The organism is Levilactobacillus wangkuiensis, assembly GCF_016861605.1.
Taxonomy (GTDB): Bacteria; Bacillota; Bacilli; order Lactobacillales; family Lactobacillaceae; genus Levilactobacillus; species Levilactobacillus wangkuiensis.
In genome coordinates this window covers 1-57,671 of the sequence record NZ_BOLM01000003.1, presented here as the reverse complement: position 1 = coordinate 57,671, position 57,671 = coordinate 1, and the positions used below count along the sequence as shown (strand labels likewise).

Here is a 57,671-nt window from a genome sequence, read left to right as displayed (position 1 = left end):
CCTGTGATTTGGTGTAGTCGCCTAAACTACTGATATATAACGATAAAAATGGCATGATTTCACTAAAAGCCATGCCGGCAACGAACGTACAGAACCAGAGAACCCGCAAATTACGCCGCCATGGGCCGGATTCTCTTTCAGACTCGTCCAAAATAGTTCAACTCCCTATTGATTGAATTGATTGGTGAGATTACCCAAAGTAACGCAAACCAATCGTGAATTATCCGTAATGGTAACTCTACTAAGATACGCCCATAATGCCGGAACGTCAACGTTAGCGACTTGATTGTATGCGCTCGCAATTGGTTTGAAATAAGGGGTTGCGGCAATTGAAAACTTTCGATTGGGGTCATTGATGTGGTGAATGAAAACAGGTCCCCGTTCACGTGAAGGAAAAAAACGTGAGCTGGGACCTGTTTGGGTTTAAAAAATAGGATCAAGTTAGTAAATAGGTAGCGCGGCTACACGGGGTTAAACCGGTGTCTCCCGGTAAGGCGAATCAGAGGCTAGTTTAAGCGCCGTAGTTGCCGTCCGCGATGGTTTCGAGAAGGCGGCGGGACGGGATAAAGAACGCCGCCCCCGTAATCGGTGTACTAAAGTCTAGCAGCCGGTCACTCTGGCTAAACATGTTGTTCAGCATCCGTTGGGTCACGGTAAAGTGGCGGGCATAGCCGATGAAGTAGGTGCCGACGATGCCTTGACCGGGTAGCGCGTAGGGCACGTTCATCCGCACAATTTTGTGTTCGATACCGCCCTCGTTGTCTTGAGAGGCAATGTTGTGGGCATTGGGGAGCTTTTCGTCGTCCTCGAGTTCACGGTCGCTAAATTTGTGCCGACCAATGGATTTTTCCTGGCCCTCGGTCTTCAAGGCGTTCCAGGCATCCATGTTATGCTCGTATTTCTGAGCGAAGGCGTAGGACCCATTAATAAATTCGGGGTCTTCGTCGCCAATCAACGCGTACTGCGTGGCATCCGGGCCGGCTGGATTCTCGGTGCCATCGATAAAGCCGATGATGGCACGGCCTTCAAAGTAGCGGAAGCCCGGGGTCTCATCCACGACAGTCGTCCAGTCGCGCAGAAATTCGCGGGCTTGGTCCATGACTTCGTAGACGACCGCCGTATCCTTGGCGCGGACGTGCATGAACAAGTCGCCCGGGGTTGCGGGTGCCGTGTACTTGGGCCCTTTGACTTCCTGAAAGTCGACGAGTTCCTTGGGCACGTTGGCATTTGGGAAGAGGTCTTTCCAAGCGCTGGCACCAAAGCCAAAGGCCACGCGGAGATTGGCATCGGGATAACGAATGTCCATGCTCCGTTCGATAGCGGCCAGGCGGTCAGAAAATTCGGCGATGGCTTCGCGGTCAGCCTCGAGGTGATCACGGTCGATGACGTAGGTGGTAAACATAATATTGTCGCCGGCGTCACGGTAAACATCTTGGGCATCAGCTGGGTTGATTGGCATAATAAGCATCCTCCTTTAAGGTCGTGAAAACGATATCAAATTTAGTATAGCACGGGACTTGTTGGGACTCACTTATTAAGTTATCAAATGATAACCCTTGGGCAAAGAAAAAGCGCCCGGACGTTAGGCTAGCTAACATTCGGACGCTGGAATTACTTTTGTTCAAAGGTGTGAATACCTTGGGCCAAACGGTTTAAGCCGTCTTGTAGGCGTTCGGCGGGGCAAGCCACGTTGATTCGCACAAAGTCGTGACCATCGCCACCGTAAACGGCACCGGCGGTAATGAACAGTCCGGTCGTTTGGCGAATGACATCGCATAAGGCTTGGGTGTCATGGGTCACGTCGCGGCAGTCGATCCAAACCAGGTAAGTGGCATGGCCCTTGATGACGTGCAGGTCCGGCAAGTTCTTTTCAATGAAGGCCGTGAGGGTTTGCTTGTTCGCGGTAATCGTTGCGTTTAACTCATGGACCCATTCGGCGCCTTGCGTGTAGGCCGCAATGGTCCCGGGAATAGCGAAGGCATTGGGTTCGGCCAGTTCTTCACTGTTGATGCCACGGTCGACGCTGTCTCGCAAGAATTTGTTCGGGATGATCAGCGTTGCGGCATGCAGGGCAGCCACGTTAAAGGTCTTGCTGGGGGAAACAGCGGTGATGCTGTTGTTGGCAGCGGCATCGCTAACGGAGGCAAACGGGTAATAGCCGTGACCGGCATCCGTAATGTCACCGTGAATTTCGTCGGAGAAGACCGTGACGTGGTTGGCCAGGGCGAGGTCGGCTAAACGCCGTAATTCGTCTGGTTGCCAAACCTTACCCACGGGATTGTGGGGGTTGCAGAGAATCATCAGCGTGGTCAGTGGATCGGCCAGCTTAGCTTCAAGGTCAGCCCAATCCACTTCATAGTTGCCATCGTGAAAATGCAGGTCGTTGGCTAAAACGTGCCGGCCATTGTTGACGATGGAATTGTAGAAGATGTTGTAGACGGGTGCCTGAACCAACACGTTGTCGCCTAGATGACTCACGCGCCGAACGGCAGAGGAGATGGCGGGAACGACACCAGTCACGAAGCGCATCCAATCGGTGTTGGGGGCCCAGTTGTGTTCGGTAGCGTACCAGTGTTGAACGGCTTCAAAATAAGCGTCGGGGACTTCTTCGTAACCGAAGATGCCGGCATCCGCCTTGTTTTTAATGGCATCGACAATCGCCGGTGCCGTCCGGAAGTCCATGTCAGCCACCCACATGGGGAGCTCGTTGTCCTTAACGTCCCACTTGACGGAGTTGGTGTGCCGTCGGTCAATCATTTCTGAAAAATCATAACTCATTGATTCAAGGCCTCCTTGGTCGTGGTAATGGTCGTTTTCTGCGGGTCAATGGCGGGATCATCAAAGATGACTTGGCCAATGGCCGGTGCTGTAATTTTACCATTAACGGGGTTCTTCACGCTATCGATGGCCGTGTTGATAGTGGCATCGATGTCCGTGCAGTACTCAAAGGAGAGGTCGGTGTTGATCAAGGAACAGTTCTTCAGCGTCAGGTGGTCAACGTAACAGAGGCCTTGATCACTTTCGAGCCAACAGTTGACGAAGGTAATGTTCTTGGTGTTCCAGGCCAGGTATTCGCCGATGATAGTGGAATCGTACACGGTCACGTTGTCACAGTTCCAGAAGGCATCGTGTGTGATGAACGTGGAGTTGTGGACTTCAACATTTTTACTGCCGTCGAAGGCATAGTTCCCGGTGATCTTGAGGTTATGGGCAACGACATTCTCGCTGTTCATCCCAAAGTAATCACCGGTCGCCGTGACGTTGTCGAGCTGAACATCTTGGCACCACCAAAGGGTTTCCCCGGCATCGGCGAAGGTCACGTCATCTAGCTTGATGTTGCTGGCGTGGCGGAACGTCTTGGTGGCCCGAACGAGACTGTGACGCATGGTCAGGTCGTCTGTATACCAAATACCCGCATGGGCGTCTGGTTGCCAGGTGGTGTGATCGAGTTGCGCGTGGTGCGTGTACCACAGCGGGTATTTCCACTTAAAAATGGTGTGGTCGATGGCCACGTTTTGGCTGTGTTTTAATGGCGATTCGCCATCAACGAAGGTGCTATTGGTAATATGGAGGTCGTGGCCTTGAAAAAGGGCCCGTTCTCCCGTTAAGGTTTGTTGATTAATTTCTGTTGTCAATTGTTGTTTCGACTCCTTTTTGAACCGATGAGGGACTAGAATTCGGGGTCAGTCTGCGACCCTATGAAGATTATTCTAGTACCTTCGAGTGGCCTTAAGGCAAGTGATTTCAACAAAAAAGTTTAAATCCGCCGCCGATACCAGTAGAATCGGTCGATGACTAGGAGTCCGCTCAACCACATAGCGCCAAAAAGCAGCCAAAATTTTCCATTGGAAAGGACGGGCGCCACACTTTGTTGGGTCACGGCGAACCGCAAATACTGGTCGGGATGAGCGCTGAGTGCTTCCGGTAGGAGTCGGTACGTGGCTGGGGCCGTGGTCAGCGTGATATCTTTAGGACTACGATTGGTGACGGTCAGGCGGTAAAGACCCGCGGGCTGTAAGGGCAGCGCTTGGTTGAGCCGAAGGTGGCGGCCACGAGACTGCCAGACCGTCTTACCTAGGGCGTTCTTTAAAGTCAGCCGTCCAGTTAGTCGTTCGCCATTGTTGACCGTAATTTGGTCAAAGGGGAGGGACGCCGTGAAAGGCTGGGTCAGGGAACGATTTGATTTGAGCGTTAGCTGATGATTTTGGAAGTAACGCCCCTCGTTTTGACTGATAACGCTGACCGGGTCGCTGTTAGAGCGGACCATCAGATTGTTATTCTGCCAGGCGGCGAAGCCCAGCAACGTGGTGAAGGCCAGGGCCATGCCCAAGGGCAGCCAGCGGGATCGTTGCGAGTAACGCAAAATATTGAGTGGTTGACGATACCCGGCTGCCGTGCCCGCAATCAATAGGAAGAGAATCGGTAGGGCGTAACGTTCTTCCGTTTCCCAGAAGATGACGTGAAAACAGATGAGACCCATGAAGAAGAGGCCACCTAGCAGATAGGCCGAAGTCAGGTGGTAACGGCGAATCTGTTGAATGCCCCAGCCTAAATTAACCAAGATCAGCGCTAGATAGCTGACTTGACACCAGTTGGCGAGGAACCAGTCACTGGTGGCGCGGTGCTGGCGATACCAGTTAGGTGCGCGGTCGAAGGCGGGATTGATTTGAAAACTGTCGAAGGTCCCGCTGGACAAAAATAGCCGTGCCTTGCGGAAGAGGTGCTGGAGAACGCCTTGCCAGCCCAGGTCGTGGAGCCGTGTCTTGAGCGTTTGGCTAGCCAATTTTTGTTTGGCCGCCTTGGTTGGTTGTTGACGCATGGCGTCGACGTCTGCCCGTTTGTACTGACCGTAGGAATGGGGATTCCAACTCATCGCTACCCAACTTGTCGCTGGCAGGGATTGATTGGCGTCAACGGTATAGCCATTCGCCTTTTGCCATTTAGTGGTGAGGCCACCGCCGACGACTAGCGTGGCTAGGAGGACCAGGGTCAACAAGCAGCGCGTAAAGCTGGGGTGCGGGGATTGGTTGGGGCGTAACCAGATTGCTACGACGACCGCAATCACCAGCACAATAAAGTTGGCCTTTAATAGATAGGCCGCAACCAGTAAGCAGCTCAACAGAATGCTCCGCCAGGTAATTTGTTCCCAACTCTTTGCTCGTTGTAGATGGCGAAAGGCGGCAAAGGCTAGGAGCCCCAGTGGGAGGACGTAGGTATCGCTGTAGGTGTTTAGCGCGTAGGCGTAGAGCGGTACCGTGGTCATGATGAGAACCAAAAATAAATTGGCGCGTGCTGGATTGTGGCGCCGTAACTGCTGCCAGATGGCCAGGAGACCGACATCCAGCCAAGCAAATTGGACCATGTTTAGCCAAACACCGGAATAACTGCCGGTTAGAAGGTGGCCCACTCGCATGATGCCGCTGAGTAGGAGCGTAAAGGTCACGTTATTCGGGTATACGTAGAAGTAAGGTGACCAGTCCCAATGGCCGTTCAAGAGATTTAGGGCCTGCTGATGAACGAAGTATAGGTCGGCACGGGGAGCCGCCACCCAAGTGGTCGCGACCCATAGCTGAATCGCTAAGAAGGCCAGCCAGAGGCCCCCACTCAGCCACTTACCCGTTCGCGGCTTAATCCGATGTAGATAGCGAAAAAGCAGACCGACACCACCCAAGTACAGGGCGCTAGCCATCAGTAAAGCTAGTGGCTTGAGCCAGTCGTGGTCTACCCGAATCGTGACGGGCCAGAGGGCCAATAGAAAAGTTAATAAAAGTAGGCAGCTGATTAGACCACCTAGGGTTACGGTGAGATAATGACGGATTTTCATGAGCGTTCTCCTGATTTAGTTCTGAATTGACTTAAGTGTAACGTAACGGCCGCAGAATTGCTCGGTTCCCGGTAAGCCGCTGTGAAACTCGAGGTATACGTGTCCGTTTGAATGATGAAACGTGGGCGGTGCTTGACCTCCGTGAAGGTCCGCCCTACGTATTCACCAATGATGCTGATGGCCACCAGTTGAAAGCCACCTAGGAACCAAAGTGAAGCCATAATGGAGCTCCAACCCGTGACAACGGTTCCCCGGAAGTGCTGGATGAGAATCCAGAGAATCATGAGAAGGGCACCCCCACAGATTGTTAGTCCAGCGACTAGCAACGCGCGAATTGGCGCGACCGAGAAGGAAAGAATGCCATCTAAGGCGAAGCGTAGCATTTTTCGCAGCGGATACTTGGAGACTCCCGCTTGTCGGGGTTGCCGCTTGTAGTAGAGCTTAGTGGCTGGAAAACCTAACTGAGGAATGATGCCGCGAATGAACGGTCGGGTCTCGTGGCAGCGCATGAGGGCAGTTAGAACGGGATGCGTTAGTAGGCGAAAATCAGAGTGATTGGGAATCAGGTTGACGCCGAGTTTACCCATGACCCAGTAAAAACCGTTAGCTGTCGTTCGCTTGAACCAGGAATCCGTGGACCGATCATTACGAACGCCGTAAACCACGTCGTATCCGGCGCGCGCCTGGGTCACCATGGCGGGGATGAGCGTGGGATCATCCTGGAGGTCGGCATCAATGGTGATCACGTAGTCAGCGTGCCGGGCGGCGGTTTCCATTCCGGCCATGAGAGCGGCCTCTTGCCCATAGTTGCGACTGAGTTTCAGACCAGTAAAATGCGGATTTTGATTACGTAATTGTTCAATCAGACGCCAGGTCCGGTCCTGACTGCCGTCATCGACAAATAAGATGCGGCTGTCTGCGGTCACCAGACGGTCGTGAATCAACTGGGTCAAGATATCTGCGAGAATGGGTGCCGTGGTTGGTAAAACGGGTTCTTCGTTATAACACGGGACCACTATAGCCAGTCGTGGCAGTTGCTTCAATGTCATTTTAAATCGTCTCCCCCGAAAAAACTAAGCATGTAATCCCCTACGTGTCCCAATGATAAGCTAAGCACAGTGTTTTGGGGTGTCAGGGACTTAGAATTGGGCGATTTTTAAGGGTGATTAACTTTGCGTGTTGCATTTGATTAGTGGTTGATAAGTAAATCCGCTATAATTGTTATTGTACATAAAATCACAAAATGGAGGTTTTCCAAGATGGGTAAATTAGATGGCAAGGTTGCAATCATTACGGGTGCCGCTCAGGGAATGGGAGCCGCACACGCGAAGCTATTTGTTCGTGAAGGGGCCAAGGTCGTTATCACCGACATTAAAGAAGCTGAAGGTGAAGCGCTGGCTAAGTCACTCGGCGAGAATACACTCTTCATCAAGCACAACGTGGCGAGCGCTGCCGACTGGGATAACGTGGTTGCCCAGACCAAAGCTAAGTTTGGCCGCATTGATATCTTAGTAAATAATGCCGGTATTACTTTTGCCAAGCGCCTGCAAGATATCAGCGAAGATGACTACCTGAAGATTTTTCAGATCAACCAATTGGGAACCTTCCTGGGCCTGAAGGCTGTTGCCAAGGAAATGGTCGCACAACATTCCGGCTCGATTGTGAATATTTCATCACTGAATGGGTTAGTCGGTGGCGCCGTGGGTTACACGGACACGAAGTTTGCCGTTCGGGGGATGACCAAGGCGGCCGCCCTGGAGCTGGCCCCATCTGGTGTGCGAGTCAACTCCGTCCATCCAGGGGTGATTGAAACGCCGATGATCTCTCAACCCGGAACGGAAGAGGCCGTTAAGCAATTTGCCAAGGCCATTCCGTTACGTCGAATCGCCAAGCCAGAAGAAGTCTCTAAGTTAGTGCTGTTTGTGGCTTCAGACGATGCTAGTTATGCAACGGGGTCCGAGTTCGTCGTTGATGGCGGGATGTCTGCCCAATAATTACTGGTGGCTTCATTCGCCTTACCGGCTGACATGGTGGTGACCGGAAATTATTGCGGAGCTCCTTGGTATTTCTGTTGTTTTTGAGTTGCTGACTGCCTTAACCCGTTAGTGTGAAGTCGATGCATTTAATTAAAATTCAAATATTCTGGTCACAAAAGGCCGTCGCGTAACCTTTAATTGGGTCGCGACGGCCTTTTCTTGTGGCGTCAATTTAGTGGCGGAAGTGGCGGTTACCCGTAAAGACTAGGGCGATACCGAGTTTATCTGCCATGGCAATGGAGTCTTGGTCACGGATACTGCCACCGGGTTCGGCGATGACCGTGATGCCGTGTTGTGCGGCGTATTCGACGCAGTCTTCCATGGGGAAGAAGGCATCGGAGACCAAGACGGCTTGGTCGTAGTTCGGCTTCACTTCGGCTTTACCGACCGCAATCTTTACCGCATCGATTCGGTTCATTTGGCCGGGACCGACGCCTAAGGTTTGGTCAGCTGTGTTGATCAGGATGGCGTTACTCTTGACGAACTTGATGGCCTTGAGACCAAAGGTAATGGCAGCCAATTGATTGGCGGTTGGCTGTGCATGGCTGACGACTTGGAATTTGGCTGGGTCATCGTAGACGTTGTCACGTTCTTGACGGAGGAGTCCCCCACGGACACTGACCAGTTCATCTTCTTCTGAATCCTTGGCCGTACTGAAATCAACCGTTAACAAGCGTAGATTTTTCTTCTTAGCCAGCACGTCGTAGGCATCGTCGTCAAAGGCTGGTGCGATGATGATTTCTAGGAAGAGTTTGTGCATCTTGGTTGCCGTCGCCAGGTCGACGGGCCGGTTTAAGACAATGATGCCCCCAAAAATAGACATTGAATCGGCTTCGTAGCACTTATCCCAGGCCGTTGAAAGGTCGACAGCTGAGCCAATACCACAGGGATTCATATGCTTTAAGGCCACAACGGTGGGGTCGTCAAATTCACGAATCAGGCCCAACGCAGCATCGGCGTCCTTGATGTTGTTGAAGGACAGTGGTTTCCCGTGTAATTGAACGGCGGCCGCAATGGAGAAGGGAACCGGTTCGCAGTTTTGGTAGAAAGTGGCGGTCTGTTGTGGATTTTCCCCGTAACGGAGGGCCTGCTTACGTTCGTAAGTCAGAGTTAAGGTATCAGGCTTGGCCTCATCCGTTAAGTAGTTGGCGATCAAGGCGTCGTAGTGCGCGGTGTGATGGAACACCTTGGCTGCCAAGTGCTTACGCAAGCGAAGGTCAACGTGTTCTTCGGCTAGGGCATGACCGACTTGATCGTAGTCGGCGGGGTCACAAACGACTAATACATCTGCGTAGTTCTTTGCGGCAGCCCGAATCAAAGAAGGCCCACCAATATCAATTTGTTCAACGGCTGCAGCCAAGGCCACGCCTGGTTGTGCAATGGTTGCGGCAAAGGGGTAGAGGTTCACACAGACCAAGTCGATGGGCGTGATGTCATGATCAAGCAATGTTTGTTGGTGTTCGGGGTTATCTCGTTTGGCCAAAATGCCGCCGAATACCAAGGGATTCAGGGTCTTAACGCGGCCGTCCAACATTTCTGGAAAATGGGTGACGTCTTCAATAGGTAGAACGGGAATGCCAGCCTGGGCGAGGACGGACTGGGTGCCACCAGTTGAGACAATTTCAAAGTCATGAGCAATCAGCGTTTGCGCAAATTCAACTAATCCAGTTTTATCAGAAACACTTAACAAAGCACGGCGCATAAGGGGCCTCCTAATAGTTTTTTTGAAGTAACCCCATCATACGTGATTTCATCTGAACAATCAACAAGAATAAATTATAAATATTCGTATATTAGTCTATATTAAATTTAGAAAGGACAGTTAACAAATATAATTTCATTAATATCAGAACAATGTTTGCTTTAACTAGCAAAACTATTTTTATCTCGTAGTCCGCCCACCTGGTCGTTGCGCGAGACTACACAAAATAGGGGGATTCCGCATTTATTCGAGTCAAAGAGCGAACCATTATCCGCCCGGATTATCACGACTATCGTTGATTTAGCGGTCTTCCTGTAATAAATATAATCGTAAAATCTGGTAACTGAACTGCAATCACCCTGTTATGGAATGCACATTTTAATCGGTTATGGTGGAAAAGGACTGTGAAACGAGGAGGTGGCGCAACGCCAGAAGGGTCTCACATTGTGTGAACAGAAAATCAATTTTTAGATAGGGAAGTGTCAACAATATGTCGAGCAAACATTCATGGACCAAGCGACTGACGCAAGCCATTGTTGCGGCGAGTGCCTTGGCCGGTATCGCGGTGGCAGGCGGTCAGACCGTTGCCCAGGCGAGCACCTTAGCCATTCCAGATATTTCTGAATGGCAAGGAAAATTAACATCGAGTCAAGTTGCCAATTTGAAGAGTCAGGTCTCCTTTGTCATCAATCGGCGACAGTATGGGTCCTCGTACACAGACCTCTATGCCACTAACAACACCGCGCTTTACGTGAAGTACGGGATCCCCTTTGGTGAGTACGACTACGCCCGGTTCACTAGCGCGGCGAGTGCCAAGCAGGAAGCCAAGGATTTTTATAACCGGTCGAATAAAAACGCAAAATTTTATGTTTTAGACTTTGAAGAAAATGACGTGACGTCCGGGACCACGAACGCCGCCGTTAAAGCCTGGTACGAGGAAATGAGTGCGCTGACCAATAAAAAACTCGTTTTCTATTCTTACCAGTCATTTGCTACAAGTTATGCCAACACCGCTCGCCAAAATTTTGATGCCCAATGGATTGCGAACTACTCCACGACGCCAACGATTTCCTACGCGTTGTGGCAGTACACGGATCACAATTATTTATCCGCACTGGGCGAATACACCGACAACAGTAAAGCCGTGACGACCGTGCACCCGATTTCGTGGTGGACTAATGGGATTGCGACGTCGCTGGCCAACACCGCCACGACCACGAATTATGCTTACAGTAGCTATAAGAAGGGTCAACACATCTACTTACATAATGGTGCGACCAAGTATGCTGACGGCACGGCCATTGCGGCCTCGGACCGGCAAAAATTCTATGCGATTTCTAAGGTGAAGAGCGTGACAACTGACAAATCTAAGCAGGAACTCTACATTGATTCGCTGGGCAAATGGGTCTTGTCGCAGGATGCCACGGGCTACTGGGTCGGGCAACACGGCTCATTTAAGCTGAATCACAAACTGAATATTTATTCTGATTCAAGTTTAAAAACCAAAACTGGCGGGTATTACGTGGCCGGTGATACGGTGGCCGGACAGGTCGTCAAGGCACCAAGTGGCAAGTCGTATCGCATCAAGACGAAGCTGGGATACTTGTCTGCCAACACAGCATATTCGGATCATGCTTACTATGAATCGCTGGGATCGAGCACAAGCGTAAAGACGAAGAAGAAAGTTTACGAGTACACCAAGTCTTCCTTTAAGAAGGCCAACCGGTCGACTGCCGTTAAGAAGGGGACCACGCTGAAAGTCACTGGTATCAAGAAGCGCTCGACGGGGTCACGGTATCTGGTCCTGAGTAATGGGAAATATGTGACGGCCCAAACGGCTTACGTTACCAAAAATTAAGTGAAAGAAGTTGAATAGATATGCAACGAAAGACGAAAATAATCACGACCGTCACGGCCACCCTCGCGCTACTAGCGTTGGGGTCAGGCACGGCCTTACAGATTCACGCCGCTAATGATGTCAGTTCCGTGAGCCAAACGACAGCGCCAACCACGGCAACGGCGGCTGGCACCAAGCTGACGGCCAATAGTGCCAGCGGAACGAAACAAAATTATCAGGTCGATTATTCTGCCAGCGACAGCCAGTCCGCGACCTATAAGAAAACGACGTACGGGAGCACCAACACGGCTGCCAAACAGGTCGACTACGTGGGCGGCAACACGTCGGGGACAACTGTTAAATTGAACAAACAGACAACGGCCGTCGTGCAGGGGACTATGGGCCATACCTACGTTCACTGGAACAAAGGCGATTGGTCGGTGACAGCTGTCACCAGCAATGCCGATGAGAGTGGGACGCCAACGCAATTTGCCAAGCAGGTCAACCAGCAGATCACCAAGTCCAGTCTGCCAACCAGCGCAGACACGGGCGCCGTGACCGTTTACAGTCAGACCGATGATGACGAGGCCAATGAGGTGACCTGGCAGGACGGCAAGCAGGTGTACGCCGTCACTGGCACCACCGCCGACGCCACCGTCAAAGTCGCCCAAAACGCGGACAACTAGGGTTGCTGGTTGTCCGCGCCTTACCGGCTGACACAAACGTCATCAGTAACTGTGTGTTGCCTGTTGGGCGACTGGACTGTGGCTAATGGTTAATTAGTTTTGTCTGTTTATATAGTATTGAAGAGGTGTTTGTCACTAGTATGGATTAGTGACAAACACCTTTTGATATGGGGATGTATTGAGATGTAGGCTGAAGAAAAGCTGATGAGCTGTGCTTTTTAGAAAGCGGAGATAAATAATTTTCCTGGATCGTGAGCGATAGCCGGAGGTAGTTGAATGCCTAGCCTATGATAGGGCTGTTTGGTCGCTGGGCTTGCGGCCTTACAGCCCGGGTCGTACTGAAGACACGCGGTTTTTGCGGGGCTTCAGTACGCCTTCGGAGACCGCTCTTTGGCTCCGGAGGGTTGCCCCATAGGCTTGGCGTTCAGCTATTGGAGGCGGTAGCGTATGACGACCCCAGGAAAATTATTTTTGCTTTCCGGGAAAAAGAGCTAGTCACCCGGGTTCGCGAGCCTTAAACTAGAGCTATGCACATTTACGGGAGGGGTCGCATTGAAAAATTTGCGTCAACCAGAATCGGGATTCTCCTGGTTCTACCAACGATTTTTAAATAATCACATTACAATTCTGCTATTAAATATCTTTCTGTTGCTCTTGGTACTCAATGAACTCATGCAAAACGCCTGGATTCTCGCGCCGGTTTGGAAGTTTATTGGGATTACCATGCCAGCCATCGTGGTGGCGGGGATTCTGTTCTACGTGCTGGATCCGTTCGTCCACTTCATGGAGCGGCGACTCCACCTGCGCACGGGCCTGGCGATTGCCGTGGCCATGCTCCTGACGGTGGGCATCATTGTGTTGATTTTCCTCAATCTGATTCCGTTTCTGACCAAGCAGACCAGCGGCATCATTGGCGCGCTACCCCAGTTTGCCAACGATATGCTCCACAACATTAATCACCTGAACCAGGAGCATCATTGGGTGTCCAACAGTAACTTGGCGGACATTAACGAGCGCGTGTCGACCTACTTTTCTAAACGGGGGCTGAACCTGTTGACCGGGACGCTGAGCTCACTGGGCAACGTGGTGACGACCGTGAGCGACTGGGTCATCACGATTATCACGGCGCCGCTGGTCTTGTTCTTCATGTTGAAGGACGGGTCGCGTTTCCCCCATTACATCAGTCAGGTCGTGCCGACCGCTTACCGGAGCCGGTTCATCACGATGCTCGATCAGATGAACGTCAAAGTCAGTTCCTACGTGCGTGGGCAGTTGTTGGTCGCCTTGTGCGTGATGATTATTTTCACGACGGGGTATTCCATCATTGGGCTGCGTTACGCGCTACTGATTGGTTTTCTGGCCGGACCACTGAACCTGATTCCCTACTTTGGGTCGGCCATCGCGCTGGTTCCCGCGTTGATCATCGGGGTCGTGACCAGTCCGTCCATGCTGTTGGGTGTGGTCATCGTTTACCTGATTGAATGGGTTTTGGAAACGCAGGTCCTGTCGCCACTGATCATGGGTAACAGCCTCGCGATGCACCCGATTACGATTGTCTTCGTCCTGCTGGCTGGGGGTAAAATGTTTGGCCTCCTGGGCGTCATCTTCGGGGTGCCGGGCTTCGCGGTCCTGAAAGTTCTGGCCACCACCACGTTCCAGTGGTATCAAGAATACTCGGCGCTTTATCCGGACGTGTTACCGCCGGACGAGCTCGAGCCTTAACGCTTTATTAACACAGTTATCATGAGAGAAAGTTTAACGAAACGGCGGTGCCTTCAGGGTTACCGCCGCTTTTTGTGCCCCCACGGTTTTGCAAATGAAAACGGGTAACGCCGGAATTTAAGTTTCCGCAAAGTCCGCTTTGGCATACTCGAAAGCATGATAAGAAATGGAGGCGACCCTAATGAACTTTTTCAAACGGGCCTGGTTAAACGTGTGGGCGAAGAAGGGCCGGTCAGTTTTACTGATCCTGGTCTCGTCCGCCATTCTGATGTTTGTGTTAGCGGGCTTGCTGATTCGAAGCGCCGCGGTTAAGGCGACCGACCAAGCGAAGGCTGACGTTGGTGCGACCGTGACGTTGTCGGCGAACCGGCAGGCGGCGTTTAAGAAGATGCAAAGCAGTAGCAGTTCCACCAGCAAGAGCAGTCGGCCCAAGATGACGCTGACGCCGGTGAAGCTGAGCGATGCGACCAAGATTTCTAAGCTGAGTAACGTCAAGAGTACCAACGTGACCAGCAGTACGACCGTCAATGCCAAATCCTACGACGTGGTTTCGACTAGCACGGGGATGGGCAGCAGTAACGGCGGCCCCGGCGGCATGAAGTCCAGTGCCAGTACCGGTGACACGCAGATCGATGGGGTCACGGCCACGAGTCTGACGACGGCATTTAGCAACAGCCAAAGCAAAATCACCAAGGGTCGCGGCATCACCGCAGCCGATAAGAATACCCACAACGTGGTCATCGAAAATGACCTGGCGAGTCAAAATGATCTGACCGTCGGCGATACGATTACCGTCAAGGAGATCGCGGGTGACAAGGCTAAGGTCAAACTGAAGGTCGTTGGGATCTACAAGGCCAGCTCGACCAGCACTAGTGCCAGTCCGATGAGTGCCGACCCAGCCAACACGATGTACACCTCGTACACCCTGGCCAACACCTTTAAGGGCAGTAAGTACGCGAATACCGCGGATTCCGTGACCTTCAACATCAGTAATCCCGCCAAGGTCAGCAGCGTGAAGAAGGCTGGTAAGCAACTGATCAACACCAGCAAGTACGCGCTGAGTACGGACGATGCCAGTTATCAAACGGTGAAGGCGTCGATGGCAAACGTGAAGAGTTTTGCCAATAAAATCGTCTGGCTGGTCGCCATTGCCGGCACAATTATCCTGGCGTTGATCGTCATCTTGATGATTCGCGAACGCCGCTTTGAAATTGGCGTCCTGCTCTCCTTAGGGGAAGCACGATGGAAAATCATGGCACAGTTCTTTACCGAGATGCTGATGGTCATTGTCGTCGCCGTGGCAATTGCGGGGGCCGGCGGTAAATTTGTCGGCGACCAGCTGGGCTCGCAACTGGTCTCACAAAGTACAACCACCCAGACGACCGCGACCAGTTCAACCGGGCAACCCGGTGGTAGCGGTCAACCTGGCGGTAATGGTACCCGTGGTGGTGCCGGGGGTCCTGGTTCAACCACATCGACCACCAGCGCCAAGGCGGCCGATACCGACCTGGACATTAACGTGAGTGCCGTCGACCTGGCGGAACTCGGTGGCTTTGGCTTAGCCATCACGTTCCTGTCGATCATGATTGCCTCCGGTGGCATCCTGCGACTGGAGCCGAAGAAAGTCTTAATTTCCTAAGGAGGAACGCGCATGCTGAAAACAGAAGGCCTGGGATATTGGTACCAGGATAAAAGTGAACCGTTGTTTCAAGATATTAATCTGACGTTTGAGGTTGGCCAGTCCTACGCAATTCTGGGCCATTCCGGGACCGGGAAGACGACGTTTCTGTCGTTGATTGCGGGTCTGGATAAGCCCAAAGCGGGCGACATTTTGCTGGATGACCGGTCGTTAAAAAAGATTGGCTTAACGACCTATCGGCGGCACGATGTGTCCATTGTGTTCCAAGCATATAACCTGTTTACCTATATGTCACCGTTGAACAATTTGTTAACGGCCATGGCGATTACGGATGCGGAACATGCGGGCGATAAACATTTTGCCTTACGGACGTTAAACGACCTGGGCATCAACGAGGACCTGGCGACTCGTAACGTCCAACACCTATCCGGGGGCCAACAACAACGCGTGGCGATTGCCCGAACGATGGCCTGCGACGCCCAGTTAGTGGTCGCCGATGAACCGACCGGGAACCTTGATGAGGACAACACGAAGGAGGTCATCGCGCAGTTTCAAAAGATTGCTCACGACCGGCAGAAGTGCGTGATCATTGTGACGCATGAACCGGACGTGGCGGCGCAGTGCGACCACCAGTACCGCCTCGAAAACAAGCAATTCACCCAACTCGCTTAAACAGACGAATCGCGGTGGGGTACCTCCGGCGGCCTAGATAACTCCGCCTGTGGGGGTGACCTCTGAAGCCTGAGAAGCGGTCTTCAGAGGCAGTTGAAAGCCGTGAAAGAGCCACGTCTTCCAACTGACCCGTAGCGTAAGCCGGTAAAAGACGCCAACTAACGCTACCGACACAGGTCTGCGCCATCTAGCCGCCTCCGGTACCACACTACTGCTGATTAGACGAGTGGGTGACTGGCATTGCCCAATAATATTTTTCAGAAATATTTGTCAGCGTGACTAGCCAGTTTGCTTCAACAAAGTAGAGCATTAATTTCCCATGAAATTGGATGTCGACCTCTAGCCATTTGGCTGGGGGCGGGCATCCTTTTTGGCAGTAGAAGAGTTATTTGCCGATTGTTAGGCAATTCAAGTCGTTAAACCTGTACTTTTATAAATTACGTGTTAGAATAATCACTGATAATGAACCCGTGCTGGTGGCCCTTGTGGCCCTTTTTTCAGTGTTGCTGATGGTTGGGACCAACCGGCACGCATAACTAATTCTAGTAAAGAAGGTCTTCAGTGTGACAGTTTTTAGTGCTTATTCTGATGAAGAAATTTCGACCTACCTCCAAGACCAAGTCAAGGATGGGACGATCTACACGGACGAAAAGACGTTAAAGAAACAGTCATTCAATCCCAACGCTTCTGGCGGTGAGACCGGCTTGGCACGGGCGTTCGTTGAGGCCGCCAGTGTCGAGGATATTCAAGGTGTTTTGCGGACAGCGCGGAAATTTCATATTGCCGTCGTTCCCCAAACCACCTTTAGCAGTACCGTGATTGGTTCCGATGGTATCGATGGCGCCATTATTATTTCGATGCGGAAAATGAATCAAATTTTGGAAATCAATAAAGAAGATTCCGTGGCCGTTGTTCAACCCGGTGTCGTCAATGGCGACCTGGACCAGGCTGCCCGGAAGCAAGGCTTGTTCTACGCGCCAGATCCTGGTTCCAAGCCATTTTCATCCATCGGTGGGAACGTCTCGACCAACGCTGGTGGGATGAGCACCGTCCGTTTCGGTGCGACTAAGGACAACGTCTTGGGCTTGAAGGCCGTGCTGGCTGACGGCCGCGTGGTCAAGCTCGGTGGTCGGACGCTGAAGCAGGCGTTTGGCTACGACCTGACGCAACTCTTCGTGGGCTCCGAAGGCACGTTGGGCATTATCTTTGAAATAACGGTCAAATTGATGCCAATTCCTTTAGGCAAGTCCGTCATGGGCGTGGCCTTCTTCAAGGATATGAGCGCGTTGGCCGCCGGTGTCACAGCGGTTCGGATGTCAGGCGTTTACCCGACCATGTTGGAAGCGTTAGATGGCAACACGGTTACGGCGTTGGACCGTTATGAAGGCACTCACTACGCGGACAACAGCGGGTCCATGCTAATCTTCCGGTTGGACGGAAGCAGTGACGAAAGCGTGGGCGTTTTGAACGACCTGCTAGCGAAGCACGATGCCCAAAACGTTCAGGTCACCACGGATCCAGACGAGCAAAAGGCTTTGGAAAAGTTGCGTCAGGACATGTTGCCAGCCGTCTTCTCCGGGAACAACCATTTGATGGAAGACATGGCACTGCCATTGTCAAAATTAGCCCCAATGATGGACTTCCTGCAGGATCTGGGTAAGGAACTGGGCATTAAGATCTACACCGCTGGCCATGCTGGTGATGGGAACGTACACCCAACTTACACGTGGTCCGAAGATGAGGATGAGGTCCCAGAAGTCATCATCGAAGCCTTACGGAAAACGTTCTGGAAGACACTGGAACTTGGTGGAACGATCACCGGGGAACACGCCGTGGGCATGATGAAGAACCAATGGAACAACCCTGAATTGGGTGAAACCGTGGATCTGTTACAACACCAAATCAAGACGCTGTTCGACCCAATGAACCTGTTGAATCCTAAACGGAAGATTGATTAAATCTAAAAATTAATTAGCAAACGAGCAGCTTCGCCATCAGCTATTCTGGTGGCGGAGCTGCTTCTGGTTTTAGACAGGCGGAACGAACTGCATAAATATGCAGGGAAATCGAACGCTGGAAAAACGTGAAAAAACCAGGAATCATGGAGGAGGTCAGTTAATGGCGGGCTGAACCAGTGTAAGCCGCAGGGTGGGTGAAAATGAGCTCAGCAGTGGGAGTTCCCTTGGTGGCGAAGCCACTTAGGGAACTGATATCTTTGAGACGCGTACCTTAGCGGCTCAAAGTAAGCGCGGAGACCGTTTTTTGGCTCCGGGCGTTCGCCCACAGCGACACGGCTCATTTTCACCCGCCCGGAGGCGCTGCAACGTGTTCAACCCGCAAAAATTAACGACTGAGCATAAAGTTTGCTAAATCAGCCGACAAATTAGATAATTATTGTTACAATTGGAGGCGAATACAATCCCCGGAATACAACAATTACAACCGGTTGCAGTTTAGCAACGAAAGGAAGACAGCAATGGCTGACGCACAGTGGTGGCAACACGCGGTCGGGTATGAAATTTACCCGAAGAGTTTCTTTGATACGAACCATGACGGTGTGGGCGACTTGCCCGGCATCCAAGCGAAAATTTCTTACTTACAATCCCTCGGCATCGACTTCGTTTGGTTGTCGGCCTTTTACCCCTCCAGTCAAGTGGACAGCGGGTATGACGTGATCGATTACCGTGACGTGGACCCGCAATATGGGACCCTTGACGACTTCATGCAGTTGGTCGCGGCGTTCCACGCAGCCGATATCAAAGTGGTCATCGACTTGGCGTTAAACCACACCTCTAACCAGCATCCGTGGTTCCAAGCGGCACTGGCTGATGCCACCAGTCCCTACCACGATTACTATGTGTGGCGGTCGGCCACGGCGGACCAAGTGCCTAATAACTGGGAATCCATCTTTGGTGGGTCGGCGTGGACCTACGTCCCAGAAATGGGGGCAGCCTACCTGCACACCTTTGCGGAAGCTCAACCGGATCTGAACTGGGAAAACCCAGCCGTTCGTCAGGCCATGGCCGAAACGATTCAGTGGTGGGCCGACCGTGGGGTGGATGGCTTCCGTCTCGATGGCGTGACCCATCTCAAGAAGCGTCAGGACTTTGCGAACGTTGCCCATCCGCGGACGGATTACTATCAGGACGTGACCGGAACGGATGCGTTTCTGGCTGATTTGAAGCCCGTGTTGCAACGCAATCAGCTCTTTGTGATTGGCGAAGCGGGGACCATTGACCAACAGACTGCCCAGCGTTGGCTAGACCCGGAACGGGGATTCTTTAACCTCCTTTTGGAATTTGACCACGTTCATTTTTGGGAAAGAGCCGAACCCAAACTCCCAGTTGCCGCATTGCGGGCCACGCTTTCGAAATGGCAACTGGGCTTAGAAAAGGTCGGTTGGAACGCCTTGTTCATTGAAAATCATGATTTGCCTCGTGCCGTTTCTTATTACGGGAACGCTAGCGACTATCGCCGGCGTTCCGCGAAGGCCTTGGGTCTATGGTACCTGTTGATGAAGGGGACACCGTTTGTCTACCAGGGGCAGGAATTGGGGCTACCAAACGCCAATTTCACCCAAATCAGCGAGTACCGCGACCTGGATAGCCGGCTGTATTACCAGCAACAGCGGTCGGTCGGTGTGCCCGAGTCACAGGTGCTGAGTCAATTGGCCATGAAGAGTCGGGACAATGCTCGGACGCCCATGCCGTGGACCCATCAGCAGTTTGGTGGCTTCTCGGATCAGCAGCCCTGGATCAACATGACGCCTGGAACAGAGCAGATCAATGTGGAACGGGAAAGTCACGATCCGCACTCGGTCTTAACGTTTTACCAGCAGCTCATTCGTCTGAAGAAATCCATTCCAGCCTTGGAACGTGGGCGCTATGAGTTAATCGACACACGGGATGACCAATTATTTGTTTACCGCCGGACGTTAAATGGGGACAACTGGCTGGTTGTTGTGAACATGAGTAATCAAGTTGCGACCACGCAAGAATTTGATTTAAATACAAGCGAGCTAATTTTTACCAATACGGAAGTCGATGCAGACTCCGACGACCCACAGATTCAACCGTGGGAAGCGCGACTGTATCATTTGCGGAAACTAGAATGAAATGGCGGGAGCCGAGAAACGAATCTTCGGTTCCTTTTTTATACCGTAAACTTTTTTAATAAATTGTGGTCGAATGCTTGCAATTCGGTAAGTTGTTCTTTATTATTAAATATATAGATATTTCTATGGGGTCAACCATTTTGCGTATTGCTAGTCGTGTTAACTATATCACCGGTTAGCAAAGTGAAGATAAGGATATGATAATACTATGAAGAGTAAGGTCGTTCATGCGGAGAGTTTCTTTGAATCTTTCATGGAGCTGAAGCGAGAACTAGAGAAAGCAGCAACCCGATTCCAACGAACCATGGGGATTTCAGTGGATCAATATGCGATTCTGCACCATATTTTAGAGAATCCAGGGAAGCTGACGTCGGCAACGGTTGCCGATAGCCGAGGTATTTCTCGGGCCGCGGTTTCTCGCGGAATTTCGCAATTGATTCGGCGCGGCTATGTCGTGCAAAGTTATCAAAGTTCAGAACGCCGGGTACGGCCACTTTCTTTAACTGCTAGTGGGGAGCAATTAGAAATTACTTGTCACGAAGCACTTAAGGTGGCAGCCGATACCATGAGTCAAGTCGACTTAGATGACAGTGGCAGCCAATTTACCGTGGGGCAATTGACCAAGATGTTGGGTGCGCTGACAGCTAAGGAAGACGCCGATGAATCAGAAAAATAACCCCAAAATATGTTAATAGAAGGGATTAGTCGAACGCGACTAATCCCTTTTCTTATCCACTCGGCCAAATGTGTGCGAATAAAGTCGGATACCGAAAACGTTCACAATATTTGGATATTTCGGTCTCGCCAATTTTTAACAAAATTTGTTAGGGGACGTGGTACACTTAAGTTAACGACGGCAGAGAAGAGGAATTCCCATGATTGTTGAGCGAAAGATTGGGACGGGGGAGCAGAACCTCGTCTGGGTGATGGCCATGATCGAAGACGATTCTGACAAGGATTCGTTGCAGGTAACGTATGGTCTGACCGATGAAATTTTAACCTACGTGACCGACGTGAACGAACGCTCTCACTATGACCGTGACGAATACTTGAATACCCAATTGTTTGTTTTGCACGTGCCAGTGGTAGTCGACCAGGTGTCCCAACGGTATATTACCCGACCCGTGACGTTTTTGTTAAAGGGTAATCAAGTTTTTTCTATCACAACGAAGCGGACGCAATGGGTAAATCAGACCCTGAGTGAGCGAATGAAATTGGACCAAATTTCAGACACCAATGAGTTCATGTTAATTGGTTTGTTCATTTTGTTCGACCAATTCATTCCACCCATTCGTAAGATTAACGCGGAACAAAACCGGCTGGATAAGCAGCTGAATCAGGCACCGGACAACAAGGATTTGATTGCGCTGTCCAACCTGCAACAGAGCCTGGCCTATTTCGTCAGTGCCACACGCAACAACGCCATGATGGTGGTCAACCTGAACAGTACGCCGTTTGGCAAGCAGCTGTCGGACAAGAACAATGAACATCTGATGGATGCCGTCATTGAAGCTCGACAAACATCTGAAATGACCGCGATTGAGGCGGACGTTGTCGATCGGATTTCGAATACCTTTAATAACGTGCTGAATAATAACCTGAACGACACGATGAAATTCTTAACGATTTGGTCGCTGGTTTTGACCATTCCGACAATCATCACCGGATTCTATGGGATGAACGTGAAATTGCCATTCGCTAACGATGCTATTTCTTGGATTTTCACGGTGCTGATGATGGTTGGCATCATGGGCGTGGTAGCTCTCATGCTCCGTCACCGGCATTTCTGGTAAACTGTCCCATGGACTGGTGCGTTCCCGGCGGCGGATTCAAAACGCCCTGCTGTGGGGTCGGTTCCAGCCGAAGGGCGGGCTTCCACCTCAACTTTGAGCCACAAACCGGTCTCAAAGGTTGCCCCGTGGGCTAGGCTGAGAAGGAACCTCAGCCAAGGCCACCGACACAGCTGGGCATTTTGATCCGCCTCTGGTCACTAAGACTGTCCATGCGGCATAATTTCCACAGCCCTGCGACTGATACGAGTGTGATCTTATGGCAGTGACAGTCGGTTCTGTGGTCACTTGGTTAGCTGGCGTCACAATGTAATCGTATAAATATACAGTGACTTGGGCTTGGAAGTTTATTCCAGGCCTTTTTCAATGGGGTCATTTTTTACAGATAAATCAGCCGCCGGTCAAATTTACCCTTGAAATTGTTAAAATAACACGCTAGAATTGTTAGCTGACTAACAAAAGGAGTGATGAACTGTGACTGAACGACGATTAGGGGCCTGGCTGCGTGATGCCGAGCACCAGATGAACCTAGAAATGAACGACTTTGCGCGGTCCTATGGCGTAACTGGGATGCAATTATCTGTGATTGATTTCTTAAGTCGGCAACAAACGTCCGATGTGTTCCAAGTTGATCTGGAACGGGAATTTCATGTGCAACGGTCCACGGCGTCCTTATTAGTGAAACGCATGGTGGAACGGGACTTGGTGACGCGTGTCGTGGCGGCCAGTGATAGCCGCAAGCGTCAACTACAATTGACCACGAAGGGCCAACGCCTGGTGCCAATTGTCCATGAACACCTGGAACAACAAGATGCCAAGATGGTGGCTGACCTGACACCCGCCGAAGCCGCGGCGTTCCGGCGCGCATTAGCGAATGTGAGCCACTGGCAAACAACGAAGGAGTAGATTATGAGCAAAGAAAAAATTGACCCACGGGTCGTGGGTGCGGTACTGGCGACCGGCCTGATGTCTTTGAGTGGGGTCATCGTTGAAACGGCGATGAACATTACGTTCCCCACGTTGATGAAACAATTTAACGTGACCACTGGAACGGTGCAGTGGATGACCACCCTGTACCTCTTAATCGTGGCCTGCATCGTGCCAATTTCATCGTATTTGAAACGCCGCTTCAAGTTGAAACAGTTATTTATTGTGGCCAACCTGCTCTTTATTACGGGACTCGTCATCGATGCCTGCGCGGGGAGCTTTACCTGGTTGTTATTGGGCCGGGCCATTCAAGGGTTTGGCACAGGGATTGCCTTACCGTTGATGTTTAACATTATCTTGGAACAGGTACCGCTCAGTCGAATCGGTATGATGACTGGCGTGGGAACACTGGTCACCGCGATTGGACCAGCGATTGGCCCCACGTATGGCGGTATCCTAGTCACCAGTCTGAATTGGCGGTATATTTTCTGGATTCTCTTGCCGTTCCTGATTGTGTCATTTTTCGTGGGGATCAGGACCATTAAGCAAGTGTCCACCACGCACTCGGAACGCTTTGATTTTCTGAGTATGTTGGGGGTTGTGGTGACGTTTGGCGGCTTGATCTTCGGCTTCAGTTCGCTGAGTAGCCAGCCGTTCTTGAGCTGGTCCGTTGGCGGTGCCATTCTGTTAGGGATTTTAGGCCTGGTCTACTTTGTCCAACGGACGCGCCACAGTGCGCACCCATTAATCCATCTTCAGGCGGTTGCCAATCCCGCGTTTGCTTGGCACTTGTTGGCATTTTTCCTGATTCAGATTACGGCGCTGGGACTCTCCTTCGTCCTGCCAAATTACCTTCAGTTGGTCGATCAACAGTCCGCCTTTGTGGCTGGGCTAGTGGTCTTGCCGGGTGCCGTGATTGGGGCGGCGTTTTCGCCAATTGGGGGAAACATTTTGGACCGGTTCGGGGCTAAGCGGCCAATCCTACTGGGTCTGGGATTAGTCGTCATCATGTTAGTGGTGATGACTGGAACGGCTCATGGGTTATCCGCTTGGGCCATTCTTGGCCTCTACGTGGGCTACATGGTCGGCATCGGATCGGCCTTTGGGAACATTATGACGGACGGCTTGAAACAGTTGCCGGCTGAACTGAAAGCAGACGGGAACGCCTTGATGAATGCGATGCAACAATTTGCTGGGGCGATGGGAACGGCGATTGTTTCGGCCGTGATTGCGGCCAGTCAAGCCGGGAACGCCGGTAGTACCGCAATCAAAACGGCTACCGGATCACAGCTGGCCTTGTTGATTCTGGTGATTGCTGGAACAGGGGCATTCCTCAGTATGGTGGTTGCCTTTAAAAAGAGTAAAATCTAGTGGCTTTACGAAAAATTAACGGTCGCTAGAGACTCACGTTGGTAGCGCTACTTTCCTAACTATGGGAGGTGGCGTTATGTTTATTTAAGCTAGCAGGTGCTACAATTCACTTCCAATAAAGCCCAAGCTGGCTGCGGAAAGTGAGGCGATTGGCATGAAATTTGATTGGCGATATGCATTTCATTCCTTCTGGTTTCTGATGACCCTAATGGTGTTCCTGAGCTTAACGACGGCGGTTGATAACTTCCACGGCGTTCGGATTGCGTTAGGGGTCATTTTAGGATTCTTGATTGTGGATGCGCTCTTAACGTGGCAGTACCCTTACTTTAATCGGTTAGGGCGCCAGGGCGTGACGGCGTTGATTAATTTAGGATTATTCGCAATTATTGCGGCGTTCACGCTAGCCTTTAAGCAAGAATGGTCGGCAAATATCTGGGGGTTCATCAGTTTCTGGCTCGCGGGTTTCGGTGGCATCATCGATGGTTATTTGGCCCAGCCAACCAAGATTCTAGCGGATCAAACGCGGGGCGACCTACGCAAGAAGGCAGAAATTTTGAAGAATTCTTCGCGACTGTAGAAAAATGAATTGAATTGACTAGAAGGCGGCTGTGAGGCCGTCTTTTTATGTTCCAAATGGCATGGGTGAAATTTCCTGGAACACAGAAAAGCCTCAACTACCAAAATGGTGGTTGAGGCTGAGTTAGCATATTTAGTTTTTAACTGGCACAGAGCTGGCAACGGTGGTTAACACTGTATAAGCCGCAAGGTTGGTGAAAATAGACTCAGCCGTGGGAATTTCCTTAGTGGCACGCTTTTGGTGACACTTAGGAAATTGGTATCTTTGAGACTCGCGTTTGAGGCTCAAAGTAAGGTTGAAGACCGTCCTTTGGCTTCAGCCGGCCGCCCACCGCGTTCCGGTCTATTTTCACCAGCCTGGAGGCACGGGGCAAAACTACCGTTGGTTACTCGGCAGCGTAAGTCCAATCGTACGACAGCAGCTGGTGGAATCGTTCGCCAACTGGCACCCAAAGCTTGGCCTTGGCGATGTTGGTAATGGATTCCCAGAACAGCGGGTCCTGACGCTCTTGGTCGCTTAAGTTAATGTTGACATAACTCCCAGCTTCCGTTTTAGCGATTACGAAGGGGTAGAACACCTTCGTAATTTGTGCGGGCGTAATGGTTTTAATTTGCGGGTTGTCATCAATCAGCATATGAACGCTTCCTTTCACTTGTTGAAATCAGTATACCAAGCAAAGGTTACGGCAACCACCAAGTTTGATTAAGGATTGTCTGAGAATTTCTTAGTTTTTCGTAGCGGGTGCCGGTTGAAGGGTGACAGTGAACCGCGCACCATGGGGGTCGTTGTCCGTGACGGCAATATGGCCTTCGTTGAGCTGAACCAGCCGGGAAACGATGGACAGGCCGAGGCCGCTCCCTTCAATTTTGGTGGAACGGGAGGCGTCGACGCGGTAGAAACGTTCAAAAATGTGTTCGCGTTCCGCTTCTGGAATGCCAGTACCCTGGTCGGCCACGGTCAAGGTAACGGCGTCCTTGGTCTGGGCGACGATCACATTGATCGGCTGATCTTCAGGTGAATATTTATGCGCGTTATCCAGTAGCGCCGTCAAAATTTGGTGGAGCATGTCCGTGTCGGCACGAGCCATGACGGGCGTCTCAGGGCTAACGAAGGTCACGGGCTGACTGACCAGTGGTTGATAATGGTCAACGACGGCCTGTCCCAGCTTGCTTAAATTCAGCGGCTGCAGGCTGACGTCGGCCCGGTCGGCACGCGACAGGTGGAGTAAGTTTTCAATTAAATGCTGCATCCGCAGGGATTCCTGGTCGATGAAGCCGAGTGATTCGGGGATGACTTCTGGATGCTGGTCGCCGCGGCGCTCAATCAATTTGAGATTGCCGCGAATCGTGGCGATAGGGGTGCGCAGTTCGTGGGAGGCGTCGGAAATGAATTGGCGTTCGCGTTCCAGGCGGCCGTTCTGGGCGGCCAGTAACTGGTTAAAATCGCGTGCCAACTGGGCGACTTCCACGGGTTCCTCGGGTTGCGGCAATTCGGCCTGGGTATTTTCCGGGCTGGCCGCGGCTTGTTGGGCCGCATTTGCGAGGGCCAGCGTCGGGGCGCTCAGACTCTTGGCCAGTCGCCGCACGTAGAGCAGACCGATTAGGAGACTCAGGCCGATAGCGATGATCAGAACGGCAATGAGAACGTGTAAATTTCCAACCAAAACGTGCATGCCAATATAGAGATAGTAAGTTCGCGTGCCAGTTCGGAGTGTTTCCGAGAAGTATAGCCCGCGTTTTTTAATGTAGACCAAGTGCGTAAAGGGGACTGAGACGGTGCTGGCACTGGCAAGCTGACTCGTATGTGGCAAGAGCGAGGTGGTCGTACCATCTGCCTGTTTAATCAGGACAAACGTGTTGTGGGAATTCAGACCGCTCCCCTGATTGACCGCGAGCCAGTCCTTAAAATTGCTGACCTGCGTAGTTTGCAGACTGGTGCTGAGTTTCTCCGCCTGGTCCTGCGCCCGCAGAAGTTGGTCGACCGTTAACGTGACGCTGACGGTGAGCACGATGATGAGGCCAATTGTCAGCAGCAGGCTAGTGATTGAGTGACGAATGATATCTGTGTAGGTTCGCGGGGCGCGTTTAGTGCTCATCGGCGTCATCTTCCTTCAAGCTGTAGCCGACACCCCGAATCGTGTGGAACAGGTTGGGGGCACCGGCGACGTCAATTTTGTTCCGGAGGTAGCCGATGTACACGTCGACCACGTTCTGTTGGCCGAGAAAGTCCACGCCCCAGACGTTGTCGAGCAGTTCGTCACGGGTGAAGACCTGACCGGGATGTTGCAGGAGAAAGAGGAGTAAATCGTATTCGCGTTGGGTCAGCTGAATGGTTTCACCGGCCCGGTCGACTTGGCGGGTCTTGGTGACCAGCGTCAGGTCGCTCAGCGTATAGGTTTGATCCAGGCCACTTTGATGGGCCGTGCGGCGTTGGATGACCCGGATGCGGGCGAGCAGTTCTTCTATTTCAAAGGGTTTCGTGATGTAGTCATCGGCCCCGTTGTCCAGGCCGGTGACCTTGTCGCCCAGGTAATCGCGGGCGGTCATCATGATGACGGGTAACTCGTCGTGCTTGCGAATCCGCCGCAGGACTTCCATGCCGTCCATTTTGGGCAGCATCCAGTCGAGCAGAACCAGCAACAGGTGATCCTTTTCCTGTTGGTAGGTCTCCCAGGCGGCTTCGCCATCGGCAGCGGTCAGGACGTTAAAATCTTCAAAGGTGAGTTCCTTAGCCACGTAACTGGCCAGGCCCTCTTCGTCTTCAACGAGTAGAATGGTATTTTTCATTTTGTAGTGGGCTCCTTCAATATTGCAGTGAGTTACGCTTAGTGTAGCATGTAAACGCATTTGTTGCTGGTTAAATGGCGTGCTTGTTTGCGCCTTACCGGGTGGCGAAAATAGGTCGGAACGCGGTGGGCGGAATCTGCTTTCGCCACCCTTATGGCTTATAGGGATTTAGCCAACAAAAGCGGACTTGCTAGCTAGTTTTTGTCCCAAGTCTGTTTGTGCTTAAAATGATGATTAATTGAAAATAATCGGAACCTAAGAAATTCACAGATTAACTTTAGCGTGCCTTCAAGATTTAGCGGGTAAACGCATGGTATAACTAATACATGCTTAATAACGAACGAAAATCAATGAAGGAGTGGTCTTAATGATTAAAGTAAAAGCAATGATGACGAAAGTAATGTTGGGGGCGATGACGGTAGCAACACTGCTGGGAACGTCTGCTGGGGCTTCCGCTGCGACGACGGCAACTGCCACGGCGACCGCTCCTCGCGTTGAGCGCACGACGATTCAATTTAACCCGCAGCCCGATACGACAGTCCAGGTGGTGAAGATTAAGTTGCACAAGCCGACGACGACCAAGCAGATTTCAAATCAGGTCCAGACAGCCGTTGACGCTAGTGCGCTCAATCTGGACCGGCAACACACGGATAGTCAACTGAAGTAAGCATACCGGCAGCAGCTTAAAGTTAGCCAAAAAGACCAGTAGCGGCGGGACCGTTGCTGATTTTTTGGCTAGCAATAAAAAAGACTAGTCCTAACACTCATTAACAGCTAGGGCTAGTCTTTAGATGAACTTGTTTTGCCTCTTACTTAATCGCGTCAGCAATAGCCACATCACCGTTAACAATGGCAATGATCTGCTTGGATTGGGGATGCTTAACGACGGCCACAACGGCGGCTGCCACGTCGCTGCGCGTGATCTTAGAAGAATCGGCGTTAGCGGGATCCACGGAAATCTTTCCGGTTGGGTCATCGTTGGTTAACATCCCGGGGCGGACAATCGTGTAATCCAGGTTGGTCCGGTGCTGGAGCCATTGGTCGGCGTAGTATTTAGCCACGTAGTAGGGACGAATCCCAGACTTTTCCCAGAAGCTGCGGTCGTCGGTGCCCAGGGCACTCACGATGATGAACCGCTTGATGCCGGCCTTTTCCGTTGCAATCATCGACTTGATGGCGCCATCCAAATCAATGTTCAGGGTCATATCGTCTCCGGTACTGCCGCCAGAACCAGCGGAGAAGACGACGGTGTCGACACCGTTCATGGCGGGCACCATGGCATCTGCCGTACCCATCAGGTCAAACATGCGGGCTTGGCCGCCCAGCTTGGTGATGGTTTCAGCCTGTTCCGCGTTCCGAATGCCCCCGTAGACGGTTTCGCCGGTTGCGGCGAGTTGTTGGATAATGTGCTGGCCGACGTGGCCGTGAGCACCAATAATTAAGGTTGTCATGAAAATTCCTCCTATACGCAGGTTAATTTACTAACTTCCACTGTAACGGTTTTGGAGGCTAATTTCAGCTATTGTGACTCAGAATGGCGTTGGCAACTGGTGACAGCCCTGGCAGAAATGGGAAAATCCACCCGAAATAGTGGCCGGATTTTATGAGATAATTACCCGTGAAGACTGGTCCCACAACGATTCAATTGTGCACGGTTGATTTGTGAAATAGATTACGATAGTTCCAAGCTGGTTTTTCACCTGATAAGCCGTATAATAGAGACAAATATCCCTGACGAGTTAGGTCACCTGCTGGTTCCAAATGGGGGGAGCAGTGAGTGTTAACTAAAATGTAACCGTTTTAGTTGGTCTGAACATTGTTAACTGACTGTACTTAGGGAGAACTTATTTAATAGAAAAGGGGTCGTTTAATTATGGCAACGATTTTAGTTCTAGGTGGCGGGTACGCCGGTATGCGGGCCATCAAGTTCTTACAACGTGAGGTTCCCAGTGAAGACAAGATTGTTTTAGTGGATAAGACGGGGACTCATACCGAGAAAACCAATTTACATGAGGTGGCGGCTGGGACCATTGCGCCTGACCGGATTACTTACGAGATCAACGATGTGATTGGCAGCCGCGTTGAATTTATTCGCGACACGGTCACCAATGTGGATGTCGATCAAAAACAAGTCACGTTGACGGAGCACGAACCGTTGACCTACGATTACCTGGTCTTAGCGCTGGGCTTCCAGTCCGAAACGTTCGGCTTAAAGGGCGCCGCGGAAAATGCCTTGCCAATGGATGACTTGGAAACGTCTGAAGCCGTTTACCAACACATCGAGGCCAAGGCCAAGCATTATGCTGAAACGCAGGATCCGAACGACTTATCAATCGCCGTTTGTGGGGCCGGGTTTACCGGAATCGAATTGCTCGGTGAACTGAGCCAGTCCCTGCCAAAGCTCCAGACGCGCTACAACACGCCAGCCTTTAAGGTGACCTGTCTAGAAATGGGCAAGAGCATTTTGCCAATGTTTGACAAGTCCCTGGCCGACTACGCGCTGGCCTTCATGGATAAGCACAACATTGAAATGAAACTGGGCGCCGCCATTACCGAAATCAAGCCGGGCGCGGTGGTTTACCAGGATAAGAATACTGACGACGAAACGCCACACGAAGTCGCTGCCAACACGATTGTTTGGACTGTGGGGGTCAGTGGCTCGCAAGTTATTGCCGATTCTGGCTTTGAACAGCGGCGGAACCGGGTCGTGGTGAAGGATGATTTGACCTTGGAAGGCCACCCCGAAGTTTATATTATTGGGGATGTCTCCGCGGTCATGGATCCAGCAAGCAACCGGCCTTACCCAACGACGGCGCAAATTGCCTTGGCCTGTGGGTCACATGCGGCCAAGAACATTGGGTTAGCGCTCCGTGGTCATGAAACGCGGCCATTCGTCTACAAATCCGTCGGGACCGTGGCCTCACTGAGCGACCGCGATGGAATCGGTGAAATCTTCAGCAGCAACAAGAAGATTCACGGCTACATCGCCTCGGCCATGAAGAAGATTATTACCGACCGTTCCCTGATGGAAAGTGCCCATTTGAGTACCACCTTAGCCAAGGGCCGGTTCGATCTTTACCACTAAGCTTATACTGGTTACATGGTCGTTGTCCGGGCGCCTTACCGGGCAGTGAAAATAGGCCGTGACGCTGTGGGCGGCCGCCGGAAGCCATAGAGCGGTCTTCCAGCTTACTTTGAGCCGAAAAGCGCGTCTCAAAGATACCAGTTGTCTAAGCGGTAAACCGCTAAGACAACTCCCACGGCTGAGCCTATTTTCACTGCCCTCACGGCTAACATGGATGAGATCAGTCACGATTTGCATGCTAATTAAAGAGCTTATCAGAGGTGTAGGCATTGTCTGAAAATCAGATGATGTCTGCACCTTTTGTGTTGTGCTGGACGTTTATGTGAGTTGGTACTGGCAGGGATAGAGAGACAACATTCTGGCTAACACTTATGTCAGCCGATAGGGCAACGTCAATGGCGTCAGCCGTGGGAATTCCCTTAGTGGCACGGCTTGAGTGCCGCTTAGGGAATTGGTATCTTTGAAACGCGAGCCTTAGCGGTTCAAAGTAAGTCTGAAGACCGCTCTTAGGCTTCAGACGGCCGCCCACTTGGCGTTGTCCGGCAAGGCGCAGGAGTGACACAGGTGGACAGCGGGTACTTTTGTCTCAGTCTCTGATGGCATGAACGGCTAATTTTAGCCGGAGGAGGCCAGGACGGAGCCAGCTGTGTCGGCGGTGTTGGCCGGGGTTCTTTCCCGGCCTACAGCGCGGGGCGAGCTTTGAGACACGGGCCTTGTGGCTCAAAGTCGAGGTGGAAGCCCGTCCCTCAGGCTGGAACCGACCCCATAGCAGGCGGAGCTCCTGGCAGCCGCAGGCGACATTATTCGTCAATCTAATCAGAGAAATGTGACAAATTGGTAACAGATTGGCCTAGACGAGGGGGTAAGTTAGCCGACGCGCTTTTTTAATGGTAAAATTAGACCAAAAAGGGGAATGACAATGCTACAAAAACGCTTGGAGACGCCCTTGGGACCGGTTACCGTGATGTCTGACGGCCTGTCCTTGACCGGGTTATGGTTTACGGACCAAAAGTATTATGGGAGTACATTACCTAAACTGACTTTGGTAGCGGAACGCCCCATCTTTGCGAAGGTTGAGACGTGGCTGGCTGATTATTTCGCTGGGAAACAACCACCCGTTAATTTCCCGGTTCGGCCGCAAGGAACGCCCTTCCGGCAGGCCGTCTGGCAACAGCTACAACGGATTCCCTATGGTCAGGTGCGCACGTACGGTGAATTGGCCGCCGATGTGGGTGACCAGCTGGGCCATTTCGTTGGCGCCCAAGCGATTGGCGGCGCGGTGGGACACAATCCCATCAGTCTAGTCGTGCCCTGTCACCGAGTCGTTGCTGGCGACGGCGATTTGACCGGATACGCTGGTGGCTTGCCACGGAAACAGGCCTTGCTTCGGCTAGAAGGGTCGTTAAAATCAAACGAAATTAAGGTGAATTTCGAAGAAAACTGACCATTTTTTCCGAAATCTACGGAATTATTACCTATTGCGCGCAAATCTATCGCACAATAGGCCCCCAGTTATGCTATAATCAATCGTGTTCAAATACTGAAGAGTACGATTATTAATAGACATAATCGGTTGATAAAATTGCGCGAAAGGGGTTTCTTCTCACCGAAGAACGCGTATAATTTTAATCAGCTTAGGACGTTAGTTAAAGTTACTGACTGCCGGGGGGATAAGTCAGTGACGATTAATACTTAAACTTAAATGGTGTGTAAATGATTGGAGGTATCACGATGGCTGCATCGGAAACTAAGGAGCGCATTGCGGAGCCCTTGGCTTCGTTGTTGAACCACAACACGTTCGATAAGATTACGGTCCGTGAAATTGCGGACGAAGCGGAAGTTCACCGGAAGACGTTTTATTACTATTTCGCAGACAAGTATGAGCTATTAGCTTTTGTCTACGAGCACTTCATTGTGGAAGCGCCACGTCGCGAACAACCAATGACGTTGACCCTAGAGAACTGGCGACCAGCAGTAATTCAATTACTGGAACGGATCGCAGACCATTCAAAGATTTTCCTAAACGCTTATCCTTATGACGATGGTGTTTGGCGGCAATCCACGAATGAATTTGTGGCGTCACGACTGTCAATTTTGCTCCACGCAATGCCTGAGTACCGTTACTTAAAAGAAGATGTCATTGACACTTCAGCGGAATTTATCGCTGCCGGGGCGTTAGGCATCATCAACAAATGGGCCAATGATAACTTCACGGCAAGTCCGCGAACGGTTTTGGACCAAATTACGACGGCTAACCGGCTGTTCAACGGAATTTTGGATCGTTGGAAGTTGAGTTAACGCCTATATAAGCGTCACCGCGGGTCACTGTCAGTCAGTGACTCTTTTTTTGACGAAAAAATTACCGACTAATTGTCAAATCAAACGATTGGTTGCGGGCCAAAATGGATAAAAACTTACTAGACCAATTTCGAAAAATGCAACCGGTTGAAAGCGGTTTAGCCTGCCCGTTTCACTAATAATTTGCTTAAAACGTCACAAACAAAGCACTGGTATTGCGCTATTTTAAAAGGTATAGTAACTCTCGTAAGGGGTTACATTGTGAATTCAGGATGACCCCATAAGGAGGAAATTAGAATGGCCTACCAAACTACCAATCCCTATACCAATGAAGTTGTTAAAACTTATGAGAACGCAACACCAGAATACGTTGAAGAAAGTTTAGCCAAAGCACAAAAGTTGTACAAAGAGTGGCGGAATGACCCCGTATTTACGCGGACCCCAGTTTTGCACAAGCTGGCCCAAATTTTCCGGGACGAAACGGATAGTCTTGCCAAAGTCTTGACGACTGAAATGGGAAAGCTCTACACCGAAGCCAAGGGTGAAGTGATTCTCTGTGCCATGATTGCCGACTACTATGCCGACCACGCTGGCGAGTTCCTGGCTCCACGGAAGATTGACTCAATCGCCGGTGAAGCCCAATTGGAAAACCATCCCCTCGGTGTGTTGTTAGCCGTTGAACCCTGGAACTTCCCTTACTACCAAATGATGCGGATCTTCGCCCCAAACTTTGCGGCTGGTGATCCCATTGTTTACAAGCACGCTGCGATTACACCAGCCTCAGCGTTAGCCTTTGAAGACGCCGTTCGCCGTGCTGGCGCACCAGAAGGCGCCTTAACCAATCTGTTCCTGTCCTACGACCAAGTCTCTGACGTGGTTGCGGACAAGCGAATTCAAGGGGTCGCTTTGACCGGTTCCGAACGGGGCGGCACTGCCGTTGCCGAGGTGGCTGGAAAGTACCTCAAGAAGAACACCATGGAATTAGGTGGGGTCGATGCCTTTATCGTTGCTCACGACGCCAACATGGCTGACGTGAAGGCTATTGCGCCACGGGCACGGTTATACAACGCCGGCCAGGTCTGCACCTCATCCAAGCGGTTCATCGTCACGGCGAACCACTATGATGAATTCTTGGAATCCCTAAAGGCGGCGTTCTCATCCGTTAAAATGGGCGACCCTATGGACCCTGAAACGACGCTGGCGCCAATGAACTCCAAGAAGGCCAAGGAAAAGCTCCAAGCCCAAGTGGCAGAAGCCATTGCGGGTGGGGCTACACCTTACTACGTGCACGAACCAATCGATGACGAAGGACAATTCTTCATGCCAACGATTTTAACCGACATCGATAAGAGCAATCCGGCTTACGGCAAGGAAATGTTTGGTCCCGTTGCCCAGGTCTACAAGGTTGCTGATGACGACGCAGCCGTTGCCCTGGCTAACGACGCGGACTATGGTTTAGGCGGCATTGTCTTTGCTGGGAGCCAAGAGGCCGGTGCTAAATTGGCTTCTCGTATCGAAACTGGGATGGTCTTCGTCAACACCTTCTTCAGCTCCTTACCAGAGCTCGAATTCGGTGGGGTCAAGGGTTCCGGCTTCGGTCGTGAATTGGGCCAAAACGGGATTTCTAGCTTCATTAACCAAGAGTTAGTGGTTAAGCGTGATCGGCCAAACGACGATGAAACGGGTGGCTTGATTCTGCCACACAAATTTTAAAAATTAAGTGAGATTGAGGGCGCGTGCCAGGTGGTGCGTGCCTTTTTGCGTACAATTGTTTAACCTAGTAAGCATGGTATATGAAACTGGTTGGTAAGAATAACTAATTATCGATTCACTGTTTCAACTAACCTGCTATATAAATGATGAATATTCCGCTTGTGACGCAGATTAAACTGTCTAAAGGGTAACTACGCCGGAAATGGATTAAGATAGCTTAGACGGTCGGATATGGCCATATAATAGTAGAAATAAAAAAGGTTCAGTTTGGATTCGGTTAATTCTTTTCTCGACTTAAGTAAGCGGGGAGCGGGTGTCAGTCTCTTATTGTAGATAATTAGCTGATCCCGCACACGATTTGAGTGAATTATTTTTTACGGGCAACATTATGTGATATTATGAACGAGAACTAAAAATCAAAAGGGGTGCGTATTTATGTCAGATCGTTTAAAAGGTAAAGTTGCTATCATCACGGGTGGAGTTGCCGGAATCGGCCTGGGCGTTGCGGAATGCTACGTTCGTGAAGGGGCGAAAGTTGTCCTGACTGCCAACCATAACGTGGACGGCGGGCATGCGGCCGTTGCCAAGCTTGGTGATGCGGTGAGCTTGTTTGTCCAACAAGATGTTTCTAAAGAAGCCGACTGGCAAAAGGTGATTGATGCCACGGTTGAAAAGTTTGGCCGTGTCGACATCTTAGTCAACAATGCCGGTATCGGTGGCGTTAACGGTGCCATCGAAGACCTGTCCTTAGAAGATTGGCAAAAGGTGATTGATGTCAACCTGACCGCTAATTTCTTGGGCGAAAAGGCTGCCATCAACGCCATGAAGGAAACGGCTGACGCTAAGGGCTCCATCATTAACGTGTCCTCCGTTGCCGGTTTGGTCGGCTTACCATTTGCCCCAGCTTACTCCGCTAGCAAGGGTGGTTCACGCCTGTTGACCCACGCCACGGCTTTGAACTTGGCGCAACGGAAGATCGACATTCGTGTTAACTCTGTTCACCCAGGCTGGATCGACACGGCCATCGTCCCAGAAGCTGCTAAGCAACAAATTATTGCTGGGATTCCTGTGGGCCACATGGGGAAGCCCGAAGACATTGGTGAAGTTTGTGTTTACTTGGGTAGCGACGAATCCAAGTTCGCTAACGGGGCCGAGTTCACCGTCGACGGTGGTCAACGCGCTTAACTTGGGTTTAAGGTAGTCGCCTTCAGGCTGGTGAAAATGGTCTGGTTCTATGGGTGATTGTCGTTCCCGACGGCGGATTCAAGGTGCCCTGCTGTGGGGCCGGTTCCAGCCTGAGGGGTGGTCTTTCACCTCGACTTTGAGCCAAAGTGCGGTCTCAAAGGTCGACCCATGCTCTAAGCTGAGTGAAAACCCTCAGCTAAGACCATCGACACAGCTGGGCACCTTGATCTGCCTCTGGTCACTGATATTGGCTAATGAGTTTCCTTTAAACAAACTGTAAATGGGCGTTCCCACTAACATCAGATGGTTAGTGGGGGCGCTCTTAGTTTAGTGGCGGTTAACGCGATTACAGTCGAAGAAAATGTACGATATAAGAAAGGCGTTACCCATTCTGCTAATTTGCAGAGTAGGTAACGTCTTTTAATTCGGGTGAAATTCAGATTTGAGTTTCGAGTAAACGACCGCGTCGCTGTAACCATCTCGGGTGGGAATGTGTTGACGCAGAATCCCGTCTTGGTGGTAGTGGTTACGCTCGGCAACGTGACGGCTGGGCCAATTGTCTGTCGCCGCTAGGAGTTCTAGCTTGTGGCATTTTAGGCGGGTGAACCCAATGTTTTCGGCCATGGCGAGGCTGCGCGAGACGATGCCCTGACCACGGAAGTCGCGGCCCAGCCAGTAGCCAATATCGGCGTGACCGTCCTTGAATTCGTGGAGGTCAATCATACCAGCGGGCTGCTGGTCGACCCCAATAACTGCGAGCCACAGCTGTTTATCGGCCATTTGGCCCTGACAATAACGCAGAAAAATGCGCTCATCCGCTGTCGAAGTGGTTGTGGCGGCCCAAGGTAACCAGCGAGAAAGATTGGTGCGGTCCTGGTCAATCAAAGCATATAACGCTGCGGCGTCCGCAATTTTGGGGTCCTTTAGCTGAATATTTGGCGTACACATTTAACCACCTCGTTAACTTTTTTCTTTAGGTATACGCGTGTCGGGGACAAATGTCAAAGCGCAAAAAAATCCCCGTTCATTGACAACAACTGCCAGCGAACGGGGATGTCAGCGAGGTTACTTGACCAGGCCGACGGTATTAAGAATCAGGTAAATGTTTAAGATAATGAGGATGACCGCGATGATCCAACCGAGAATTCGGCTCCAGGTCCGGTTGGCGAATTCACCCATCAGCTTCTTGCTGCTAGTGAACATCACCAGGGGAATCATGGCAAATGGTAACGCGATACTCAGGAAGACTTGCGACAACGTCAGGAGATTTTCAATCTTCGCTTCATTACCATGGTAGATAATAGCGAAGATGATGACTGGCGTTACGGAAAGTAACCGGGTGATCAACCGTTGAGCCCAAAGTGGCATCTTTAAGTTGATGAACCCTTCCATGATGATCTGGCCGGCCAGCGTCCCGGTAATGGTTGAGCTTTGTCCGGAAGATAACAGGGCTAAAGCGAACAGCATACTCAGGATTGGACTGGCGATGGCCCCAACGATTTGACTGTCGGACAGGGCATTGAACAAGTCAACGAACCGACCGAGGTCACTATTGGTGCCAAAGAAGAGGGCAGCTCCCAAAATCAATAGCAAACTGTTGACCACGAAGGCCAGCGTCAATTGGATGTTGGAATCAATCGTGGTGAACTTGATGGCTTGGGCCACACTCTTGCGGTCCTTACGATCAAAGCTCCGGGTTTGTGAAATTGAGGAACCCAGGTACAAGTCATGGGGCATAACCGTTGCACCAACAATCCCTAAGGAGAGGTACAACATCCCATGGTTCGTAATGATGCTGCTAGAAGGCAGGTAACCCTCTAACACTTGGTTCATATGGGGTTGGGCTAGGATAACTTCGTATAAGAAGACGAAGAGAATCACGGCAACCAAGGTCGCCACAATGGCTTCGATCTTGCGGAACCCTAACTTCATCAGGACCAACAGGACCAGAACGTCCATGGCGGTGATGATGATCCCGACAATCAGCGGGAAGCCGAATAACAGCTTCAACGCAATCGCGGACCCAATAATTTCGGCGATATCAGTCGCCATAATGGCTAATTCAGTGACGATCCACAGGAAGAAGCCGGTTCGCTTACCGGTATGTTCCCGGGTCAGCTGAGCCAAATCTTTTCCGGTGACGATTCCCAGTCGCGCCGACATGGCTTGTAACAGCATGGCAACTAAACTAGAAAGTAAAACCACGGTAAGTAACGTGTACTTGTACTGGGCACCACCGGCGATCGACGTGATCCAGTTCCCGGGGTCCATATACCCCACGGCAATTAAGGCCCCAGGGCCGGTGTAGGCCATCAGGGTTCGCCAGAAGCCCGCATTTTGCGGGACTTCAACGGTCCCATTAACTTCATCCAGGCTCTTTTGGTTGCCCCCGGTTGACTGAATCATATGGTGCTTCTTCTCGTCGGTTTCATGATTATTCATAAAATCCCTCTTTTCTATTGGCTTAGAAATTCAGGTAGTCGATTGACTTCTGCCTTTCCTGGTGAACGCGAGTCAGCGTCAGCGTGGCGTAAATGGTGCGAATAATGGCAAAATTAACGAAGCTAACTCTTGTGACGCGCTTCAATTCCATTCGTAAGTATAGGCCATTTAGCCGTAATGTCAACCGTGTTGGGATTAATTTTTGGTGGGCCAAAAAAGTTTTTATATGTTTGTAACTATAATTTTTATATTAACTACTGGTGGGGGACCTTGGGCGAAATGTAACGTGGTGACGGTTTCATGGTTGCTCCGCCGTACCGTGTGAAAAAACCGATAAGTCGGGGGTCTACTGGCTGGTCAATGAGAACCAGAGGCTGCGACTAATTACAGGATTAGAATGGTCTAAAATTTAAATCGGAAAAATATTTTTTGATTAGGTAGTTGTGTCCCACCATTAATGAGAACACAGGCGCATGAAAGGGCAACTGAAACGGTTCGTTACGTTAGATTTAAAACAAAGTATAGATAACCTAGTTTCCAAAACCAGATGATTGCGTTATAATCTTAGTTATTATCGAAGAGCGAAACTAGGAGAAACGAGGTAACCGTCATGCAACCAGAAAAAATTGCCATTTTAGTCGATTCCTGTTCGGATGTGCCGGCTGAAGTGTTAGCCGCCGCTGACATGGCATTGATGCCAATGAACGTGGTCTTCCGTGACCGGGTCTACGAAGACCGATTAACCATTACCCCAACTGAATTTTATCGACGCCAAGCGACCGAGAAGGCGACCACGGCGAGTCCCACTGGTAAACGGATCTTGGACGCGTTGGAGCGAATTCAAGCGTCCGGCTATACCCACGTAATTGCCATCTGTATTTCTGCTGCCCTTTCTGGGACCTTTCAGGAGACCCAGCTGTTGGCGGAAGATTCGCCGTTGACAGTTCACGTGATCAACACCCGTAGCGTCGGTATCGGCAGTGGTTTTTCGGCCATCTATGCGGCTCAGTTACGGGACCAGGGGTTGGCGTTTGCCGACATCGTTAAGGAAGTTGAACGCGTGACGTCGCGGACGAAGGTCTTCTTTTATGTCCCTAGTCTGAAATACCTGCAAGCTGGGGGTCGTATCGGCAAGGTGGCCGGCATGGCCGGAACCCTGTTAAACGTGAAGCCGATTATTTCTTGTGATCCCGAGGGCATTTACTACCCGATTGCCAAGGTCCGGGGCGCTAAACGCACGATTGGCAAGTTGCTGGACTTGGTCGATGACGCTATTGGTGACGCCACCAAGGTCAACGTCGCCGTGTGTGATGGGGCCGACCCAGACCTGCGGCAACAGGTGTTGGATCAGTTGAAGGCGGCTCACCCGAACGTGACCGACTGGTATGCCGGGGATGTGTCACCGGCTTTGGGCGTGCATACGGGGCCGGGCCTCATCGGCGTCGGCGTCCAGGTCTTGGACTAACGGGCTTGAACGGTTTCTGCGCCTCCGGGTTGGTGAAAACTGAGCCGTGACGCTGTGGGCGCAAGCTGGAAGCCAAAAAGCGGTCTTCCAGCTTACTTTGAGCCGAAGACCACGTCTCAAAGATAGCAGTTGTCTAAGCGGTAACCCGCTAAGACAACTCCCACGGCTGAGCTCATTTTCACCGCCCCTGCGGCTGACACTGGTTTAACCCGCGTGTAGTCCAGGGTGGATTCTAACTAATGGCGGTTGTAGTCAAACAGTGGCAAGAAGATATCGACACAACTGGTCACCTTGATCCGCCTCTGGTCACTGACACTGTCCATGCCGGGCTCATTTCACCGCCCCTGCGGCTGACACTGGTTTAATCCGCGTGTAGTCCAGGTGGATTTTAACTGTGGTGGGGTGGGGCTGAGCTAGTTCCCGTGTTAATTGAGCTAATATTGTGTCGTATCTGTAGTTATGTTTAATCGAATTAACAGGTAGCCGTAATATTTAAACTAGACACGCTATCAAACAATTTTTAACAACTGACGTTTGTCCAGAAATTAGCGATAAATTCGGTCAGAAACTTAGTCACTCTTACAATCTAGACGCGCAAAGTTTTTTCCACTAAAAAAGCCACGATTCGCGTCGTGGCTTGAGGGGGGATACGAGCAGGGTTAGATACTTTGGGGGAGTGCTAAGTGCTGCTCGTAAAAGAGTATTAAGAATTTGGTACGACTCCGTTAGCAACAGTCTTTGTTACTAACTTGATTGTAGTGTAACCCCTAATCTAATTAGGTGCAATTGATTGGTTTCATAAATTTACTAATAATGGCGTTGGCTGTCAATCGTTGGTAAACTTAATGGCTGTTTCCACCTGATAAGCGCTGTGACTATAAATAAAATTATTACGGCTACATCCCGGGGTGACGGCGATGTGGCCGTATTTTTGGCGGGCATCGCGGTTAACATCGCGGGTAGTACTGACAACTTGAGTTTTAGACGTATAATAGGAAACAAGCGCTGGATTGACCGATTGGCGACGACACATTTGCTTGGTTGGACGAAGCCATTTGGTAAACGGGGACTTGGTCATCAACTGGGAGGCACCAGCATAGACCAATTATTGAGACAGTTATCAGTAGATTAAGAAAAAATGGGAAAATAAAGACTTGTCACCCGTTAATCGTTTATAATAGTTTTACTAATGAAAACAATAGTTAATAAGGGCTTTAATGGGTGCAATGGCGAAACGCACCGTGGCTTAATTAGAAAGCCGCAGCAATTTTATGGGAGATTGGCCATCTAGGCCAAAGCGTGGCGCCGATTCAAAGTAAATTCACTTATCATTTGAATAAGGTGAATAATAGCGACCTGTCGGCAACAACGGAGGGAGACGTAGGATGAGTTTAATAGCGTTGATTTGGGAGGTCATTTGGCACCCGCTGACCGTGTTAGTGCCACTGACGAACCAGTTAGGAACAGGCATCTATCCGGTGCTATTCTTTTTAATTTTTTTGGAATCTGGCATGTTGATTTTTTCCTTTATTCCGGGGCAATCGCTATTATTCATGGTGGGGTCGATTGCGGCCAACCCGCATTCCCAGCTAAACATTTGGCTACTGGTTTTAATGTTCACGATGGCAGCCACGGCCGGGTCGGCTGTCAAATACGTCACGACTTTAAAGTGGGGTGACCTCCAGGAAAAACTGATCGATCGGTTACCGGAGGAAAAGGTCAAACAGGCCACGGCAGTCTTCACCCGTAACGAGGATCAAACGTTATTGATTGGGCGGTTTATCCCCTTCGTGGGGCTGTTTGTGCCGATCATTGCGGGCACCACGGATATGAAATGGCGTCAGTTCCGCTTCTACAATTTGGCGGGGAGCTTCATCTGGGTCTTCAGCTGTTCGGCGGTCGGCTACTTCTTCGGCAACACGCCGTTCATCCGCCAGAACTTCACGTGGCTGTTCATCGGTCTTCTGGCGATTCCGTTCTTAGTGCGCCAGGGCTGGCAGCATTACCGCGAAGCACGGACGGTGAAGACTAATCGTTAGAAAACAAATACTAATAGGATGTAAACGAGGCTCCTCACGTAAAAATGCGTGAGGAGCCTCGTTTAGGTAGGAATAGTTGAGATTAGAAACAATGTCCAAATGGAGTGGGTTAAGCCAGTATAAGCCGCAGGGCTGGTGAAAATGAGCAGGCTAGGTAGATGCTAGTGACCAGAGGCGGGTCAAGGCGACCAGCTGTGTCGATGGTCTTAGCTGAGGTTTCTCACTCAGCTTAGAGCATGGGACGACCTTTGAGACCGTCCTTTGGCTCAAAGTCGAGGTGGAAGCCCGCTCCTCAGGCTGGAACCGACCCCACAGCAGGGCACCTTGAATCCGCCGCCGGGAACGGCCAACTACCACGTCACGGCTCAATTTTCACCGGCCCGGAGGCGCAAGACAAAGCACAACCCGCAGAGAGATTTGGGCATAGAAAAGGCCCTGAGCAACATGCGGATTACTCAGGACCTCTATTTAGGAATCTGTTAATAAATCACTTGTTTTGGGGGGAGTGCATCTATAGACAGTGATTCCTATCATCTATCACAGTGCTTAAGGTCAGAACGTATCACGAACCAACTACGGGTATAATACCGAGTCTTGTAGTTATTCGCAAGCGAATTGTAACTGTTCCAAAAAAATGGCTAGAAAGTGTGAGGGTTAGGCTAATAGCTGGCAGCGGGACTAAAATTTAGAAATGAAACTAAGCCGGTTCCCATAAGGATTGGGTTGTTACCGGTTGCGGACAATGAATCAGCAATCGTCAAAATCAAAGAAGATTACTAGCGGAGTAGACAGGTTACGGTATCGACGTTAGACCTTAGATTAGATAAACCGCCCAAACCGCGGACTACCGGCAATTGTGGGCCTATTCGTTATTTTGACGCTGTTCTTTTTATGATTTTTACTTATTGAATAATAAACTAATGGCGAATTATTTCTGTGCAAAACGCACATGCTTTCACCATTTTAATGAAAGTGTGAGGAAAATGCCTGATTTACCGGGTTTTCCGAGACGAAGTCATTTATCTTTCGCTAACTTTCAAGTAGACTAGCTTTAGAATCGTTTTTCATGTAGGAGGGTAAACATGAAAGTCATCATTGTTGGTAGTACACACGCTGGAACTAATGCAGCGCTACAAATTTTGCGTGATCATCCGGACACAGATGTGACCATTTACGAACGGCATACGAACGTCTCTTTCCTTTCATGTGGGATCTCATTGTTTCTTGATGGGCAAGTCAAGCATCTTGAGGACATGTTCTATTCTTCACCTGAACAACTTGCGGAAGCCGGGGCAAAAGTTTTAACTCGACACAACGTGATTAAGATCGACGCAGCAACTAAGTCGGTCGAAGTCGTTGATATGGAGTCTGGGGATGTGACCACAGACACTTACGACAAGCTGATCATGGCGACGGGGTCAACCGTGACGGTACCGCCTATTTTTGGTATCGATGAAGATAAGGTCATGCTTTGCAAGAATTATGAACAAGCAGTTGCGATTAACAAGGCTGCTAAGGGTGTTAAACGGATTGCGATTGTCGGTGCCGGTTATATCGGAACCGAATTAGCTGAAAGTTATGCGCGGACTGGCCACGAAGTTCAGTTACTGCAATCACGTGACATCATCTTAAACCACTACGTTAACAAGGGCTTGTCTGACCATATCGTCAGCATCCTTGAAGACAAAGGGGTTAACGTGTTGTTGAATCGGCGGGTAACTTCATTTACGGGGAACGATGACGGCGAATTAGTTATCGAAACCACGAACGGAGACTTCACCGCTGACTTAGCCGTTGTCTGCACGGGCTTTGTGCCAAACACAGAACTGTTGCGGGGCCAGGTCGACATGGATCGGCACGGTGCCATCATCATCAACGACTACGTGCAATCATCTGATCCTGACATCTTTGCTTGTGGGGACGCCAGTGTGGTTAACTTTAACCCAACTGGTAAGCCAGCTTACACGCCACTGGCAACGAACGCTGTTCGGCAAGGGATGTTAGCCGGAATCAACATCTTCGGTAACATTCAGAAGTACATGGGTACGCAAGCTACGTCCGCGATGCAAATCTTTGGGCGGACATTGGCGTCAACCGGGTTGACCATCGACCACGCGTTGAACGCGGGCTTTGATGCCGACATGGTCACGTTTGAAGGCACTTGGCGGCCAGCCTACATGCCATCAACCGATGACCTGACCATCAACTTGGTTTATAACCGGCAAAACCGGCGGATCTTGGGGGCGCAGTTGTTCAGTCAACATGAAGTGGCCCAATCCGCTAACGCCATTTCGATTGCGATTCAAAACCGCAACACGATTGACGATTTGGCCTTCGTGGACATGCTGTTCAATCCGAACTTCGACGACCCATTCAACTACTTGAATTTGGTTGCACAACAGGCCGTGGAAAAGGAAACCAAGCGCGGGAACAACCATCCTCGTTTGACGGCCGGTATGGACGAAGATCCAGAACTGACGAAAGATTAACGAATTGGTAAATGAGACGTGGTGCCTACGGGTGTCACGCCTTTTTTGGCTACGCTGAAAACAAAAAGCTGGCGTCATCATACCCCTTGGGGTATACTGATGACACTGATTAAGAAACTGAGGAGGATGAATGAACATGCAAGCAATTACAAGTAAGGATTTTGAACACATTGGTGATGACACCGCGGTCACGGTCGTGGACTTTTGGGCTGACTGGTGTGGGCCATGTAAAATGCAGACACCTGTTCTGGAAAGTTTAGACGAAGCCTATGGTGACCAAGTGAAGTTTGCGTCCCTCGACGTCGACCAGAACCAAGACCTGGCCCAATCTCTAGGCATCATGAGCATTCCGTCATTGGTGATCTTTAAGAACGGGATGCCAACGGAAAAGGTTGTGGGCTTTCACCCGAAGGCCGCGCTCAAGAAGTACATCGACGAAAAATTAACTGAGGTGAGTGCTTAATGGTTCAAACAACGTCCAGTCAATTAAAGAATCGGCTTCGGCGAGCGGACGGCCAGCTACAGGGCATCCTGAAGATGGTCGATGACGGTCGGGAATGTCAGGACATCCTGACGCAACTCGCCGCCGTTCGTTCCGGCGTGGAGCGCATGATTGGGGTCGTCGTTGCTGAAAACGTCAAGCAGTGCATCGCGGATGACCAGCTCAGCGAAGACCAGCAACATGAATTACAAACAGCGCTTGATTTGGTTGTTAAGACGCACTAAGGTCGTTGTTATCGCCTCCGGGCTGGTGAAAATGGGCCGTGGCGCTGTGGGCGCACGTCTGGAGCCGAAAGGCGGTCTCCAGACTTACTTTGAGCCGCTGAGAAACGCGTCTCAAAGATAGCAGTTCCCTAAGCGGGTCCCCCCGCTAAGGGAACTCCCACGGCTGAGCCCATTTTCACCAGCCCTGCGGCTAACGTGGGTTTAATCCAGGACAATGTCTTCGTTATTTGACATTGATTGTGGCTGAATTGACAATTGATTTGTGATTTGAGTTGCGAATGAATCTGGCTGATTGATCTACTGCTTCAAATTTTCTCGGCCAACTCGTACTCAATCTAAACTAGTTTCACCAGAAGTCGCCTTGATGGCGGCTTTTTTGGTACAATGGAAAGATACTTTTGGAGGAGGCCAGCAAATGGCTAACGTGTTTGCAATTATTGTTTTTGCCTTTCTTGGGGGCAGTGGGCGCTACCTGGTGGGGCAGGCTTTACCCGCGACGTCCGGATTTCCCTGGGCGACGATCTTGATTAACTTGATCGGTAGTGGGCTATTGGCTTGGCTGTCTCATGCCAAACGCCTGACGGCTCAGTGGCCGGAAGCCGTGACCGTGGGTTTAGGTGTCGGTGGCGTCGGGGCGTTTACGACCTTCTCGACGTTTAGCGTCGACGCCGTGCGGTTGATGAGTGAACAACGGTGGCTAGCGGCCATCAGTTACGTGCTGATCACCGTCATTGGTGGGATGATTTGCAGTGCCCTGGGTGTGTGGATTGCCCGGCGCTGGTGGACGTTCCACTTGGAGGAAGAGTGATGGCCGCAGTGGCTGGCCTGGGCGCGACCGTGGGGGCTTTGGGCCGCTACGGAATGACGCGATTGGTGCAGTCCTATCATGGCAATCGGTGGCCACTCGCCACGCTGTTGATCAACTGGTTGGGGTGCCTATTGTTAGGTTTTTTAACCGGTTGGCAAGCAACTAATTTAACCGCTGTTTTACTTGGAACCGGGGTCCTAGGTGGCTTCACGACCTATTCAACCTTCAGTCACGAGGTCATCATGCTGGCGGACCAACGCCGGTATGGTGCCATGACGCTGTATCTCTTACTCAGTGTCGGCGGTGGCCTGATATTGGCGGCCGGTGGTGGTTGGCTCGGCTGGATCTTTCACTAGGCCGCGATAAATCAGTGGTATTCCGGGGGAAACTTCCCTATCATGGGGAATATTGAGTGAAACGAGAGGAGTGGCAATCTTGGCAGAACGCTTATCGATTGCGGAACAAAATCAAGCATTACGCGAGCAACTTTCGCCAGAAAATCAGGCTTACTGGGATGACTTGGTGACGGCCTTGCGGCAACAGCCCAAGTTCGCTAACGAGGATACCCTCCAGCGAAAATTACGGGAAGTCTTGCCCAATTTATTAGTGGCCCAGTCAAAAGAACAATCCGCCCGAGACTTTTTCGGGGCGGACCCGCAGACCATCGCTAACCAAGTAGGGGCGGCTTCGACGGCTAAACCCGCGTGGCTGACCTGGGACTTATTGGTGCCTGTCTTAATCTTCATCTTAGGGGTTGTTTTACCCGCAGCGATTTTACCAGCCGTGCCGCTACAAGGCCTGTTGATTACGGTACAGTTTGGCATCTTCGTGATTGCCATGATTCTAGGTATCTGGTTGGCCGGGCGGGTGACGTCACAAATGCAGCTAGTCGGTTGGCTGGTCATCGTTGTCGCGTTGTTTCTCGCGACGTGGCTGGCCGCACGAGTCGTCCCGGCGCGAGGGCTGATTTACCTGACCCGGGTTGGCGGTAGTGTGTTCCTATTAGTCTTTGCCCTGGCCGTCACTGGTCTGACCTGGTGGCATCACCGGCGTCACGCGGATTCTTGGTTTCCCGCCATTCTGGGGAGCCTGTGGATTACGACGCTGCTGGGCTTACTGGCGCGGTTCCCGTTGACCTCCGGGTTGATGGTAACCTCCGCGGGGAACCTGTTGATTGCATTGGGAACGGTGCTGGCGGATGCTAGCATCCTAATCATCGGCTGGCACATCTGGCAACTCCGCCAAACTAAATCAGAGTAACTGGTTAAAAATAGCCGCCTCCGGCTTCCAGGGATTCCGCCTGCTGTGGGGAACGCCTCCAGCCAAAGGGCGGTCTTCCAGCTCGCTTTGAAGCCTGGCAAAACCAGCCTGTCTCCAAAGTCGTCCCATGGCGTAAGTTACCCAAGAACGGTAACTAACGCCATCGACACAGCTGACTCCATCCCTGGCTTCCTGCGGCTGCGGTTGATTTTTAACCGAGTTCTGGTTTAAGTCGGAGTAGCTGGGTGTGCTTCCATAGTAAGCTTAATTTTAAGCGGATAATTAATGGTTCAGCTAACACCATCGACACAGCGGGGAACCTTGACCCGCTTCTGGTCGCTCTTGATCGTCTCTGATTTAGTTGGCCGGATGGACCGGTTGTTTACCATTGGATATAGTTCTTTAACAATTAAATGTAAACAAAGTAAATGCAGACCGACAATTTCATAGAAATTGCCAGTCTGCATTTTTTATCAGTTATTTTCGCTTCAAGACGATGAGAACTTTAGCTTGTCCTCAAGGACCTTTAAAAGCCAATTGGGTCCAACGCATCCGTTTGAAATGTGCTGGTGGTGGCTAAGCCTAGTGCTTGGCGGAGACCTGTTGAGACCTTCGTGATCTCACTTTGTGGGGCGATTTGGTAGTCGATGCCGTTGATGGTGGCCGGTTGGCCCTGCAGCGTTTGGGATTCGATGTGGCGGCTGGTGTGGCCATCCTTGGTGCGGAGCCACATTAGGTCGTCGAAGGTCAGATTCGTTTGCAGGTTACTGTTGAGCGACTTCAAAACCGTTTGGTAGCGCAGAACCGAACTCAGGCTGGCTTCCTTTAGCACCAATGCCTTGATGATTTGGCGCTGGCGGGCTTGGCGGCCGTAATCGCCCAGTGGGTCCTGGTCACGCATCCGGGAGTAGGCCAGGGCGCTGGCGCCGTTTAGGTGAATCTTGACGCCCTTGGTGACGTTGGCTTGTTGATAGTGGAAGGTCAGTAGCGGATTAATTGTGACGCCGCCGACCGCGTTGATCATTTTCTCCAGGCCGCCCATGTTCAGGAGTACATAGTAGTGGATGGGGATGTTGACCAGGTGCTCCACGGTCTGAATCGTGGTTTTAGCCCCATAGAGTGGATAAGCGGCGTTGATTTTTTCCTCGTCATTTTGACTGCCGTAAATATTGACCAGTGTGTCCCGGGGGATGCTGGTCAGCTTGGCCGTCTGCTTCTGCGGATTAATTGTGGCAACTATCATGGTGTCGGTCCGACCGACCTGGGTCCGTCCCAGCGCGCCGGTATCGGTGCCTAGCAGAAGAATGGCAAAGGGCTTGCCGCTGGTAATGGTGGTATCGCTGGGCTTGCCCACGGCGTGATAGGTCTTTGAAAAGGTCTGTTGAGCGGTATGCCATGCGTGCCACCCGTAAAGTCCGCCGCCCACTAGGAAGAGGGCGAGCAGGGTCAAAAGGATGTGGCGTCCCCGGTGCCGCCGACTGGTAAAATGCCGTCCCCGTGGCGGCAATGGTACGTTTTGCATGATGATTCCTCCCCCTTATACGCTGACAAGTATAGTCATTTACGTGGCAAATGGCGGCGACCTTTACCTAATTAGGTAGTCTTTTAACCAAATCTTATCTGGCGGGTTAAGTCGTTGTATACGTCTCCGGGCGGGTGAAAATGGGAGCGGCAACAGCCAGCCGTTCCCGGCGGCGGATTCAAGGTGCCCTGCTGTGGGGCCGGTTCCAGCCTGAGGGGCGGTCTTCCACCTCGACTTTGAGCCTGAGAATCGGTCTCAAAGGTCGCCCCATGGCCTAAGCTGAGTGAGGAACCTCAGCTAACGCCATCGACACAGCTGGGAACCTTGATCCGCCTCTGGTCACTGACGTTTGCGTACCCATTTTCACCCGTCCTGCGGCTCACGTTGACTTAGCCGGCAGGAAAAATTGGTTGGTGGCTGCCAGATTGTGCGGGCATTACAGAACTAGATGACTATCGCTTAATTTTCAAGTAGGGCAATTATGTCCTAGTGAATCCTATCTGAATGTAGCCAAGTTGCTGGCAGATCAGCGTTTACAAAAATGGTTATAATTCCCTAAAAGAAATTAGTGGCCGGTAGCGGTTACTTTGGTGTACAGTAAAGGAAGTATCGTTAACAAGTTTCGTGTGGGCTAATCCAGTGTTAGCCGCAGGTATGGTGAAAATGGGCTTAGCCGTGGGAGTTTCCTTAGCAGCTTGGCTGCTTAGGAAACTGATATTTTTGAGACTCGATTTGTGAGGCTCAAAATAAGCTCGGAGACCGCTCTGTGGCTCCGGGCGTTCGCCCACAGCGTTCCGGTCCATTTTCACCATGCCGGAGGCGAGTAGAAACACTTTTGATAACCCACACCAAACTGGTTATTAACATATATAATGAAAAGGGAGTTGGCAAATAATGGCAAAAGTTGAAAGTTTTACTTTGGATCACACAGCTGTTAAAGCACCTTACGTTCGGTTGATTACTCGGGAAACAGGGACCAAGGGCGACGTCATTTCTAACTTTGATTTACGATTAGTTCAACCTAACGAAAACGCTATTCCAACGGCTGGGTTACATACGATTGAACATTTACTGGCAGGTTACCTGCGTGATGAAATGTCTGGCGTCATTGATTGCTCACCATTTGGTTGCCGGACCGGGTTCCATTTGATCACCTGGGGCGAACAATCCACTGAAGAAGTTGCCAAAGCTTTGAAGGCTTCTCTGCACCGGATTGCCTTTGATACGGAATGGAAAGACGTTCAAGGCACTGACAAATACAGCTGTGGGAACTACCGCGACCACAGTCTGTTCTCCGCTAAGGAATGGAGCAAGGATATCCTGGACAAGGGTATTTCTAAGGACCCATTCAAGCGTGAGGTTATCTAGATTAGGTTAAACGCAAACCCCAAAGGAATCTGGCAGGCTGCCGGGTTCCTTTTATTTTGCCTTAGCCAGTTAGTAATGTTGAATGCATCACATTAGCAGAATCTTTGTTTGCCAGGAATGCTTGCGATATAATTAATATAATAAATGCTTTTGGGATTGGTTAAACTGTCGTTGTCAGTGTCTCCGGGCTGGTGAAAATGACAGCTAAACAGATTACGGGATATTGATTGTTTGGCAGTTGTCCGCGATATTTTCAGTTAATGTCGTGGTATTTTGCATGAACTGATTTGGTAGGCAATTATTCGTTGTAAAAGGTTTGGATTCAAACAGTGTGCAGGTTTGTAAAACGAAAAAATGTTGAGGGGATTTGATCATGAAAAAGCTACATTGGGGTTTAATGGTATTGGTGGCCGTCAGCTTGGGGCTGGGCGGCAGTACGACCGCGCAGGCTTACGGGACGTATCACCAGAAGTCATCCGCTTTAAGCGTGGGGCGGATGCGGCACGTGAATAATTCTCGCGTGCACTACGTTAAAGCACCCAAAAATTATCAGCACGCCAAGAATACGCATGGTATCAACACCATCAAACGTAGCCGGGGGACGGCAATCACCTTTAAAACAAAATATCTGTTACCGCTGCCTGGCTATCACAATCAGGCCTGGGGGAATCCTCAGGGCTTGACCACCAATGGCCGTTATCTCTACGTTTTATACTGTCCCACGGCTTGGCACAATCGTGGGCGCATCGTGCGTTATGATATGAAAAAGCTGAATAAACTGGGTCTGACGCCGCAGCAATTACAGACGGCCTACACCAGTAACGCCAAGGCCCAACTTGCCAGTCATGCGGCTGTTAAGGTTGGGAAGCCCTTTGAAACCGGGCACGGTCAGTCGTTGGCGTATAACTGGAAGAATCATCATCTTTATATGTGGTGTGACAAGGAGAAGTCGGCGGCCACGCCCGTCAATCAGTACGGGTACATCAAGCAGATCAAGGCCAACACCTTGACGCCGCGGTATCAAATTCGGTTCCGCCTGAAGCACAAGCGGTTTGCGGTGCCGGGCGGGCACGTGTTAACGTTTGATAAACAGGGCCGGGCCTACTTCTGGAGTCGACCAACGACGCACCAGGCCTACATTTATCAGGGGAGCATCTCGAAGCACCACGTGAAATTCCGACTGACGCGGCAGATTTTAAAACACGGTCCGGGCACCCACGTGCAGAGTATGGGGTACAACCCGCACACCAACCGGGTTTACCTGGTGGCCGACGATTCCATCGCCAGTGTGCCCGTCAGCAAGCTCTCCGGCAAGGGCCATCTGACCAAGAACAACGTGCGCTGGACCAAGTTCTCATCCAAACGGGAATTTGAAGGCCTGACGTTTACCAAGGGTGGGCACGCCTACCTGTTGACCAATCACAATCCGGAAATCCTGCGGGGCAACCGGGTCAGTTGGTAAGTTTAGCAAGTTGAGAAAATCCTTATCTCCGCTAGTTGGCGGCCAGTGCAGTATACTGGCTGAAAACATTGAGGGGTGAGGGATTATGCGAAGAATTCATTTACTCGGGGCGTTAATCCTCAGTTTGGGATTGATGGGGATGGCGGTTCCCGCACAGGCGGACACGTTGGTGAAGCAGTCGGTCGCGGCTTTGGCCACACCGAAAAATTTGACGTCGTTGGATGATGCCCAGGTTCATTTCGTCACGGTACCCACGGCCTATGCCAATGCCACCAATCCGCATGGGGTGAACACGATTGCTAGTGATCAGGGCAGTGCGGTCACCTTTACTACGAAATACCTGTTGCCAATTCCGGGGTACCAACACCAGGCGTGGGGTGACCCGCAGAGTTCCGCGGTGGTCGGACAGTACCTCTACGTGGTCTACTGTCCCACGGCTTGGCAGAATCGTGGCCGCATCGTGCGGTTTGACATGTCGGCCTTGGCGCAACTGAACGCGACACCACGGCAGATTCAGATGGTCTACACGACCGCGGCTAACCAATCCGCACAGGAAAAGCAGATTCGGGCGGCCATCAAGGTGGGGCCCGCGTTTGCGACCGGTCACGGCCAATCCTTAGCCTACGATTGGGCTACGCAGAAGTTTTACATGTGGTGCGACAAGGAGTCGGCGCCGCGGGTCAACCTCAGTAAGTACGGCGTGCTCCAACAAATCAGTGCCAGCACGTTGACGCCGGTCCACAAGATTCAGTTTCGGCTGAAGTCCAAGACGCTCAACGTTCCTGGTGGGCACGTCTTGGCCTTTGACCAGGCCGGCCACGCCTACTTCTGGACGCGCCCCGACCCCGTGAACGTCTACCTTTATCAGGGAACGATTCAAAATAACCACGTGCATTTTCAATTGACCAAGCAGATTTTGGAACACGGCCCGGGCACCTGCGTGCAAAGCATGGCGTACAACCCGCACAACAACCGGTTATACCTGGTGGCCGACGATTCGATTGCCAGCTTACCAGTATCCAAGCTGGGGCAGTTGACCAGCAATGATGTGACTTGGACGGGCTTCGACTCGACCCGGGAGTTCGAGGGGCTGACCTTTGGCGACAACGGTCAGGCCTATCTGATGAGTAACCACAACCCAGAAATATTAACTAGTAATTCTTTAAATTGGTAATGATTAGCCAAAATGGCGCCGGTCCGATGGGACTGAGCGCCATTTTTAGTGAAAAAATTTCGACTACGCTTTTTGCGGCTCCAGGTGTATCCTTATGGGGTGGTGGTTGAACCAATTATTGGCAAAATCATTGCCATACATAATAAATGGGAGATGTCGGGCATGAAGAAGTTTTTGATCAGCTTGGTGGTCGTTTTGGCCGCAATCGTTGGGGGTAGCGCGGTGACGCCGGGGACGACGGCGCAGGCAGCTAAAACCAAATTTACGCACTTGAAAGCTACCCCTAAAAAGATGCGTGGAACTTGGTACCATAAGGATGCTAAGCGCGGTATGTTTAAGATTGTCATTAAGAAGCATTCGTTCAATTACAAATATGATGATCAGAATTCCTTAATCAAAAAGCTAGATGTGACGAAGGATTATCAAAAAGGAAAACTTGCTTTGTATGGATTTGATAGTAAAACGGCTCCAAGTGGTGGAACAGTTCTTTTTAATTATACAAAGAAGATTAATGGGAAGAAGCGGCATGTCTTAGTTGAGCTTCCTCAAGGTGCTGGTATTAATCCAAACGTCTTCACGAAGACTAAGCCTAAGCGAACTTATACTGTTTCTCAGAAAGTATTGAACAAGCGCCCTGATTCAATTACCCAGTAGGAAGGTCGTTAATGATGAAGAAATTTTTAATTAGTTTTGTTATTGTATTGGCAACGCTGGTTGGTGGCAGTGCGCTTAATGTAGGCACCACCGCACAGGCAGCTACAACAAAGTATCGGACGGTAAAAGCAACGCCCAAAAAGATGCGGGGAACCTGGTACCAATACATGGGCAAGAAGGATGGCATGTACAAATTGGTCATCAAGAAGCATCAGGTCACCTCTAGGTTTGGTAATCAATCTAAATATACATTGCCAAGTCTGACGATTACCAAGTGGTCACAAAAGGGGAAGCGCGCAGTATACAATTTCAACAGTAAAACGCATCCCGCTGATACTGCTAGTTACTTTACCATGACCATGAAGATTCGCGGCAAGAAGCGGACTGTGATTGCCTCGCCCCAACAGGATCCCAGTCTGAAGCCGGTGGTCTTTACGCACTTTAAAACGAAACATCAATATTTTGCGCCACTATCGATTCAAAAGCATTTAGCGTTCTAAGTTATTTCCTAAGAAGAATTCGCCAATAAGTGACGGATTCTTTTTATTTCGCAAAAAGTGCGCGTCTTGTGAAAATAAGTGGACACCCAAGCCCCAGAATAGTTTAGACTGTAAGTAAGCAAAAATTTTAAGAGAAGGGCGGTGGACGACATGGCAAAAGAGGATTGGCAGGCGATTTACCAGGACTTGGCCGAGTTGATTGGTGAGGAAAATACGCTTAAAGTTTTTAAGGATTTTCGGGGAAGTACGGTCAACTTCCCAATGCGGTTGATGCGGCGTGAGGCCTTGCAGGAGCGGATTCACGGCGACTATTCCGCAGGCGCTTCGGTGCATGAATTGAGTGCGCAGTACCAGCTGGCGGAGCGCACCGTGCGCAAGTACCTTCAGCACGAAAATAAAAACGACGGTATTTGACGTGCAACTGTACAATCAACCCAGCAAATAACTGTGTATGCTATGATAGGTGTCGAAGCTATTACTATTTGCCACTAAAATTTGCTAACCTTTGTTTAAGAATCTTTAAACAACTGGGAAGGCTTGAAAAAACTATGGATATTGATACAGATGCGCTGCAAGGCGTTTATAAAAAGCTCAATGAACTGCTGGGAACCGACGAAATGCTCAAATTTTACCAGGAATTTCGCGGGACCCAGTTGAACCTACCAATGAAGCTTTACGACCGAAATGGGACCGTTGCGGCTATCCAAGAAAAGTATCCGCAGATGTCGGAGAAGCAGCTGGCCGACAAGTATGGCTATTCACAGCGGTGGGTCAAGCGGGTCATCAGCGAGAACAAAAACTAGTACATATGGTAGGGACCACGACGGTGCTGAGACTTGGATGACGAGTGTCGGCACTGTTTGGCAAACGGACAAAAAGATAGGGGAGCTACTCATGCAAACGAAAGCGAAGTTACTCGGCCTCGCCCTAGTGGCGGTCGTGATTGTAAGCGGTTGCCGTGCGAAATCCACCACGCAGCAGAAACTGGCCGATCAACCACAACCATCAAAACTGACAACGTTGCTGCAGCCGGTGCGAAAGAGTTCGGCAGAGGATGCGGGGACCCGCACCAATCAGCAGGTGACCTACTCACGGTTCACGTATCATCAGAATCATTGGCGGTGGGCGTTGACGACTAACAAACGCACCGTGATTAAGGGCATCATCACCGGCGTCAAGTCACAGGATGGCCTTAAGAAGTTAACGGTCAAGCTGCCCCAAAAGCAGACGGCCACGGTCACCTTTAGTTGGCTGGACGACGCCAAGCAGGCCTATAATCTGAAGAGTACGTCACCAAGGTTCAATCGTAATTTTATCGTAGGCGATAACGGCAAGGGATGGACGACAGGGGTGCCTGAAGAATTAAAGGGCACCTGGCAAACGGATCTATACGCGGCTAAGCGCTATCATCCGGGTGGTCTCGTTGATCCGGCTGGCGCCTATGAATCGTCGAGTGCTGCGTTTATGCGGACGACTTTCTACGTGAATACTGACAGGTTAGATGGGCGCAATGACACCTATAATCAGCATAAGGAATTGGTTTCTGAGGGCGCCGGTTGGGGTGTTAATCACCAGGCTTCCTATAAGAAATTGGCACATCATAATTATTGGTTGAAGTCGTATGGCATTGGAACTAAAGTGGCCTTAAACGTTTATCGCGTGAAGCTGACAAACGACCGGCTGAAGTTGATCGGGGTGTTTGGGAATATCCCAGCGATGACTCAGCTGACGGCCACGCAGGCCAAGGCCGACCGGACCTATGGCGCTGCGGCTGCTCAAAAGGGGGATACCACGACAGCAAGTTCTAGTGAGCGTCGCGCGAGTTCCACCACGACCAGCACTAGCAGTAGTTCGGACGCGACTAGTGCGGTGGACACGCATAATTTAACGACTGATCAGGTCGACCAGTGGATCTGGTTACACTTGAAGCAGGATTACGCGGGCAAGCACATCACGATTCGGGACATGTTTTTCACGCAAACCACGAATGATGATGGCACGCTGACGATTCGGGTCAAGGAAAATCACAGCACAGAGAACATGAAGAAGCAAGGGGTCACGGAGATGGTGGACCCAACAGTGGGGTGGTACGGCATCAATTCGAAGGGTGAATTGACCGACAACACGACGGGTGACAGTAAAGTTATCGCCACAGAATATGGCAAATAAATCGCGCGGACTCACGTGAAATTTGATGGGCCGGCCTTGGAGGAATGAGTAAGGATGACAGTGAAAAAATGGCTTAGACTCGGCATTGTGGGTGCCTTAGCGTTAGGGCTATTGGGGTCCACGGTAACGGCCCAGGCAACGACGGTCTCACACGAAAAAACGGCCATTAAGAAGGTAATCAAACGGGACATGGCACCGGTTCACGGCCGGTGGTCGGTCCAGGTCACGCGGTTGGGCCAGCGACCACTAAGCGTGACCACGGGCAATCACAAGGTCCAGGCGCAGCGTTCGGCCAGTACCATTAAGGTGTATGTAATGCTGACGATTTTCAAACGGGCCCAGAATCACCATTTGAAATTAACGAAGACGGTGAAGACTAATTTGAAACGGATGATTTATAATTCCGACAACACGGCTACCAACGCCTTGATCCATCGGCTAGGTGGGTTCAAATTGGTCAACAAGACCGCTAAGCAGTATGGCTTTAAGCACACGCATTTAAAGCGGTACATGATGGATACGCGGGCAATCAGTCGCGGGCATGACAATTACACATCAGTGCATGATTTGACCAGGTTCTTAACGTTAGTCTCGCAACATAAGTTGTTAGGGAAAACCCGGGATAAGCAAATGATGAACCTGTTACATCATTGCAAGAATCATAGCAAACTGCCTAAGCTGGTGACGCACGCCGCCGTGTACAACAAGACGGGGGAGTTCCCAGCCAAGGGTGTCCAGAACGATGCGAGTCTGTTTAAGACGTCCCACGGCACCTACACGGTCGTGGTGATGGCACAACAGGGCAATCAATATCAGCAATATCACGCCATGAACCGCTTGGGTCGGGACACGGTCACTTATTTGAATCAACATCGTTAATGACTAGGTCGGGAGTGAAAGCTCTCGGCTTTTTTTGTGATCGTATAAATGCTGTTATACAAGGATTTCCGTGCTTTCATTATTGCAAAATTTGTATGTAAATGTTGTGTAAATGGGCTATACGTCGGGGACTTTATCCGTTAACATTGGGGTAATCATTGGTGAGGGGGAGCAATCATTTTCCTGGGAAAAGCAACCCGGCAGGTCCTTCGGCCGGAACCGGGTTTGTTGCGCGCTCAGGGGATGACCAGCAACTGATGACGTGTGAGAGTCTGATGATGATTGTCAGACAAGCGTGGTGCCAGAACTGATTGACTTAGACCAGCAGCAATGAACCTGGGGAGGGACATTATGGACGCAACGAGTTACGCGTTTTTCCGGAAGAAGTTAAAGCACTACATGAAGCGAGTGACCAATAATCAAGAACCTTTGATGATTACTCGTAAGAACAAGCATAACGTCGTACTGATTTCCGTGGAGGAGTACAGTAATCTGCTGGAAAATCAGTTTATTTTGAGTCACCTAGAAAGCCGGGCCTGGTTACAGGCAACCGCTGAGCAAAAGGAAGCTGCCGCCGTCGTGAGCCAGGAAATGGTGACGGAACCGGCAGAAGTCGAACCGTCATAGGACAGTAGCGCCCTCTTCACCAAGTCATCTGGGAAGAGGGCGCTCTTTTTCTACGGCTTGTCAATAAGAATGTTGTTAAATTAACGATTTACAGTGAAGTGTTTCGGGTATTGGTTAGGTGAC

At 50.8% G+C, this 57,671-nt stretch carries 51 protein-coding genes (1 of these 51 running past the window's edge); 37 read left to right on the top strand and 14 right to left on the bottom strand.

Annotated features, from left to right (window positions below; genetic code table 11):
* The 6 genes from JUF13_RS02650 to JUF13_RS02625 form a co-directional block, all read right to left on the bottom strand.
* Positions 1 to 151, bottom strand: the beginning of a protein-coding gene (locus JUF13_RS02650; protein WP_203637583.1) for an MFS transporter. It extends 1,079 nt beyond the left edge of the window; 151 of the gene's 1,230 nt are visible here — the first part of the coding sequence; its start codon is at positions 149 to 151; its stop codon lies off the left edge, out of view.
* Positions 152 to 511: 360 nt separating this feature from the next.
* A complete protein-coding gene (locus tag JUF13_RS02645) occupies positions 512 to 1,459 on the bottom strand; it encodes a Dyp-type peroxidase (protein WP_203637582.1) in 948 nt (315 codons plus the stop codon).
* 152 nt (positions 1,460 to 1,611) lie between these two features.
* A complete protein-coding gene (locus JUF13_RS02640; protein WP_203637581.1) occupies positions 1,612 to 2,778 on the bottom strand; it encodes a MalY/PatB family protein in 1,167 nt (388 codons plus the stop codon).
* Positions 2,775 to 3,635 (bottom strand): DUF3737 family protein, encoded by an 861-nt coding sequence (locus tag JUF13_RS02635; RefSeq protein WP_203637580.1) that lies wholly within the window; start codon positions 3,633 to 3,635, stop codon positions 2,775 to 2,777. The genes JUF13_RS02640 and JUF13_RS02635 overlap by 4 nt, the downstream gene beginning before the upstream one ends.
* 122 nt (positions 3,636 to 3,757) lie before the next feature.
* Complete coding sequence (locus JUF13_RS02630; RefSeq protein ID WP_203637579.1) at positions 3,758 to 5,824, bottom strand: glycosyltransferase-like membrane protein; 2,067 nt, start codon at positions 5,822 to 5,824, stop codon at positions 3,758 to 3,760.
* Positions 5,821 to 6,873, bottom strand: coding sequence for a glycosyltransferase family 2 protein (locus JUF13_RS02625; protein WP_203637578.1), 1,053 nt, complete (start codon positions 6,871 to 6,873; stop codon positions 5,821 to 5,823). The genes JUF13_RS02630 and JUF13_RS02625 overlap by 4 nt, the downstream gene beginning before the upstream one ends.
* Positions 6,874 to 7,083: 210 nt before the next feature.
* On the opposite strand from JUF13_RS02625, the gene JUF13_RS02620 reads away from it, so the two are divergent.
* Positions 7,084 to 7,818, top strand: a complete 735-nt coding sequence (locus tag JUF13_RS02620) for an SDR family NAD(P)-dependent oxidoreductase (protein WP_125764493.1) — start codon at positions 7,084 to 7,086, stop codon at positions 7,816 to 7,818.
* Between the two features lie 214 nt (positions 7,819 to 8,032).
* On the opposite strand, the gene purH is transcribed toward JUF13_RS02620, so the two are convergent.
* Positions 8,033 to 9,562: a bifunctional phosphoribosylaminoimidazolecarboxamide formyltransferase/IMP cyclohydrolase gene (gene purH / locus JUF13_RS02615; protein WP_203637577.1), complete on the bottom strand. Its 1,530-nt coding sequence runs from the start codon at positions 9,560 to 9,562 to the stop codon at positions 8,033 to 8,035.
* Positions 9,563 to 10,052: 490 nt separating this feature from the next.
* Between purH and JUF13_RS02610 the strand changes: the two genes are divergently transcribed.
* From JUF13_RS02610 to JUF13_RS02555, 12 genes are all read left to right on the top strand, one after another.
* Positions 10,053 to 11,420, top strand: a complete 1,368-nt coding sequence (locus JUF13_RS02610; protein WP_203637576.1) for a GH25 family lysozyme — start codon at positions 10,053 to 10,055, stop codon at positions 11,418 to 11,420.
* 20 nt (positions 11,421 to 11,440) lie between these two features.
* On the top strand, positions 11,441 to 12,085 hold the full coding sequence (locus JUF13_RS02605) for a hypothetical protein (RefSeq protein WP_203637575.1): 645 nt from the start codon (positions 11,441 to 11,443) through the stop codon (positions 12,083 to 12,085).
* Between the two features lie 552 nt (positions 12,086 to 12,637).
* On the top strand, positions 12,638 to 13,807 hold the full coding sequence (locus JUF13_RS02600; protein WP_203637574.1) for an AI-2E family transporter: 1,170 nt from the start codon (positions 12,638 to 12,640) through the stop codon (positions 13,805 to 13,807).
* A 181-nt stretch (positions 13,808 to 13,988) separates the two neighbouring features.
* A complete protein-coding gene (locus JUF13_RS02595) occupies positions 13,989 to 15,446 on the top strand; it encodes an ABC transporter permease (protein ID WP_203637573.1) in 1,458 nt (485 codons plus the stop codon).
* A gap of 12 nt (positions 15,447 to 15,458) precedes the next feature.
* On the top strand, positions 15,459 to 16,118 hold the full coding sequence (locus JUF13_RS02590) for an ATP-binding cassette domain-containing protein (protein ID WP_203637572.1): 660 nt from the start codon (positions 15,459 to 15,461) through the stop codon (positions 16,116 to 16,118).
* Positions 16,119 to 16,681: 563 nt separating this feature from the next.
* On the top strand, positions 16,682 to 18,076 hold the full coding sequence (locus JUF13_RS02585; protein WP_203637571.1) for an FAD-binding oxidoreductase: 1,395 nt from the start codon (positions 16,682 to 16,684) through the stop codon (positions 18,074 to 18,076).
* A gap of 518 nt (positions 18,077 to 18,594) precedes the next feature.
* Complete coding sequence (locus JUF13_RS02580; RefSeq protein ID WP_203637570.1) at positions 18,595 to 20,232, top strand: alpha-glucosidase; 1,638 nt, start codon at positions 18,595 to 18,597, stop codon at positions 20,230 to 20,232.
* A gap of 208 nt (positions 20,233 to 20,440) precedes the next feature.
* The gene (locus JUF13_RS02575; RefSeq protein WP_225893594.1) at positions 20,441 to 20,908 is read left to right on the top strand and encodes a MarR family winged helix-turn-helix transcriptional regulator; all 468 of its coding nucleotides are present in this window, start codon (positions 20,441 to 20,443) and stop codon (positions 20,906 to 20,908) included.
* A gap of 199 nt (positions 20,909 to 21,107) precedes the next feature.
* The gene (locus JUF13_RS02570) at positions 21,108 to 22,025 is read left to right on the top strand and encodes a magnesium transporter CorA family protein (RefSeq protein ID WP_125764510.1); all 918 of its coding nucleotides are present in this window, start codon (positions 21,108 to 21,110) and stop codon (positions 22,023 to 22,025) included.
* Between the two features lie 471 nt (positions 22,026 to 22,496).
* Complete coding sequence (locus JUF13_RS02565; RefSeq protein ID WP_203637569.1) at positions 22,497 to 22,928, top strand: MarR family winged helix-turn-helix transcriptional regulator; 432 nt, start codon at positions 22,497 to 22,499, stop codon at positions 22,926 to 22,928.
* 3 nt (positions 22,929 to 22,931) lie between these two features.
* Positions 22,932 to 24,320, top strand: coding sequence for an MFS transporter (locus JUF13_RS02560; protein WP_203637568.1), 1,389 nt, complete (start codon positions 22,932 to 22,934; stop codon positions 24,318 to 24,320).
* Positions 24,321 to 24,474: 154 nt separating this feature from the next.
* Entirely contained in the window at positions 24,475 to 24,897 is a 423-nt protein-coding gene (locus JUF13_RS02555) for a hypothetical protein (protein WP_125764516.1), read from the top strand.
* Positions 24,898 to 25,282: 385 nt separating this feature from the next.
* On the opposite strand, the gene JUF13_RS02550 is transcribed toward JUF13_RS02555, so the two are convergent.
* The 3 genes from JUF13_RS02550 to JUF13_RS02540 form a co-directional block, all read right to left on the bottom strand.
* The gene (locus JUF13_RS02550) at positions 25,283 to 25,531 is read right to left on the bottom strand and encodes a hypothetical protein (RefSeq protein ID WP_125764518.1); all 249 of its coding nucleotides are present in this window, start codon (positions 25,529 to 25,531) and stop codon (positions 25,283 to 25,285) included.
* Positions 25,532 to 25,621: 90 nt separating this feature from the next.
* Positions 25,622 to 26,992, bottom strand: a complete 1,371-nt coding sequence (locus tag JUF13_RS02545; RefSeq protein WP_203637567.1) for a sensor histidine kinase — start codon at positions 26,990 to 26,992, stop codon at positions 25,622 to 25,624.
* Positions 26,982 to 27,683, bottom strand: coding sequence for a response regulator transcription factor (locus JUF13_RS02540; RefSeq protein ID WP_203637566.1), 702 nt, complete (start codon positions 27,681 to 27,683; stop codon positions 26,982 to 26,984). Before JUF13_RS02540 ends, JUF13_RS02545 begins: the two co-directional genes overlap by 11 nt.
* A gap of 367 nt (positions 27,684 to 28,050) precedes the next feature.
* Here JUF13_RS02540 and JUF13_RS02535 point away from each other — a divergent pair, with 367 nt between their 5' ends.
* Positions 28,051 to 28,350 carry a hypothetical protein gene (locus JUF13_RS02535; protein ID WP_203637565.1) on the top strand — a complete coding sequence of 100 codons (300 nt, stop codon included), beginning with the start codon at positions 28,051 to 28,053 and terminating at the stop codon, positions 28,348 to 28,350.
* A gap of 142 nt (positions 28,351 to 28,492) precedes the next feature.
* Here the strand turns inward: JUF13_RS02535 and JUF13_RS02530 are convergent, their stop codons facing one another.
* Entirely contained in the window at positions 28,493 to 29,134 is a 642-nt protein-coding gene (locus JUF13_RS02530; protein WP_203637564.1) for an SDR family oxidoreductase, read from the bottom strand.
* A 422-nt stretch (positions 29,135 to 29,556) separates the two neighbouring features.
* On the opposite strand from JUF13_RS02530, the gene JUF13_RS02525 reads away from it, so the two are divergent.
* The 5 genes from JUF13_RS02525 (at position 29,557) to JUF13_RS02505 (ending at position 35,964) form a co-directional block, all read left to right on the top strand.
* Positions 29,557 to 30,768, top strand: coding sequence for an NAD(P)/FAD-dependent oxidoreductase (locus tag JUF13_RS02525; RefSeq protein WP_203637563.1), 1,212 nt, complete (start codon positions 29,557 to 29,559; stop codon positions 30,766 to 30,768).
* Positions 30,769 to 31,687: 919 nt separating this feature from the next.
* Complete coding sequence (locus JUF13_RS02520) at positions 31,688 to 32,212, top strand: methylated-DNA--[protein]-cysteine S-methyltransferase (RefSeq protein WP_203637562.1); 525 nt, start codon at positions 31,688 to 31,690, stop codon at positions 32,210 to 32,212.
* 287 nt (positions 32,213 to 32,499) lie between these two features.
* Positions 32,500 to 33,066: a TetR/AcrR family transcriptional regulator gene (locus JUF13_RS02515; protein WP_203637561.1), complete on the top strand. Its 567-nt coding sequence runs from the start codon at positions 32,500 to 32,502 to the stop codon at positions 33,064 to 33,066.
* Between the two features lie 297 nt (positions 33,067 to 33,363).
* Entirely contained in the window at positions 33,364 to 34,779 is a 1,416-nt protein-coding gene (locus tag JUF13_RS02510; protein WP_203637560.1) for an NAD-dependent succinate-semialdehyde dehydrogenase, read from the top strand.
* 435 nt (positions 34,780 to 35,214) lie between these two features.
* Positions 35,215 to 35,964 carry a glucose 1-dehydrogenase gene (locus JUF13_RS02505; RefSeq protein WP_203637559.1) on the top strand — a complete coding sequence of 250 codons (750 nt, stop codon included), beginning with the start codon at positions 35,215 to 35,217 and terminating at the stop codon, positions 35,962 to 35,964.
* A 420-nt stretch (positions 35,965 to 36,384) separates the two neighbouring features.
* Here the strand turns inward: JUF13_RS02505 and JUF13_RS02500 are convergent, their stop codons facing one another.
* On the bottom strand, positions 36,385 to 36,912 hold the full coding sequence (locus JUF13_RS02500) for a GNAT family N-acetyltransferase (protein WP_203637558.1): 528 nt from the start codon (positions 36,910 to 36,912) through the stop codon (positions 36,385 to 36,387).
* A 117-nt stretch (positions 36,913 to 37,029) separates the two neighbouring features.
* Positions 37,030 to 38,406 (bottom strand): Nramp family divalent metal transporter, encoded by a 1,377-nt coding sequence (locus JUF13_RS02495; RefSeq protein WP_203637557.1) that lies wholly within the window; start codon positions 38,404 to 38,406, stop codon positions 37,030 to 37,032.
* Positions 38,407 to 39,016: 610 nt separating this feature from the next.
* Here JUF13_RS02495 and JUF13_RS02490 point away from each other — a divergent pair.
* The 8 genes from JUF13_RS02490 (at position 39,017) to JUF13_RS02455 (ending at position 47,193) form a co-directional block, all read left to right on the top strand.
* The gene (locus JUF13_RS02490; RefSeq protein WP_203637556.1) at positions 39,017 to 39,871 is read left to right on the top strand and encodes a DegV family protein; all 855 of its coding nucleotides are present in this window, start codon (positions 39,017 to 39,019) and stop codon (positions 39,869 to 39,871) included.
* 1,385 nt (positions 39,872 to 41,256) lie between these two features.
* Positions 41,257 to 41,910, top strand: coding sequence for a VTT domain-containing protein (locus JUF13_RS02485; protein ID WP_203637555.1), 654 nt, complete (start codon positions 41,257 to 41,259; stop codon positions 41,908 to 41,910).
* 1,082 nt (positions 41,911 to 42,992) lie between these two features.
* Positions 42,993 to 44,399, top strand: a complete 1,407-nt coding sequence (locus JUF13_RS02480; protein ID WP_203637554.1) for an FAD-dependent oxidoreductase — start codon at positions 42,993 to 42,995, stop codon at positions 44,397 to 44,399.
* Positions 44,400 to 44,535: 136 nt separating this feature from the next.
* Entirely contained in the window at positions 44,536 to 44,862 is a 327-nt protein-coding gene (trxA, locus tag JUF13_RS02475) for a thioredoxin (protein ID WP_125764560.1), read from the top strand.
* Positions 44,862 to 45,125 carry a metal-sensitive transcriptional regulator gene (locus JUF13_RS02470; protein ID WP_125764562.1) on the top strand — a complete coding sequence of 88 codons (264 nt, stop codon included), beginning with the start codon at positions 44,862 to 44,864 and terminating at the stop codon, positions 45,123 to 45,125. The genes trxA and JUF13_RS02470 overlap by 1 nt, the downstream gene beginning before the upstream one ends.
* A gap of 415 nt (positions 45,126 to 45,540) precedes the next feature.
* Positions 45,541 to 45,933 (top strand): fluoride efflux transporter CrcB, encoded by a 393-nt coding sequence (crcB, locus tag JUF13_RS02465; protein ID WP_203637553.1) that lies wholly within the window; start codon positions 45,541 to 45,543, stop codon positions 45,931 to 45,933.
* The gene (locus tag JUF13_RS02460; protein WP_203637552.1) at positions 45,933 to 46,289 is read left to right on the top strand and encodes a fluoride efflux transporter FluC; all 357 of its coding nucleotides are present in this window, start codon (positions 45,933 to 45,935) and stop codon (positions 46,287 to 46,289) included. The genes crcB and JUF13_RS02460 overlap by 1 nt, the downstream gene beginning before the upstream one ends.
* A gap of 70 nt (positions 46,290 to 46,359) precedes the next feature.
* Positions 46,360 to 47,193, top strand: a complete 834-nt coding sequence (locus JUF13_RS02455; protein WP_225893595.1) for a DUF1129 domain-containing protein — start codon at positions 46,360 to 46,362, stop codon at positions 47,191 to 47,193.
* A gap of 526 nt (positions 47,194 to 47,719) precedes the next feature.
* Here JUF13_RS02455 and JUF13_RS02450 read toward each other — a convergent pair.
* Complete coding sequence (locus tag JUF13_RS02450; RefSeq protein WP_203637550.1) at positions 47,720 to 48,715, bottom strand: LCP family glycopolymer transferase; 996 nt, start codon at positions 48,713 to 48,715, stop codon at positions 47,720 to 47,722.
* Between the two features lie 894 nt (positions 48,716 to 49,609).
* Here JUF13_RS02450 and JUF13_RS02445 point away from each other — a divergent pair.
* The 10 genes from JUF13_RS02445 to JUF13_RS02400 all read left to right on the top strand — a co-directional run bounded on the left by JUF13_RS02445 (position 49,610) and on the right by JUF13_RS02400 (position 57,548).
* On the top strand, positions 49,610 to 50,083 hold the full coding sequence (locus tag JUF13_RS02445; RefSeq protein ID WP_125764574.1) for an S-ribosylhomocysteine lyase: 474 nt from the start codon (positions 49,610 to 49,612) through the stop codon (positions 50,081 to 50,083).
* A gap of 373 nt (positions 50,084 to 50,456) precedes the next feature.
* Complete coding sequence (locus tag JUF13_RS02440; RefSeq protein ID WP_203637549.1) at positions 50,457 to 51,545, top strand: hypothetical protein; 1,089 nt, start codon at positions 50,457 to 50,459, stop codon at positions 51,543 to 51,545.
* A gap of 85 nt (positions 51,546 to 51,630) precedes the next feature.
* On the top strand, positions 51,631 to 52,719 hold the full coding sequence (locus JUF13_RS02435) for an SdiA-regulated domain-containing protein (RefSeq protein WP_203637548.1): 1,089 nt from the start codon (positions 51,631 to 51,633) through the stop codon (positions 52,717 to 52,719).
* A 162-nt stretch (positions 52,720 to 52,881) separates the two neighbouring features.
* The gene (locus JUF13_RS02430) at positions 52,882 to 53,373 is read left to right on the top strand and encodes a hypothetical protein (RefSeq protein ID WP_203637547.1); all 492 of its coding nucleotides are present in this window, start codon (positions 52,882 to 52,884) and stop codon (positions 53,371 to 53,373) included.
* 11 nt (positions 53,374 to 53,384) lie between these two features.
* Positions 53,385 to 53,873 carry a hypothetical protein gene (locus tag JUF13_RS02425; protein WP_203637546.1) on the top strand — a complete coding sequence of 163 codons (489 nt, stop codon included), beginning with the start codon at positions 53,385 to 53,387 and terminating at the stop codon, positions 53,871 to 53,873.
* Between the two features lie 150 nt (positions 53,874 to 54,023).
* The gene (locus JUF13_RS02420; protein WP_125764584.1) at positions 54,024 to 54,287 is read left to right on the top strand and encodes a Mor transcription activator family protein; all 264 of its coding nucleotides are present in this window, start codon (positions 54,024 to 54,026) and stop codon (positions 54,285 to 54,287) included.
* A gap of 134 nt (positions 54,288 to 54,421) precedes the next feature.
* Positions 54,422 to 54,676 carry a hypothetical protein gene (locus JUF13_RS02415; protein WP_203637545.1) on the top strand — a complete coding sequence of 85 codons (255 nt, stop codon included), beginning with the start codon at positions 54,422 to 54,424 and terminating at the stop codon, positions 54,674 to 54,676.
* A gap of 91 nt (positions 54,677 to 54,767) precedes the next feature.
* A complete protein-coding gene (locus JUF13_RS02410; protein ID WP_203637544.1) occupies positions 54,768 to 56,042 on the top strand; it encodes a hypothetical protein in 1,275 nt (424 codons plus the stop codon).
* Positions 56,043 to 56,096: 54 nt separating this feature from the next.
* Positions 56,097 to 56,921: a serine hydrolase gene (locus JUF13_RS02405; RefSeq protein ID WP_203637543.1), complete on the top strand. Its 825-nt coding sequence runs from the start codon at positions 56,097 to 56,099 to the stop codon at positions 56,919 to 56,921.
* 351 nt (positions 56,922 to 57,272) lie between these two features.
* Positions 57,273 to 57,548: a type II toxin-antitoxin system Phd/YefM family antitoxin gene (locus tag JUF13_RS02400; RefSeq protein ID WP_164511328.1), complete on the top strand. Its 276-nt coding sequence runs from the start codon at positions 57,273 to 57,275 to the stop codon at positions 57,546 to 57,548.
* Positions 57,549 to 57,671: the final 123 nt, after the last annotated feature.

Excerpts from the sequence above, each read along its gene's own strand:
- JUF13_RS02520 (WP_203637562.1), top strand. The coding sequence starts at position 31,688 with ATGCTACAAAAACGCTTGGAGACGCCCTTGGGACCGGTTACCGTGATG.
- JUF13_RS02420 (WP_125764584.1), top strand. The coding sequence starts at position 54,024 with ATGGCAAAAGAGGATTGGCAGGCGATTTACCAGGACTTGGCCGAGTTG.
- JUF13_RS02630 (WP_203637579.1), bottom strand. The coding sequence starts at position 5,824 with ATGAAAATCCGTCATTATCTCACCGTAACCCTAGGTGGTCTAATCAGC.
- JUF13_RS02570 (WP_125764510.1), top strand. The coding sequence starts at position 21,108 with ATGATTGTTGAGCGAAAGATTGGGACGGGGGAGCAGAACCTCGTCTGG.
- JUF13_RS02580 (WP_203637570.1), top strand. The coding sequence starts at position 18,595 with ATGGCTGACGCACAGTGGTGGCAACACGCGGTCGGGTATGAAATTTAC.
- JUF13_RS02605 (WP_203637575.1), top strand. The coding sequence starts at position 11,441 with ATGCAACGAAAGACGAAAATAATCACGACCGTCACGGCCACCCTCGCG.
- JUF13_RS02485 (WP_203637555.1), top strand. The coding sequence starts at position 41,257 with ATGAGTTTAATAGCGTTGATTTGGGAGGTCATTTGGCACCCGCTGACC.
- JUF13_RS02550 (WP_125764518.1), bottom strand. The coding sequence starts at position 25,531 with ATGCTGATTGATGACAACCCGCAAATTAAAACCATTACGCCCGCACAA.
- JUF13_RS02515 (WP_203637561.1), top strand. The coding sequence starts at position 32,500 with ATGGCTGCATCGGAAACTAAGGAGCGCATTGCGGAGCCCTTGGCTTCG.
- JUF13_RS02620 (WP_125764493.1), top strand. The coding sequence starts at position 7,084 with ATGGGTAAATTAGATGGCAAGGTTGCAATCATTACGGGTGCCGCTCAG.
- JUF13_RS02450 (WP_203637550.1), bottom strand. The coding sequence starts at position 48,715 with ATGCAAAACGTACCATTGCCGCCACGGGGACGGCATTTTACCAGTCGG.
- JUF13_RS02415 (WP_203637545.1), top strand. The coding sequence starts at position 54,422 with ATGGATATTGATACAGATGCGCTGCAAGGCGTTTATAAAAAGCTCAAT.
- JUF13_RS02640 (WP_203637581.1), bottom strand. The coding sequence starts at position 2,778 with ATGAGTTATGATTTTTCAGAAATGATTGACCGACGGCACACCAACTCC.
- trxA (WP_125764560.1), top strand. The coding sequence starts at position 44,536 with ATGCAAGCAATTACAAGTAAGGATTTTGAACACATTGGTGATGACACC.
- JUF13_RS02575 (WP_225893594.1), top strand. The coding sequence starts at position 20,441 with ATGAAGAGTAAGGTCGTTCATGCGGAGAGTTTCTTTGAATCTTTCATG.
- crcB (WP_203637553.1), top strand. The coding sequence starts at position 45,541 with ATGGCTAACGTGTTTGCAATTATTGTTTTTGCCTTTCTTGGGGGCAGT.
- JUF13_RS02400 (WP_164511328.1), top strand. The coding sequence starts at position 57,273 with ATGGACGCAACGAGTTACGCGTTTTTCCGGAAGAAGTTAAAGCACTAC.
- JUF13_RS02545 (WP_203637567.1), bottom strand. The coding sequence starts at position 26,992 with ATGAGCACTAAACGCGCCCCGCGAACCTACACAGATATCATTCGTCAC.
- JUF13_RS02490 (WP_203637556.1), top strand. The coding sequence starts at position 39,017 with ATGCAACCAGAAAAAATTGCCATTTTAGTCGATTCCTGTTCGGATGTG.
- JUF13_RS02410 (WP_203637544.1), top strand. The coding sequence starts at position 54,768 with ATGCAAACGAAAGCGAAGTTACTCGGCCTCGCCCTAGTGGCGGTCGTG.
- JUF13_RS02445 (WP_125764574.1), top strand. The coding sequence starts at position 49,610 with ATGGCAAAAGTTGAAAGTTTTACTTTGGATCACACAGCTGTTAAAGCA.
- JUF13_RS02430 (WP_203637547.1), top strand. The coding sequence starts at position 52,882 with ATGAAGAAGTTTTTGATCAGCTTGGTGGTCGTTTTGGCCGCAATCGTT.
- JUF13_RS02480 (WP_203637554.1), top strand. The coding sequence starts at position 42,993 with ATGAAAGTCATCATTGTTGGTAGTACACACGCTGGAACTAATGCAGCG.
- JUF13_RS02530 (WP_203637564.1), bottom strand. The coding sequence starts at position 29,134 with ATGACAACCTTAATTATTGGTGCTCACGGCCACGTCGGCCAGCACATT.
- purH (WP_203637577.1), bottom strand. The coding sequence starts at position 9,562 with ATGCGCCGTGCTTTGTTAAGTGTTTCTGATAAAACTGGATTAGTTGAA.
- JUF13_RS02505 (WP_203637559.1), top strand. The coding sequence starts at position 35,215 with ATGTCAGATCGTTTAAAAGGTAAAGTTGCTATCATCACGGGTGGAGTT.
- JUF13_RS02625 (WP_203637578.1), bottom strand. The coding sequence starts at position 6,873 with ATGACATTGAAGCAACTGCCACGACTGGCTATAGTGGTCCCGTGTTAT.
- JUF13_RS02555 (WP_125764516.1), top strand. The coding sequence starts at position 24,475 with ATGAAATTTGATTGGCGATATGCATTTCATTCCTTCTGGTTTCTGATG.
- JUF13_RS02645 (WP_203637582.1), bottom strand. The coding sequence starts at position 1,459 with ATGCCAATCAACCCAGCTGATGCCCAAGATGTTTACCGTGACGCCGGC.
- JUF13_RS02495 (WP_203637557.1), bottom strand. The coding sequence starts at position 38,406 with ATGAATAATCATGAAACCGACGAGAAGAAGCACCATATGATTCAGTCA.
- JUF13_RS02560 (WP_203637568.1), top strand. The coding sequence starts at position 22,932 with ATGAGCAAAGAAAAAATTGACCCACGGGTCGTGGGTGCGGTACTGGCG.
- JUF13_RS02510 (WP_203637560.1), top strand. The coding sequence starts at position 33,364 with ATGGCCTACCAAACTACCAATCCCTATACCAATGAAGTTGTTAAAACT.
- JUF13_RS02610 (WP_203637576.1), top strand. The coding sequence starts at position 10,053 with ATGTCGAGCAAACATTCATGGACCAAGCGACTGACGCAAGCCATTGTT.
- JUF13_RS02595 (WP_203637573.1), top strand. The coding sequence starts at position 13,989 with ATGAACTTTTTCAAACGGGCCTGGTTAAACGTGTGGGCGAAGAAGGGC.
- JUF13_RS02470 (WP_125764562.1), top strand. The coding sequence starts at position 44,862 with ATGGTTCAAACAACGTCCAGTCAATTAAAGAATCGGCTTCGGCGAGCG.
- JUF13_RS02435 (WP_203637548.1), top strand. The coding sequence starts at position 51,631 with ATGCGAAGAATTCATTTACTCGGGGCGTTAATCCTCAGTTTGGGATTG.
- JUF13_RS02540 (WP_203637566.1), bottom strand. The coding sequence starts at position 27,683 with ATGAAAAATACCATTCTACTCGTTGAAGACGAAGAGGGCCTGGCCAGT.
- JUF13_RS02535 (WP_203637565.1), top strand. The coding sequence starts at position 28,051 with ATGATTAAAGTAAAAGCAATGATGACGAAAGTAATGTTGGGGGCGATG.
- JUF13_RS02425 (WP_203637546.1), top strand. The coding sequence starts at position 53,385 with ATGATGAAGAAATTTTTAATTAGTTTTGTTATTGTATTGGCAACGCTG.
- JUF13_RS02405 (WP_203637543.1), top strand. The coding sequence starts at position 56,097 with ATGACAGTGAAAAAATGGCTTAGACTCGGCATTGTGGGTGCCTTAGCG.
- JUF13_RS02440 (WP_203637549.1), top strand. The coding sequence starts at position 50,457 with ATGAAAAAGCTACATTGGGGTTTAATGGTATTGGTGGCCGTCAGCTTG.
- JUF13_RS02500 (WP_203637558.1), bottom strand. The coding sequence starts at position 36,912 with ATGTGTACGCCAAATATTCAGCTAAAGGACCCCAAAATTGCGGACGCC.
- JUF13_RS02525 (WP_203637563.1), top strand. The coding sequence starts at position 29,557 with ATGGCAACGATTTTAGTTCTAGGTGGCGGGTACGCCGGTATGCGGGCC.
- JUF13_RS02590 (WP_203637572.1), top strand. The coding sequence starts at position 15,459 with ATGCTGAAAACAGAAGGCCTGGGATATTGGTACCAGGATAAAAGTGAA.
- JUF13_RS02460 (WP_203637552.1), top strand. The coding sequence starts at position 45,933 with ATGGCCGCAGTGGCTGGCCTGGGCGCGACCGTGGGGGCTTTGGGCCGC.